Here is a 48767-nt window from a genome sequence, read left to right on the forward strand (position 1 = left end):
GCAGTGTGTCCCTACGTTTATCATTTATTTTTGAACCGTGGCGAGAAATTCTTTGCGGGTGTCTCGGTCTTCTAAGAAAACCCCGCCATAAGCGGAGGTCACCGTATAGCTGTGGGTGTCTTTAATGCCACGGGCTTTCACACAAAAGTGGGTGGCTTTCACATAAACCGCCACATCATCAGTTTCTAAAATGGTTTGAAAAGCGGTGAGAAGTTGTTCGGTTAAACGCTCTTGCACTTGTGGACGTTGGGCAAAAAAGGACACAATTCGGTTAATTTTAGACAACCCAATCACCCAATCTTTCGGGTAGTACGCCACACAAACTTTGCCGTCAATAGTGACAAAATGATGCTCGCAGGTGCTGGTGAGTGTAATATCGTTGACTTGCACCATTTCACTCACTTTCATTTGATTTTTAATTTTTGTCATTTTCGGGAAATTGGCATAATCCATTCCACTGAAAATTTCATCAATAAACATTTTTGCCAAGCGGTGAGGGGTTTCTTCCAAACTGTCATCCGCCAAATCTAACCCGATGAGTTTCATCACTTCATTCATATGCTTGGCAATGCCAATGCGGCGTTCATCTTTATTTTGGTTCGGGTCAATCATTGGGGTTTCAATGCCTTTTTCTCTTAACGCATTTCTTACGCTTAAGGCATCGGGTGAAATTTCGCTCATAACAGTCTTTCCTAAAAAAATGATGGGCTATTCTAGCAAAGGATAGGCAGATCGTAAAATGAGAAAAATTGTGCATTTGAATGAATAAATCTTTAGGGATAAAATGACCGATAATTTTTCTCAAACTAAGGATTTTCCATGCTCACCTTGGATCAAGCACGCAATCAAATGCTGGAACAGCTTTCCTTTCCCTCAGTCATCGAAACCGTCAATTTACAAAATGCTGCCAATCGAATTTGTGCAGAGGATGTGATTTCACCGATTAATGTACCTTCTTTTGATAATTCAGCGATGGACGGCTATGCGGTGCGTTTATCCGATTTACACCAATCACTCACCCTTTCCGTGGTGGGGAAAGCCTTTGCTGGTCATCCTTTTCAAGGAGAATGGCCGTCGCAAAGTGCGGTCAGAATTATGACCGGTGCGATGATCCCTGAAGGCACTGATGCTGTGGTGATGCAAGAGCAAGTGCTGCTTAATGAGAATGGCACGATCACCTTATCTGAGCGTCCAAAGGCTCAGCAAAATATTCGCCGTATTGGTGAAGATGTGAAAAAAGGGGAAATAGTGTTGCCACAAGGCGCAGCGTTAAATGCGGTTTCATTGCCCCTGTTAGCCTCTCTTGGTATTGCTGAGGTGAAATGTTATCCACGTTTAAAAGTTGCCCTTCTTTCCACCGGTGATGAGTTGGTTGAGGTGGGAAAACCACTTCAATCGGGGCAAATTTATGATACCAATCGTTTCACGATTAAATTATTGCTTGAAAAACTCCATTGCGAGGTGCTGGATTTTGGCTTACTCCCGGATAATGAAACGGAATTTGAAAAGGCTTTTATGAATGCTCAAAAACAAGCCGATCTGGTGATAACCAGTGGGGGCGTTTCGGTGGGTGAGGCGGATTTCACCAAAACCGTGTTAGAAAAAGTGGGTAAAATCAATTTTTGGAAACTGGCAATTAAACCGGGTAAACCCTTTGCCTTTGGGCAACTTGAACAGGCTTGGTTTTGTGGCTTACCGGGTAATCCGGTTTCTGCTTTAGTCACCTTTTATCAACTGGTTCAACCTGTCATTGCGAAACTCCAAGGACAAAAATATTGGAAAAAACCACCGCACTTTTCGGCTATTGCAACAACGTATTTGAAAAAAGCACCGGGGCGTTTAGATTTCCAACGGGGTTTTTATCAAATCAATGCAGAAGGAAAAATTGAGGTGCAGCCTGTGGGCTTCCAAGGTTCACATTTATTCAGTGCCTTTGTGAAAAGCAATTGTTTTATTGTGTTAGAACAAGACAGAGGCAATGTGAACACCGGTGAGACCGTCACCATCGAACCTTTTAATCATTTATTAGGTTAAAAAATGACAACTCTCAGTTACGAAGAAGAACTACGCTACAACCGTCAAATCATTTTGAAATCGGTAGATTTTGACGGACAGGAAAAACTTAAAGAAAGCCGTATGCTGATTGTGGGCTTGGGCGGCTTAGGCTGTGCGGCGGCACAATATCTGGCGGCGGCAGGTGTTGGGCATTTAACCTTATTGGATTTCGACAGGGTTTCCCTTTCCAATCTTCAACGCCAAGTGTTGCATTGTGATGCCCGATTGAATATGGCGAAAGTGGAATCCGCTAAAATTGCCCTTGACCAAATTAATCCGAATGTTGAAATCCACACTATCAATGCCAAATTAGATGAGGAAAAACTCGCCGAAATTCTACCGCACTTTGATGTGGTGTTAGATTGCACCGATAACGTGGACATTCGCAATCAACTGGATCGCCAATGTGAAAAAGCAAAAATTCCTTTAATTTCCGGGGCGGCCATTCGCATGGAGGGGATGATTTCGGTGTTCACTTATGAACCTGATACCCCCACTTATCGTGATCTCAGCCGGCTTTTCGGACAAAATAGCCTAAGTTGTGTGGAAGCCGGTGTGCTTGCCCCTATTGTGGGGGTGATAGGCTCACTGCAAGCCTTAGAAGCCATTAAAGTGCGGTTAAATATCGGTAAGAATTTATGTGGTCGATTATTGATGATTGACGGGCTTTCTATGGCAATTCGGGAAATGGCATTGCCTAAAATGCCCTTTTCCGCCCGCTAATCGATGAAGAGAAAAAAGCCTGACAGTTTAAACTTCAGGCTTTTTTTTGTAGAATAGCGAGGTTTATTCGTCTTATCACGCCAAAAGGAAACACCATGAAAAAACATCACGTTGATGTCCTGATTTCTGAATCGGATGTTAAAGCCCGTATCGCCGCTTTAGGTGAAGAAATCACCACTTTTTATCAACAAAAATCAATTAATAAGCTGATTGTTGTCGGTTTATTACGAGGCTCATTTATGTTTATGGCAGATTTAGTCCGTGAATTAAAACTGCCGGTAGAAATTGAATTTATGACCACCTCAAGTTATGGCAGTGGGATGACAACAAACCATGATGTGAAGATCTCAAAAGATTTAGAAGGTGATATCCGTGGCGAACACGTTCTTATTGTAGAAGATATTATTGATACAGGTTATACCCTTGAAAAAGTCCGTGAAATTTTAAATTTACGGGATCCGGCAAGCCTCACTATTTGTACCTTATTAGATAAGCCTTCACGCCGTGAGGTCAGCGTGCCGGTGGAATGGGTGGGCTTTGAAATTCCCGATGAATTTGTGGTGGGTTATGGCATTGACTATGCCCAACGCCATCGTAATTTAGGCTACATTGGGAAAGTGGTATTAGAAGAATAATTTACTTAGAGGCATCATACTGATGCCTTTTTTCTCTCGCTGTGTCAGATTTTAGTCAATCACTCAAATCACTTTCCCATTCCCCCTTGTTTTCCTGAACATTTTCCCTATATCTTTGTCTAACCGCTCGCATATTTGGATACTCTCTTCTATTTCTACTTGGAGATTCTATGAAAAAAAGTCATTTTTTATTAAGTAGTATTGCATTAGGTTTAACGGTTTTAGGCACTTCTGTCAGCACACAAGCCAGCCTACCAAGTTTTATCACCGAACAAAACAGCCTTGCCCCAATGCTTGAAAAAGTACAACCGGCAGTGGTGACCCTTTCTGTGGAAGGCAAAACAAAACGCAATAGTCGTTCTGCATTGCCTGATGATCTTCCGGAAGAATTTCGATTTTTCTTTGGCGATCAATTCGCTGAACAGTTTGGCAATCGTGGGGGCGGGCGTAACTTCCGTGGCTTAGGTTCCGGTGTGATTATCAATGCGGATAAAGGCTATGTGTTAACCAACAATCACGTGATTAATGATGCCGATAAAATCAACGTCACCTTACAAGACGGGCGTGAATTTAAAGCCAAATTGGTCGGCAAAGACGAACAATCGGATATCGCTCTCATTCAAATTGAAAATCCAACAAATTTGACCGCACTTAAATTTGCTGATTCAGACAAATTGCGTGTGGGTGATTTCACGGTTGCCATTGGTAACCCATTCGGATTAGGGCAAACCGTTACTTCTGGTATTGTTTCCGCCCTCGGCCGCTCAACCGGGGCGGACAGCGGTGCTTATGAAAACTACATTCAAACCGATGCGGCGGTAAACCGTGGGAATTCCGGCGGCGCATTAGTGAATTTAAACGGCGAGTTAATCGGCATTAATACAGCCATTATCTCACCAAGTGGAGGGAATGCGGGCATTGCCTTTGCCATTCCGAGTAACCAAGCGAATAATATCGTTCAACAAATTTTAGAATTTGGCGAAGTCCGCCGTGGATTATTAGGCATCAAAGGCGGTGAATTAAATGCTGATTTAGCCAAAGCCTTTAATGTGAATGCCCAACAAGGGGCTTTCGTCAGCGAAGTGATCCCAAACTCTGCGGCAGAAAAAGCAGGCATTAAAGCGGGCGATGTGATTACCGCTATGAATGGTCAAAAAATTTCAAGCTTCGCAGAAATGCGTGCCAAAATTGCCACTTCCGGGGCCGGAAAAGAAATTGAACTAACCTATTTACGCGACGGTAAATCGCAAAATGTGAAGGTGACCTTACAAGCCGATGACGGAAAAGATCAAAGCGCAAGTAATGTTGAATTACCGGCATTAGATGGTGCACAGTTCAATAATTACAATGCGAAAGGTATCAAAGGAATTGAAATCACTAAAGTTCAACCGAATTCCCTTGCCGCACAACGTGGTTTGAAAACCGGCGATATTATTATCGGTATAAACCGTCAAGCCGTGGAATCAACCCAAGATTTACGCAAAATTTTAGAACAAAAACCTTCGGCGGTGGCACTCAATATTTTGCGTGGAAACAACAACTTTTATTTATTAGTACAATAAGTTAAAAGTGCGGTCAGTTTGAAGGCCAATTTTATAAAACGGTGTGTTATCTCCGGATAACATACCGTTTTTTCATGGGAAAATGCCTGCTTTTATGCTACAATTCGTGCAATTTTTTGGAGCTAAAAAGGAATACTCATGACGGATTCAATCCAATCCTCAATTACCCCTGTCAATATTGAAGAAGAACTCAAATCCTCCTATCTCGACTATGCGATGTCGGTCATTGTTGGACGTGCCTTACCTGATGTGCGTGACGGTTTAAAACCTGTGCATCGTCGTGTGCTGTTTTCCATGGACCGTGAAGGCAATACGGCAAATAAAAAATATGTCAAATCTGCCCGTGTGGTCGGGGATGTGATCGGTAAATATCACCCTCATGGTGATTCTGCCGTCTATGACACCATTGTCCGTATGGCACAACCGTTCTCGCTTCGTTATATGTTGGTAGACGGGCAAGGTAACTTTGGTTCGATTGATGGTGATGCCCCGGCTGCCATGCGTTATACCGAAGTGCGTATGCAAAAAATTACGCAAGCTTTGCTTACGGATTTGGATAAAGAAACCGTTAACTTCTCGCCAAACTATGATGGCGAATTAATGATTCCGGATGTTTTGCCTACCCGTATTCCGGCCCTACTGGCAAATGGTTCATCAGGTATTGCGGTGGGTATGGCAACCAATATTCCGCCTCACAACCTCAATGAAGTATTAAATGGTTGCTTAGCTTATATTGATAATAACGAAATTACCATTGATGAATTAATGCAACATATTCCGGGACCGGACTTCCCGACAGCTGCGTTAATTAATGGTCGCAAAGGGATCGAAGAAGCCTACCGCACCGGTCGTGGTAAAGTTTATGTTCGTGCCCGTGCAACCGTTGAAACCAACGACAAAGGCCGTGAACAAATTATCGTTTCAGAATTGCCTTATCAAGTAAACAAGGCAAAACTTGTAGAAAAAATTGCTGAGCTGATTCGTGAGAAAAAAATTGAGGGGATCAGTAACATTACCGACCTTTCAAACAAAGAAGGGATCCGCATTGAAATCGACATCAAACGGGATGCGGTCGGTGAAGTGGTGTTAAACCACCTTTATTCACTCACCCAAATGCAGGTCACTTTTGGGATCAATATGGTGGCATTGGATCACGGTCAGCCACGCTTATTTAACCTGAAAGAAATCATTGAAGCCTTCGTGCTACACCGCCGTGAAGTGGTTACCCGTCGTTCGATCTTTGAACTGCGCAAAGCCCGTGAACGTACCCATATCTTAGAGGGTTTAGCAGTAGCACGTTCTAATATTGACGAAATGATCGCCATCATTCGCAACTCTAAAAATCGGGAAGAAGCGGCCAACGCCATTAGTTCACGTTCTTGGGCGTTACATTCCGATATTATCAATTTACTTGATATCACTGCCCGTCCGGATGATCTTGAGGAAGGGCTAGGTATTCAAGGCGAACAATATTATCTATCGCCTGCGCAAGTTAATGCGATTTTAGAACTTCGTTTACATCGCTTAACCGGTATCGCTTTTGAAGAAGTGGTGAAAGAATACCAAGAGTTATTGGTGAAAATTGCCGATCTTCTTCATATTTTAGGCAGTGCCGAACGCTTAATGGAAGTAATTCGTGAAGAATTGGAAGAAGTAAAATCACAATTTGGCGATGAACGTTTAACGGAAATCACCACGGCTTCAGGGGATATTGATTTAGAGGATCTTATCGCTCAGGAAGATGTGGTGGTTACCCTTTCCCATGAAGGCTATGTGAAATACCAACCACTCACCGATTATGAAGCACAACGCCGGGGTGGAAAAGGCAAATCTGCCACGAAGATGAAAGAAGAAGATTTCATCGAAAAACTCTTAGTCGCCAATACCCATGACACCATCCTCTGTTTCTCAAGCCGAGGACGTTTATATTGGTTGAAAGTCTATCAGCTTCCACAAGCCAGCCGTGGCGCTCGTGGTCGTCCGATTGTCAATATTCTACCGCTACAAGAAAACGAACGTATCACAGCTATCTTACCGGTTTCGGCTTATGAGGAAGATAAATTTGTGGTGATGGCAACCGCAGGTGGGATTGTGAAGAAAATCGCCCTCACTGAATTCAGCCGCCCACGTTCAAGCGGTATTATCGCTTTAAATTTACGAGATGAAGATGAACTGATCGGTGTCGATATTACCGATGGCAATAACGAGATCATGTTGTTCTCTTCTCAAGGCCGTGTGGTACGTTTTGCTGAAACTGCCGTACGAGCAATGGGGCGCTTAGCCACTGGGGTTCGAGGGATCAAACTCGCTTTAACCAATGATATGTCAGAAGAGGAAAGTGCGGTCGAAATTGAAGAGGTTTCTGATGAAAATGCAGAAGAATCCTTAGATCTCAATATCGACAAAGTGGTTTCTTTAGTCATTCCGAAAGGCGAAGGGGCAATCCTCACCGCAACGCAAAACGGTTATGGTAAACGCACACAATTAAGTGAATACCCAACCAAATCCCGTAATACTAAAGGGGTGATATCCATTAAAGTGAGCGAACGTAACGGCAAAGTGGTCGCCGCCACCCAAGTGGAAGAAACGGATCAAATTATGCTGATCACCGATGCCGGCACTTTGGTTCGCACCCGTGTTAGCGAAGTCAGCATTGTCGGCCGTAACACACAAGGGGTTCGTTTAATCCGCACAGCGGAAAACGAGCAAGTGGTTAGCCTTGAGCGGGTGTGTGATATGGATGATGAAGACACTTCAGAGGAAATGGGGACAGGGGAATAATCAAAACGCTAAACCCCATTTATAAATCATATTGAATTTTTATGCTTAACTAAAAGAGCGGTCAGTTTTCCGGTATTTTATCAAAAATCCCGTCACACAAAGATCAACGTTGTATGACGGGATTTCTTTTTCCCTTAATTATCTTTTTGATAAAACCACACTAAAACAACTTCCCCTACCTAGTCGGCTTTCTATATTCAATGCAGTATTATATTTAGCAAAAATGAATTTGGTAATCGCAAGCCCTAGCCCGGTCCCTCCTGTTTCTCGTGATCGAGCATTATCAACACGATAGAAACGCTCGGTTAAACGGGGAATATGTTCTGCCGCAATTCCCACGCCGGTATCTTCTACCAAAAATTTAATTTGCTTATTTTCTAACGCAATGAGTTTAATTGTAATCGTGCCATTTTCCGGTGTATAGCGCACCGCATTAAACGTTAAGTTAGTAAAGGCACTGTATAATTCCGATGAAAGACCTCGAAACTCAATATTCGGGGAGATCTCCACGACAAATTGATGTTGTTCCTGAGACATACGCTTTGTTGCCTCAACAACCTGATTGACTAGATCGGAAAGGTTAAAATTCTGAATGTTTTTTTCATCCGTATACCCTCGTTCTAGGCGTGATACGGTGAGTAAATCTGACAGTAAATTTAACATTCTCTGCCCTTCTTTCTGCATTAACGACAAAAAATGCTGACGTTGTTCAACCGGTAAATCTGGCATATCTGCCAGCGTTTCGACAAAACCGTTGATAACGGTAAGTGGTGTACGTAATTCGTGAGAAACATTAGCCACAAAAGCGATTTGAGCCTCATCCAATCGGACTTTTTCTGTCATATCTTGGGTAATTAATAGTTCACTTTTCTGATTAAACGGAATGCGGGCTATTTGCACGACTGAGTTAAACCCACTATCCCCTTGTAGATTTAGTCGTAGTTCCAACGGTTTTTTTTCTAACTTTTCTTGTAGGAAATGTTGAAACTCAGGCATTCGGATTAGGTTTTGCAAAATACTACCGAGATCATTGTGATAATTAAGATTGAGATGCTGACATACCAAAGGATTAAACCATTCAATTCTCCCCTCTGTGAGAATAATGATACCATTCGGAATCGCTTCAACCATTCGATTAAATCGCACTAATGAAGCGGAAAGCGCTTCTTTGCGCTTTAAACCGGCTTTGCGCAATGCAATAATCTTCTCAAATAGCCGTCCCCAAATCCCCCATCCCTGTAAACTTTTCTGAGGATTATTCAGCCAATTAAGTAATCGAATAAAATAGAAAAACTGCCAAAAAAGACAACAACTAAGTAGAGCGATCAGCGTGATGAGTACGACTTCCATCCCAAAAGCAAGATAGCTGATACCGGCTACGATAATCAATAACAAAGCAAAACGAAGTAGCGTTGAAAATAGTAAAGTCATTATGTTTCTTCCGTATTAAAACGGTAGCCGGAACCTCTTACGGTTTGCAATAGGCTATCCAATTGACTTGGTTCAAGGGCTTGGCGTAAACGCCGAATATGTACATCAATTGTTCGTTCTTCCATAAAAACATGATCTCCCCAAACAAAATCAAGTAGCTGTGTACGGCTATATAAGCGATTGGGGTGAGTCATAAAAAAATGCAATAGTTTAAATTCCGTTGCCCCCAAAATGAGTGATATGCCATTTCCCATCACCGTTTTATTGATAGGATCAAGGATTAAGCCTTTCATTTCAATGGGCTTTTCTGTTTTATGGGGGGCATAACGGCGTAAAAAGGCATTCACTCGAGCAACCAATTCACGCGGCGAAAAGGGTTTCGTTACATAATCGTCAGCACCTGTATTCAACCCTTTTTCCTTATCAAGTTCATCACTGCGAGCAGTTAATAAAATAATCGGCAAGTTTTGTGTTCGTGAGTGAGCACGCAATTCTTTGATAAATTCCACGCCTGAAACACCGGGTAACATCCAGTCCAACAGGATAAGCTGTGGCAGTTGACGATTAATTAAGGTTCTCGCTTGCACAACATTTTCGGCACTACGCACCTCAAAGCCGGCTTGTTCTAATGTGAATCGGATCAATGTTGTAATCGAATTTTCATCTTCAACGATTAAAATATTTGCTTTTGACATAGTGTTTTCCTTGAAAAGAACCGTAAAATTGACCGCACTTTTATGCTAAAAATTTAACCAAATTTTCCGGTAATATAATCTTCCGTTTCTTTTCGTGCCGGTTTCGTGAAAATCTGTTTCGTCTCCCCCATTTCAATTAATTCACCAAGATACATATATGCCGTCATATCTGAAACTCGCGCAGCTTGTTGCATATTGTGAGTGACAATCGCAATGGTGTAGTCATTTTTCAATTCACTGATCAATTCTTCAATATAAGCGGTTGAAATAGGGTCAAGGGCTGAAGTGGGTTCATCAAGCAGCAATACCTCCGGCTGACAGGCAATCGCACGAGCAATACATAAACGTTGTTGCTGTCCGCCGGAAAGTGAGTTGCCGGATTGTTTGAGTTTATCTTTCACCTCGCTCCACAAGGCTGATTTGCGTAACGCCCATTCTACACGCTCGTCCAAATCACTTTTACTGAGCTTTTCATAAAGTTTTACACCGAAGGTAACATTATCGTAAATTGACATCGGGAAAGGTGTCGGTTTTTGAAATACCATCCCCACCTTTGCCCGTAGCAAATGGACATCCACATCAGAGGTGAGGATATTTTTTCCGTCTAACAATAATTCACCTTCGGCATACATATTCGGGTAAAGATCATACATCCGATTGAAAATGCGGAGTAATGTTGATTTACCACAACCGGAAGGACCAATAAATGCGGTGACTTTTTTATTTAAAATATCGACATTAATATTTTTTAGAGCGTGAAATTGCCCATAATAAAAATTTAAGTTTTTCGCTGAAAGTTTTGTTGTCATCATGTATCCCTTAGTGTTTTTTACGTCCTAAAATTCTTGCTGAAATATTTGCCAATAGCACAATGAGGGCGATTAATAAGGCCCCTGACCATGCCAATGCCTGCCAATCGTTATAGGGGCTCATGGCAAATTGGTAAATTACATTCGGTAAGTTTGCAATTGGCTGATCCATATTAGAACTAAAGAACTGATTATTTAATGCGGTAAAAAGTAGTGGTGCGGTTTCACCTGAAATTCGGGCAAATGCAAGAAGTACACCGGTTAATATACCTGTTTTTGCCGCTTTGAGTGTCACCATTGAAACCATTTTCCATTTAGGTGTGCCTAACGCATAAGCGGCCTCCCGCAAACTATTCGGTACCAGTTTGAGCATATTTTCGGTGGTACGCACGACAACCGGAATCACTAATAATGAAAGCGACAATGACCCTGCCCAACCGGAGAAATGACCTTGTTTTACTACAATAATGCCGTAAATAAACAATCCGATAACAATTGAAGGAGCTGAAAGCAAAATATCGTTCATAAAACGTGTCATACTTGCCATTTTGCTGTGGCGACCAAACTCAGCGAGGTAAATACCGGTTAAGATGCCAATAGGTGTGCCGATAAACAGACCAAATGCCGTAATAAGTAAACTTCCCCAAATTGCATTGCGTAAACCGCCTCCGGCTTCCGGAGGAAGGGTATCGACACGGAAAAGTTGTAAATCTAAGCCGCTAATTCCTTGTCCAAGTAAAGTGTATAAAATCCAACCTAACCAAAATAGACCAAATCCCATCATTAACCAAGCAAGAAATAAACAAATACGATTTATCCATCTGCGGCGTGCATATAACGAGCGATTCATAAGATGTTTCATTTAACGGCCCTCGTGTTTTTCCATTCTTAATAACATCAGTTTTGATAAGCACAATACGGTGAAGGTAATCACGAATAGAATTAAACCAAGATAAAGTAACGAAGATAAATGCATTGGATCAACCGCTTCAGCAAATTCATTAGCAAGAGCGGAGGTGATGGATACACCTGAATTATTCAAACTCGCACTGATATTAAAGGTATTCCCTATAATAAACGTCACAGCCATGGTTTCGCCTAATGCACGTCCTAGCCCCAAAATAACGCCACCCACTACGCCAACTTTGGTATAAGGCAATACAACGTGACGAATGACTTCCCATCTCGTACAGCCTAAACCATAAGCCGATTCTTTTAACATTGTTGGCGTTACCTCAAACACATCACGCATAACAGAAGCAATATAAGGAATAATCATAATGGCAAGAATTAAACCGGCAGGAAATAAGCCAATACCCATAGGAATACCATCAAACAAAACGCCAATTAAAGGTAGATAACTAAAGTGTTCAATCATAAATGGCTGGATCGTTTCCGAGAAAATCGGAGCAAAAACGAAAAGTCCCCACATACCATAGATAATTGAAGGGATACCGGCTAAAAGTTCAACCGCAATGCTTAATGGGCGACGTAAAACCGTTGGACAAAGCTCCGTTAAAAAGATCGCGATGCCAAAACTGACGGGAACCGCAATCAATAATGCAATTACCGATGTCACGAGTGTTCCGTAAATCGGTGCTAACGCACCATATTGGCTTTGTACCGTATCCCATTCATCTGATGTAAAAAAGCCCATACCAAATGCTTGCATTGCAGGATAGGCACCAATAATCAACGAAAGCAAAATACCGCTTAAACTTGCTAAGACGAATAATGCAAAGAAGCGAGTCGTATTAACAAAAACTAAGTCAATCAATGCTTGTAGTTTCAGTTTTTGGGAAATGATCATTATTTTTCCTTAAAACTGCCCTTCCTGACTCTTTATTTGTCTGGAAGGGCTTGTTTTTATTTTAAATTAATATTTTTCCACTCTTCACGGACCAGTTCTTTAACATTCTCGGGAAGTGGTACATAATCCAATTTTTGTGCTTGTTCATCACCTTTACGATACGCCCAGTCGAAGAAGTTCAATACTGTTTCGCCACGTTGTTTATCCGATACTTCTTTTGGGATGAGGATAAAAGTTGCGGCAGCAAGAGGCCATGCTTCAGCGTCTGATTGATTAGTTAATACTAAGCTAAAACCTTTGGTTTTACGCCAATCCACATTCGCAGCAGCGGCGAAACTCTTTTGAGAAGGAAGGACAAAATTCCCTGCCGCATTTTTTAGCTGAACATAGGACATTTTATTTTGTTTTGCATAAGCATATTCCACATAACCAATTGAGTTTTTCACCCGTCCGACATAAATTGATACCCCTTCATTACCTTTGCCTGCTGCACCACTGGCAGAAGTCGGCCATTTCACTGTATTTGCCGCCCCAACTTTCTCCTTCCAATCCCGCGATACTTGACTTAAATAATGGGTAAAAATAAAACTGGTGCCGGAACCATCGGCACGGAATACTGTCGTGATACGTCCATCAGGTAAATTCAGATCTGGGTTAATTGCTTTGATTTTTTCATCATTCCACTTAGTAATGTTACCCAAGTAAATGTCTGAAAGCAGTTCACCCGTTAGTTTCAATTGACCGGGTTCAATTCCTTCAATATTCACAACAGGCACCACACCACCAATCACCGTTGGAAATTGAATAAGCTCATTCTTTTTAAGCTCTTCTTTCATCGGTGAATCCGAGGCACCAAAATCTACCGTGCGAGAAATAATTTGTTTCACTCCACCGGATGAACCAATAGATTGATAGTTCACTTGATTGCCCGTTTCTGACTTATAATTCATTGCCCATTGTACATAGATTGGTTGTGGGAACGATGCACCGGCTCCCGTGACGTTTGTCGCATTTGCCACTTGGCTAAATGCAAAAACAGATAATGCTGCGGTTAAGGTTAGGGTACGAAGTTTCATACTATTCTCCTTGGTTTTAGATTATGTGCTTATCACGCAAAGCAAAATAACAAAAAAATATTTCAGGAATATGACAATCCCCATTTATTTTAAATTTGATTCAATTTCCTCCAGCCCTTTATGGCGAATATCAATACCACGCACCAAATAGACAATATGTTCCGCCATATTTTTTGCATGATCTCCAATACGCTCAACGGCTTTATTCATCATCATGACATCAATCCAAGTGCTAATGCTTTTCGGATCTTCAAAAATGTTTGTCATCAGCACCCGCAACTGATTACGATAATCTGTATCTAATTTTTCATCAGATATTCTTAACGCAACTACCGCACTTTCATCTAATCGTGCAAAGGCATCTAAAGCACTGCGAATCATTGTCGATGCCATATCCAAAATACGATGCGTGTCATATAGCCCTGTGGCCGAAATTTTATTATTAATCAATAAATTATGCGTATAATAGGCAATCTTTTTCAATTCATCGCCAACACGCTCTAAATCGACAATCATACGTGTAACGGTTAATACAAAGCGTAAATCCCCTGCTGCCGGTTGACGGCGGGCAATAATCGTTTGGCAGTGATCATCAATTAATTCTTCCATTTCATTAATTTTTTGCTCGCTTTCCCGTATTTCGGGAAGTCCTTGGGGGTTGGCACGGCTCATACTTTGTAAAATGACTTGAATTTGTTGTTCAATAATCCCCCCCATTTGCATCACTTCAGTGCGCACATCTTCAAGTTCTTGGTTAAAATGTGATGAAATATGTTGATTTTTCATAAAAATTCCTTACAAACAGTAAATCACGGAAACAAGTATAACGAGAAAATATTTCAAAAATATGACAAAAATATGAGGTTTCGATTTGTCTGAAAATACTTCTTCTAACAGTGGGGGGGGGTGAGAGGTTCAGGAGGTTAGAATGAAAAGTGCGGTCAAAAAAATCAATGTTTTTTATGGCCGCACTTTTTCTTTAGGGATTCACCGGTTTAACAATTTCACTTGGATAGCAACCTAAGATTTTTAAGTAATGACTGTAATCTTTCAATTCTTCCAAGGCCTTTTGTGTTTCCGGATGGTGAATATTTGCCTCGATTTCTAAATAAAACATTTCTTCCCAAGGCTTGCCATAAATCGGGCGGGACTCAAGCTTCGTCATATTAATTTGATATTTTTTGAATACCAAAAGCGCATCAACTAAAGCGCCCGCTTTTTGTGGCGTAGTCATCAACAATAAGGTTTTTGTTGGAATTTGAGGGGAAACTTCACGGGGTTCTTTTGCGATAACAATAAAACGTGTGATGTTATTCTCTTGATTCGCAATGTTATTTTTCAACACCGTTAATCCATAGAGTTTGCCCCCGTCTTCATTTCCAAGGGCGGCTATATTGGGTTTATTTAAACTTGAAACCAGCTGCATGGCGTGCGAACTGCTTTCACAATACTCAATATGAACCCGCTCTAAACTTTGAATAAATTGGCTACATTGCTGTATGACCTGTGGATGGCTATACAAGGTATCAATTTGACTTAAATCTCTTGTGCCATTGACTAAAACGCAATGTTTAATCGGATAGGCAAGCTCACCAATCAAGGATAAATCCGTATGCTGAAGCAGATCATAAACTTCATTAATCGCACCCGAGGTGGTATTTTCTAAAGGAAGAATCCCCACATCCGCCTCGCCGTTTTTCACTTTTTCAAAGACTTGATCAAAGGATTGACAGCCCAGTTCGACAAACTGCTTTTGGTAGCGTGCGGCATAATTCCGTGCCGCTAAATTAGAATAAGACCCCCGTTTTCCTAAAAAAGCGATATGCAAATTTTGGGCACGCTGCTCATTTAATTTATTTTGTAAATAAACCTGCTGAGTTAATACGGAATCTTCAATAATCTTTTGAAAAACAGCCGTAATGTATTGGGGTTCCAGCTGATAGTTTTCATTCTCCGCAAACTGAACGAGATCTTGCAAAAGCTCTTGCTCACGTTTTTCATCCCGCAAAGATTTTTGTGTGATTTCTTTGCTTCTTACCACATCAAAAGCCAAACGATGACGTTCAGAGAGCAATTTTAAAAGGTTTCGATCAATCTGTGTGATAAGTTGTCGAATTTCAGACAATTCTAAAGCCATATTCATCCTTATTTAAAGATAACCGCATCTTTTGGATCATATTTTGAGGCATCAAGTGGGGCTTTTTGTGCATTTTTCCAAATATATTTGGCTAACACTTCCGCATCAATAAAGCCGGTATTTAAGAATGTCGGATTGGTTGTCACAACCGGATAACCATCGCCGCCTGCGGCATTATAACTCGGTAAAGAAACACGATAAGTTTTATTAAGATCTAATGGCTTACCCTGAATTTTAACCTCTTCGACTTTTTTAGTCTTTTTGTTCACTACCATTGAGATGCCGGAATATTGAGCATAGGCTCCGGAATCCACTTCTTTTAATGCCACCACGTTCAAATAATCAATCAACTCTTTCCCGGTTAAATCCACATAACTCACAATATTACCGAATGGATGAACCTTGAGAATATCACGGTAAGTCACTTTACCCGGTTGGATAGAATCCCGAATTCCCCCTGAATTCATAATGCCGATATCAGCCCCGGCACGTTCACGTTGTGCCTCCGCAATTAAATGGCCAAGGTTGGTTTGTTGGAAACGAATAATATTACGATCACCTTCCAGCTTACCTTTTAATTCACCTAATTCGCGACCTAATAATTCATCGCCTTTATTTTGATAAACTTTTAACAAATGTTCCATTTCCGGATCTTGCGGGATTTCTTCACCGTAAGTGACATATTCAGTTTTACCGTCTTCTTTTGTCACTTTTTTCTTCAAGTTCACCGGGATTAATTCATAACCCACCAGTTTTAATTCACCATTTTTAAACTCGAAATCGGCACGTCCAACATACTTTCCCCACTCGTAAGCCTGCATGATCCAAGTGCCATTTTGGAAATCAGGTTGACAAGGTTGAGTTGGTTTATAATCTTTGATCCACACACCTTTTTCGTCGACACACACCGGATCATGGCTATGTCCGCCAACAATCATATCAAATGCCCCTTTATCGAGATTACGGGCAAGGGAGACATCACCCGGTGCATTTGAGCCGTATTGAGCATCGTAATAGTAACCCATGTGGGTTAAGGCAATTTTGACATCCGGTTTTTCATGTTCGTTTAAGGCTTTCAATGTTTCTCTTGCCGATGTTGTCGGATCTTTAAAAAGCACATTTCCCGTATATTCCGGGTTACCCAATTTTGCGGTATCTTCGGTCGTTAATCCGACCACAGCAATTTTCAAGCCTTGTTTATCTAAAATGATGTAAGGTTTAACCAGTGGCTGATTGGTTCTCTTATTAAATACATTGGCGGATAAAAAAGGAAATTTAGCCCAAGATTCTTGCATTGCAAGCATTTGTAGTGGGTTATCAAATTCGTGGTTACCTAATACGGTCGCTTCATAGCCCATTGCATTCATCGCTTGGATATCCGGTTCGGCATTTTGCATATCGGATTCCGGCACCCCGGTATTAAAATCCCCTGCATTTAATAAAATCACTGAGCCGCCTTTCTTCTCCACTTCGGCTTTTACTCGATTAATGATGGTTTTTTGTGCCGGAAAACCATACTCGCCCTTGCTATTTGGCCAGAAGTGTCCGTGGGTATCATTGGTGTGGAGAAGAGTGAAGTGATAGGTTTTGTCCTGTTCATAAGCCATTGCCGCTGATGTTGCCAAAACCAAAGGTAAAACCGTGAATAATTTTTTCATGAAAAGTCCCCCGAAATTAACCGCTCTTTTTTCAAAGCAAATAGAAACAAAAAAGCTATACTTCTTTGTCGAAATATAGCTTTTTTACCAAAAATAATTAGATCAATACTTGAGCCGGAACAACATAGCCTTGCGGGACTTTTTCCTTATCTTCAAAAGTAACAAACTCCCAGGCTTCTTGATTTGCAAACACCGCTCGAAGTAATTTATTGTTCAAACCATGACCTGATTTATAGGCTTTAAAATCACCGATGATATTATAACCTGCCATATAAAGATCGCCGATGGCATCTAACATTTTGTGACGAACCAATTCATCTTTAAAACGCAAGCCTTCTTCGTTCAAAATACGGTAATCATCCAATACAATGGCATTATCCAAACTACCACCTAAGGCTAAACCCTGTGATTGAAGATATTCAATATCTTTCATAAAACCAAAGGTTCTTGCACGGCTGATTTGGTGAATAAAAGATTGTGTAGAAAAATCCATCACATAATTACGGACATCTTTGCTGATGGCAGGATGTTCAAAATCGATGGTGAAGTCCAAACGAAAACCATTGTAAGGTTTAAATTCTGCCCATTTGTCGCCCTCTTCTACACGCACTTTTTGCTTAATACGAATAAATTTTTTCGCTGCGTTTTGTTCTTCAATACCGGCATCTAAAAGTAAATAAATAAATGGACTCGCACTACCATCCATAATCGGAATTTCAGGCGCATCAACTTCGATAATGATATTATCGATACCAAGCCCTGCTAATGCGGCATTTAAATGCTCAACGGTGGAAACCCGTACGCCTTGTTCATTGATAAGGGCAGTACAAAGCATCGTATCACGGACACATTCGGGATTAGCCGGAAAAGTGACCGGTGGGTTTAAATCTGTACGGCAATAAATCACGCCGGTATTAGGCATAGCCGGACGCAATGTTAATGTCACTTTTTTACCACTATGCAAGCCAACGCCTGTAACCTTAATGGTTTGTTTTAATGTTCTTTGTTTAATCATAATTGTTCACCTTATTGCCTAACAACAAGATTTTATTTGCTATTTATCGTTTCTATCAATGCTACTTGGATCAAACCTTTGGAAAGAAGGTAAACGATCTGTAATCGGCTCTTCCAATTTGCTACGATATTCTTCCGGTTTCGGGCTTCCCTCTTGAGGGTAAGAAGAAATTGGCTCAGGTCGTTTTAAAGAGCCGCCCAATGAATTCGGTGTTCTTAATTCAATCGGTTTGCCACTTTCATTCGGATACGTTCTAGGATCTGGGTTCAGCATCGTTTTTTGCAGTTGAATGGTTTCATTAGGTGCAATTTCGCCCAAGCCTGTCGCAACAATCGTCACACGAATTTCATCACTCATTTCCGGCACTAAGGTTGTCCCCACCACAATGGTGGCATCTTCTGATGCGAAACTGTGAATGGTATCCCCCACCACATTGAATTCATCAAAAGCAATATCAAAACCACCGGTAATATTGATTAAGATACCCTTAGCATTGGTTAAATCGACTTTTTCCAATAAATCGTTACGAACAGCAATTCTTGCTGCTTCTTCTGCTCTTCCCTCACCCGGTGCGCCTTTTGCCGAACCAAAGCCAATCATTGCTTGGCCCATTTCAGACATAACGGTTCTCACATCGGCAAAGTCCACGTTAATCATACCCGGTGAGGTAATCATATCGGAAATACCCATCACGGAGTTACGCAATACATCATTCGCAGCAGCAAAAGCATCAATTAATGTGGCATTTTTAGGGAGAACTTTTTGAATTTGCTGATTTGGAATAATGATCATTGAGTCAACGTATTGTGCGAGATCTTTAATTCCCAACTCGGCAAATTGCATACGTTTTTTGCCTTCAAAGGCAAAAGGCTTAGTCACCACAGCGACAGTCAAAATACCCAATTCTTTTGCGACTTTTGCGACAACCGGTGCAGCACCTGTACCAGTACCGCCACCCATACCGGCAGCGATGAAGACCATGTCCGCCCCTTCGAGCATTTTACGGATTTCTTCTTGATCATCTTCCGCCGCTTTACGTCCGACATTCGGATTGGCACCGGCACCAAGACCTTTTGTGGTAGCACCACCAATCTGTACAGTTTGTTGAACTTGGCTTTTACGCAATGCCTGAGCATCAGTATTTACAGCATAGAAAATGATTTTCCCATGCTCTTCACTGTCAAACGAATTTTCCCCAAGAAAAGTTCCGCCGATGTCTTGCTTAATCATATTCGCAACCATATGGTTAACAGCGTTGCCACCGCCGCCGCCAACACCGACCACTTTAATCAGTGCGCCTGATTGTTCTTCAAAATCACCGTAATCTGGGTATAACATTTGTGTTCTCCGTTCCGCTAAATACTCTGCTAGCACATTAATAAAAGTTAAATTTTTCGTATTGTAGATGAAAAATCAAAATAATCAAAATTCTGACCGCACTTTATTTGCAATTTTTTTAATTCCGCTCCAAATTGTCCCGAAGATATTGCCCTCAGAATAATGATCGTTACCGATAAGCTCATCATCACTATTACTATGGCTATATTGCAATAATCCGACCACTGTTGAATACTGTGGGCGATTCACATAATCCGTTAACCCGGTGATATTTAATGGGCTACCAATTCTCACCTGACAACCAAATACTTCCATGGCACATTCCTTTAAATCTTCAATTTGTGCACCACCACCTGTAATGACAACACCAGCAATTAACTCAAACTTAATATGTTTGCGTTCTAAATCCGCTTTAAGTTTATCTAATTCGTCCTTCACAACACCAAGAAGTTCCGTATAACGCGCTGCTGTAATTAAAGATAAATCACTTTTTGTCAGATATCGAGGGGCTCGACCGCCAATCCCCGCTACTTCAATTTTTTTATCACCATGTAAACGAGCCGGATAAATGGCACTGGCGTAATTCACTTTCACACGTTCAGCTTCTGCACGAGAAATCGTACAAGCGTGTGCAATATCATTGGTAACAATATTGCCGGCATAAGGAATGACTTTACTAAAACGTAATGCACCGTTTGTAAACACCATCACATTCATTGTACCGGCACCAAAATCAATTAAACAAACGCCGAGATCTTTTTCATCTTCGGTTAATACCGAATGGGTTGCCGCAAAACCGGAAAACACTACTTTGTCCACTTGCAAGCCACAACGTTCAACCGCTTTTTTCAAATTATTTTGCCAATCTTGATGGCAGGCAATTAAATGCACATGGGCATTTAAACGCACCCCTTGTAAACCAAGAGGATTTTTAATATTTAACTGGCGATCAACGGCATATTCTTGTGGAATAACGTGGAGTAAAGAAACCCCTTCCGGCAATTTAATCGTGCTCGCATTATACAGTGCTGAATCAATTTCCTCTTGGGTCACCTCCATTTCGCCAATGGGAACGAATCCACTTTCATTTAAACTCTGAATATGTTCACCGGTAATTGCCAAAGTAACGCTCATAATTTGACAGTCTGCCATAGATTCTGCCGCTTCAATGGCACGATGAATAGAATTTACTACAGCATCTAAATCCGTAATACTGCCACGATCAATTCCTTTTGATGGGCAACTTCCCACACCGAGAACATTGACAACACCATCGGGTAGCACTTCACCTACAACGGCCACCACTTTTGATGTGCCGACTTCAAGCCCGACAATTGCTTTTGTTTCAACTATTTTTGCCATTTCTTTATTACACCCACTGAATTTATTGCTCTACCATTCCGACTGCCGCCCCTGAATTATAGCGTAAATCAACATAATCGATTCGCTTATTTTCCGAAACTTCAATTTGCGGATAAATTGTAACAAAACGTTCCAGTTTTGATTGCCACTCACCTCGCCCAAGTTTTAGCACGATATCATTATCAAGGGTCACTTGCCATGCCCCACGTTCATCAATCGTTACCCCTTTTACGTTTAAATTTTTCGCTTTAAAATCCGAATAAATCTGATTCCAAGCTTCAAGCACTTTTGGACTCTGGTAATCCGGCCCTCCTAAATAAGGCAATGTCTTATTTTTCAAACGATCCATTGGCAATTGAAAAACCGTCCCATCCTTCGTCACGAATTCTGTTTTATTCCAAATCGCCACCGGACTATATTCCGTTAACCAAATACTCAAACGATTAGGCCAAACTTTACGAACGACCGCCCCTTTCACCCAAGGTAATGTTTCTAACTGCTCTTGAACCACCTTAACATCTTGCCCCCAGAAACCTTTCAAATCCCCCAATTTCAGGAGTATATCCTTCACATCCGCATAATCGGTAAATTCTGTTTTACCAATTAAAGCATAAGCATTAATTGGCTTAGAATCAAAACGCACTAACCAATCCTGCCAATTTGCATAAACAAAATACCCAAACCCGGCACACAATAGCACAATCAACAAACGAAGTTGTCGGAGATATTTAAAGGTTGATTCGCCATAGCGAACATTTTGCGTACTTTTGCGTTTCAGCACATTCATTACGCACTTAACTCCAGAATTTTCACCACTAATTGTTCAAAAGAAATTCCCGCTGTCGCTGCAGATTTAGGAAATAAACTATGGCTTGTCATACCTGGATTGGTATTCACTTCGACCAACCGAAAATCCCCTTTCGCATCACACATCACATCAATACGACTCCAACCACGACAGCCCACCACATCATAGGCACGTTTTACCAATAAGGCTAATTCCTGTTCACGTTCAGGCGTTAAACCCGCTGGACAGAAATATTGGGTATTATCGGAAAGATATTTGGCTTCATAATCGTAAAACTCACCTTCCGGTACAATACGCACGGCAGGTAAGACTTGATTATCCAATACCGGCACGGTCAATTCATCACCGGCAAGCCATTCTTCAATTAAAATCGTATTATCAAATTTAAGCGCAAATTCAACCGCACTTTTCAAGGTTTCCACGCTATTGACTTTGGTTAGCCCGACACTTGAGCCTTCCAAAGAAGGTTTCACCATAAGCGGTAAACCTAATTTTGCCACCACCGCTTGCGGATCTAATTGAGCAAAGGTTTCACACGTCACCACTTCCATCTCTGCGACCGGCAAACCAAAGGCTTTCCATAACATTTTAGTGCGCATTTTATCCATTGTTAATGCCGAAGCCATCACACCGCAGCCGGTATAAGGTAAACCAATTTGCTCTAATAATCCCTGCATGGTGCCGTCTTCTCCGCCCCGACCGTGCAAAATATTAAAAGCCCGATCAAATCCATCCTTTTTCAGATTGGCTACGTTATATTCTTTCGGATCAATAGGATGCGCATTATACCCCTGTGCAATAAGCGCCGCTAACACAGCTTTCCCTGAATTTAACGAAACCTCACGTTCAGCGGAAGTTCCCCCTAATAACACTGCAATTTTTTCTTGTTTTAAATTCATTTTTATCCCATTTTTTTATTGCGATTAATTTTTAAATATGGATGGTTAAATCCTACGCCTATTTTTAATGATTTTAATTCTTCCAAGATTCCGCCAAATTGCGAGAAATTTTGCTCACACTTCCTGCCCCCTGTGCCAATACCAAATCGCCATCTTGGATAATTTGATCAAGCACATCCCCCAATTGTTCCGTATCAGACACTAAAATCGGATCGACTTTCCCCAAATTGCGGATTGAGCGGCAAAGGGCTTTACTATCTGCCCCGACAATCGGTGCTTCACCTGCGGCATAAACGTCTAACATAATCAGCGCATCCACTTGCGAAAGCACTTGAACAAAATCATCAAATAAATCACGGGTTCGTGAATAGCGATGAGGTTGGAAGATCATCACAACCCGTTTGCCTTCCCAACCTTCACGTGCAGCCTTAATCGTTACTCCCACCTCCGTTGGATGATGACCATAATCGTCCACTAAGCGAACTTTACCATTGGGGCGAATAAACTCACCCAGTTGATCAAAACGACGTCCGGCGCCTTGGAAATCCGCAAGTGCGGCTAAAATTGCCTCATTACTAATCCCCTCTTCTTTTGCAACCGCAAGTGCTGCCGTGGCATTTAAGGCATTATGCTTACCCGGCACATTTAATAATACATTAATGCGTTCCCCGTTTGGGCAAATGACAGAATAATGTCCTTGGAAACCGGTTTGTTCATAATCCTCAATTCGATAATCCGCCTGCTCACTAAACCCATAGGTCACCACTTGGCGTCCTACTTTTGGTGCAAGCGCCATCAACACAGGATCATCCGCACACATCACAGCCAGACCGTAAAAGGGTAAATTATGTAGAAATTTCACGTAAGTAGCTTTCATTTTCTCAAAGTCGCCTTCATAAGTATCCATATGATCCGGCTCCATATTCGTCACCACCGATACCATAGGCTGCAAATGCAAAAACGACGCATCACTTTCGTCCGCTTCTGCGATTAAATAACGGCTCGCACCAAGGTGGGCATTTTTTCCCGCAGATTTCACTAATCCTCCATTAACAAAGGTCGGATCTAATTTTGCTTGGGTATAAATCATAGAAATCATTGCCGTTGTCGTGGTTTTTCCGTGTGTTCCGGCGATCGCAATACCGTGACGAAAACGCATAATTTCTGCCAACATCTGTGCACGCTGAATCACCGGAATACGGTTCTGTTTTGCCGCAACCAGTTCCGGATTATCTTCACTAATTGCACTCGATACCACCACCACACTTGCCCCTTCAATATTTGAGGCACAATGTCCAATAAAAACTTTTGCACCGGCTTGTGCAAGATGTTGAGTTACCGCCCCATCCGCAATATCCGAACCAGAAATCCGATACCCTTCGTTCAATAATATTTCAGCAATACCGCTCATCCCTGCACCGCCAATGCCAATAAAATGAATTTGTTGAACCCGGCGCATTTCAGGAATTATTTTTCTAATTTCTTCGTGAGAATGTTTCATCTATTTTCTTTTCCTTTTACCCTTGAAAAAAATTCTCGCCCATTCTAAATCTAAAAGTGCGGTCAAAATTCCAAAGGATTTTTACATTATTTTGCATTTTCAATAATCACATCAGCAACACGCTGTGCAGCAAATGGCGTGGACATTGCTTTTGCCTTTAATGCCATCGTTAAAAGTTCATCTCGAGTGGAATTTTGTAAATAGTCAATTAACACTTCCGGGCTGAGATCCGCCTGCTCCACAATTTTCGCCGCTCCCACATCAGCGAGGTATTTCGCATTCAGGTATTGTTGCTTATCCTGATGTTGGAATGGGACAAAAATTGCCGCTGCTCCCACAGCCGCAAGCTCACATACGGTTAAGGCACCGGATCGACAAATCACTACATCAGCCCAAGCATAGGCTTCCGCCATATCATCAATAAACTCGGTGATTTTCACTTGTGACGCATTTTCGCCATAAAGTGCGGTCACATTTTCGACATTTCCTTTCCCTACCTGATGGCGAATATTTAATTTATCCGAGAGTTGTGCCACCACTTTAGGTAGCGTTTGGTTCAATATCCGAGCCCCCTGGCTCCCCCCGACCACAAGCACGTTTAGTTTTTCATCACGTCCAGCAAAACGTTCTTGCGGAGTTGGCATAGTAAAGAAATCCTGACGAACGGGGTTTCCCACTACTTCCGCATGGGGAAACGCCTTTGGAAAACCTTGTAATACACGAGTCGCTATTTTCGCCAACCATTGATTGGTTAAGCCTGCAATCGCATTTTGTTCGTGTAAAATAATGGGCACACCACAAAGTTTTGCCGCCACACCACCGGGACCTGAAACATAACCGCCCATGCCTAGCACGGCATCAGGCTTTTCCTGTTGAATAATTTTTTTCGCTTGAAGGACTGCGCGTAAAATCGCATAAGGTGCAGTAAGAAGGGCTTTAATCCCTTTACCTCGCAGACCGGAAATTTGAATAAATCGAATAGGAATGCCATATTGAGGGACAAGTTGGGCTTCCATCCGATCTTTTGTGCCTAACCAACAAATAGCCCATCCTTGTTTCTGTAACGTTTGTGCCACCGCAATAGCAGGGAAAATATGCCCACCTGTGCCACCTGCCATCACTAATAATTTTTTCTGTTTATTCATTTTGATTCCTAATCATCACGCAAACGTGCCTGCCCACCCCGTTGTAAACGATTTTCGTGGTCAATACGTAGCAAAATACCGATGGTTGCCGACATAATTATAATGCTTGACCCCCCATAGCTTACTAATGGGAAAGTCAATCCTTTGGTTGGCAACATCCCAAGCGCCATCCCTAAATTCACAAAGCCTTGGAAGAAAATCCAAAAGCCGATACCAAAGGCAAAAAATCCTCGGAAACGTTGTTCTAATTGCAAAGATTCACGACCGATTTTCAGGGCTCGGAAGACTAATAGTCCGAGTAAAAACACTACGACTAAAATCCCAATAAACCCGAACTCCTCACCAATAATCGCCATCACAAAATCCGTATGTGCTTCAGGGAGGTAATCTAATTTTTGAATGGAATTCCCCAAGCCTTCACCGGTTATTTCTCCCCTTCCAAATGCCATGAGAGAGTTTGTTAGCTGATAGCCTTTCTTATAAGGATCTTTGAATGGATCAAGAAAAGCAAGTATACGCTTCAGACGATAAGCTTCAGAAATTGCGAACCAAATGAGTAATGTTATACCGGTAAGTCCTAATCCAACAAATTGATAAAAGTTTGCGCCAACGATAAAAAGCATGGCAAAGGTCACCACAAACAAAACAACCACACTACCGTAATCCGGCTGTATGATTAACAATCCTCCCATAATCCCCATAACAAGGAGGGGTTTAACGGCACTCAATTTTTTTAACCTCACTTCATCATAACGACGAGTAAAATAACCGGATAAAAAACAGGTCAAGGCAAGTTTTGCAAATTCTGCCGGTTGGAAATTCAAAATACCGAGGGAAATCCAACGTTTTGATCCATTTACAGATGTGCCTATAACTAGGACAGCCATCAGTAAAGCAAGGGCTAAAAAAAAGAGTCTTCCATCCCATTTTCGCCACTGTTCGGTGGAGATTTGCATACTGAAATAGCAGGTCAAAAGAGAAAGAAACACATAAAGTGCATCACGTTTTGCAAAATAAAAAGCATCATTAAATAAACGTGAGCTGTAAGGAATGGATGCCGAGGTCACCGCCACCAAACCGATGATTAATAAAATGATGAAAAGTAAGAATAACGCCCGGTCATAGAGTAATCCCTGAGGCGTAATTCTGGTCCAATGTTCAAAATTTTGCTTAATTTTCTGAATAAAATCCATGGTTTTATTAATTAATTTAATTTTGCCAAACGACTAAATTCTTCGCCACGTTTTTCAAAAGAAGCGAACTGATCAAGGCTTGCACAAGCCGGTGATAATAAAACAATATCCCCTTTTTTGAGGGTTGGACGTAAAAAGCCGATTGCCTGTTCCATCGTGTCAAATAAATGGCTTTGTGCTGAAAGCGCTGCCAACAACGCACCATCCCGCCCAAAACAATAACAGATAATGTGTGGTTGATTCACTAAGGTTGCCAATTCTGAAAAATCCGCCCCTTTACCATCCCCACCTAATAACAAGTGCAGTTTACCTTCTACAAATAAGCCGGTAAGTGCGGCAACCGTACTGCCCACATTGGTTGCTTTAGAATCGTTAATCCAACGCACCCCTTTTTCTTGATACGCCAATTGAAAGCGGTGCTCCAACCCTTTAAATTGACGAAGTACGGTACGAATTGCGGCTAAGTTAATTCCTACGGCTTGTGCCAATGCGGTTGCGGCAAGAATATTCATATAATTATGTCGCCCGACAAGCCCCACTTCTTCGCAGTCTAACAACACTTCGTCTTTTACCATTAAATATTGTTTGCCTTCTTCGGTTTTCAGCCAATAATCGGCATGGTGTTCGGCAAAGGATAAACACTGTTTGGCTTGGTTTTCCCTTTCGCCAAAAGTGAGTGGATCTTCCTTATTGACGACTGCAACGGCAGCATTGTGATAAATCCGTAATTTGGCTTGACGATATTCTTCTAAGTTCTCATAACGATCCATATGATCTTCTGTGACATTCAACACCGTTGCTGCGGCAGCATTTAAGTGATAGGTGGTTTCTAATTGAAAACTGGATAATTCCAGCACATAAAGATCATACTCTTCTTGTAGTAAGGAGAGCGCAGGAATACCGATATTGCCCCCCATGCCCACCTTTACACCGACCGCTTTTGCCATTTCATACACCAGTGTGGTGACGGTACTTTTACCATTTGAACCGGTGATCGCCACAATAGGTTTGGTTGCTGCACGGCAGAATAATTCAATATCCCCAATCACTTCCACGCCTTTGGAAAGTGCGGTCTGAATTTCCGCTGTTTTTACCGAAAGCCCCGGGCTGATGATAATCATATCGCTTTCATTTAGCCATTGCTGATTTAAGCCACCGGTATGGAGGGGAATAGTCGGAGATAATTGGTCTGCACCCGGCGGATTTTTTCTGGTATCCATCACCCGAATGTTGGCATACTGAGATTGAAGGTAATCCACACAGGATAAACCTGTTTTGCCTAGTCCGATAATCGTAATCGTTTTATTTTGGTAACTGTTCATTTTATGTTGTCTTTTTAATTCTGTTGAATGATTGAGTGCTGCAATTCCCTTTCTTTCCCATATAAAAGAAAGAAGGTCGCTCTTCCAAACATTGAAAGAGCGAGCATAAGAAAGACTAACGGAGTTTTAAGGTAACAAGCCCCATGAGTACTAACATTAATGAAATAATCCAAAACCGTATAATCACTCTAGGTTCCGGCCAACCTTTTAATTCAAAGTGGTGGTGAATCGGCGCCATTCGGAAAATTCGTTGCTTACGCAATTTGTAAGACCCCACTTGTAAGATCACCGAAAGCGCCTCAACCACAAAAACACCGCCCATAATCACCAATAAAAACTCTTGGCGAACCAAAATAGCCACCACGCCTAAAGCGCCACCTAATGCCAATGATCCCACATCGCCCATAAAGACTTGTGCAGGATAAGTATTAAACCAAAGAAAGCCTAACCCTGCGCCCACAATAGCCGTACAAAATACCACCACTTCAGAGCTATATTTAATATAAGGAATATGCAAATATTCGGCAAAATTGATATTTCCTGTTGCCCATGCAATCAAGGCAAAAGCGCCTGCTACCAGTGATGTCGGCATAATGGCTAAACCATCTAATCCGTCAGTTAAATTCACGGCATTGCCGGTGCCCACAATCACAAAATAGGATAATACAATATAAAAAAGCCCTAATTGAGGCATAAAATCTTTAAAGAACGGCACCACCAAACGGGTGGCATCCGTATCATGACCAAGCCAATACAACCAAATAATCGCCGCAAGGGCAACCACCGACATCCAGAAATATTTCCAACGGGCAATTAAGCCATCAGTATTTTTTCGTGTAATTTTGCGATAATCATCAACAAAACCGATTGCGCCATAGCCGAATAATACAAATAAACAAACCCAAATATAAGGATTAGCTAAATTAGCCCAAAGTAATGTACTCACCCCAATAGAAAAAAGGATCATAACCCCACCCATTGTTGGTGTTCCTTTTTTGGCAAAGTGACTTTCCGGCCCGTCATTACGCACTTCTTGACCGAATTTTAAAATCTGTAAGCGTTTAATAACCTTTGGACCTATCCAAAGAGAAATAAAAAGAGCGGTCAACAACGCAAGAATTGCACGCACTGTAATATATGAAATTGCGTTAAACGCCGTTTCATAACGAACAAGAAATTCAGCAAGCCAAACTAACATTTAATTTTACCTTTTAATAAATCAATCACATCTTCCATTTTCATTGATCGGGAGCCTTTCCCTAGCACCACAACATCTTTATTTTGTTTTAATTGCGCCTCAATCATTGGCACTAAAAAATCTGCCATTTCTTCTTTGTCGGTGAAGTGCTTGCCTAAAACGGCTTCAGAAATAACCGCACTTTCCTTACCAAAAGAACAAACGAAATCTAAATTGGCTATTTTAGCGTATTGCCCCACTTTACGGTGAATTTCAAGAGAATTTTCCCCTAACTCTTTCATATCCCCCACACACAAAATTCGGAAAGCGGAATAATTTTTTAGCACATCAATAGCGGCACATAGCGAATCTTGATTCGCATTATAGGTATCATCTAACAAGAGCAAATGCTCATTGACTTGAATAGGGAATAAACGCCCCTTGACTTGAGAACGTTGCTCCAAGCCCTTTTTCACATCGGCTAAGGTTGCTCCCACATTCATAGCAAGTGCGGTTGCAGCCAATGCATTTTTTACATTATGTACGCCTAAATAGGGTGAATGAATTTCAACGCTGCCTTGTGGCGAAACCAATGTAAAGCGCACACCTTGCTCATGGTATTGAATATGTTCAGCGTAAAAATCTTTTCCGTTAAAATATTGAATGGTATGTTCACCGATTTCTTTTTGCCAAATATCAAGATAATTATGTTCAGCATTAATAATGGCGATGCCATTGGCGGTTAAACCACGATAAATTTCACCTTTCGCTTGGGCAACGCCCATTAAAGAACCAAAGCCCTCCAAATGCGCCGGAGCGATATTATTCACTAATGCCACATCAGGCTGTGCAAGCCGGGTTGTATAAGCAATTTCACCTTGATGATTTGCCCCAAGTTCAACGACAGCAAAACGATGTTTTGGTTCTAAACGTAACAAGGTGAGCGGTACACCGATATCGTTATTGAAATTCCCTTGGGTAAAAAGCACCGCCTCAGGATTTCCGGCGGTGTGTTGCAAAATACTTGCGGTCATCTCTTTTACTGTAGTTTTACCGGAAGAGCCTGTCATCGCCACGGTATGCGGATTAATTTTTTCACGCAGCCACTTCGCCAATTGCCCTAATGCTAAACGGGTATTCTCCACCACAAGTTGAGGAATCGAAATATCTTCATTCACTTGTTCAACGACCAAAGCGGTAGCCCCCTGTGCCACCGCTTGGTGAAGATATTGATGGGCATTGAATTTTTCACCTTTTAAGGCGAAAAAAACGTGATTGGGAACGGATAAACGGGTATCCGTATTGATACTTTCAATCGTCACTGCCTCATCACCGATTAATTCGGCATTTAACACTTGGGCCAGTTGCTGCGTGGTTAAATTAATCATAACTACAACTCAATTTATCGGAGCAAATACTCTATTGCAGTTTCTTTGTCTGAAAAAGGCAAAGTTTCGTTACCGATAATTTGATAATCTTCATGCCCTTTTCCTGCAATGACAATAAGATCATTTTCACCGGCTCCTTCAATCGCAAATTCAATGGCTTGTTCACGATCAGGGATTAGCCCTACATTATCCATATTGCGAAAACCCGCCACGATATCCGCCTCAATCTTATCAGGATCTTCGGTGCGTGGATTATCTGTGGTGACAATCACTCTATCTGCAAATTGCTCTGCAACTTTTGCCATTAACGGACGTTTACCCACATCACGATCACCACCACAACCAAAAATACACCAAAGCTTACCATCACAATGCTCACGTGAGGCAATAAGGGCTTTCTCTAACGCATCCGGTGTATGAGCATAATCAACAATAACCGCCGGTTTTCCGACTCTTTTAATCATTTCCATACGTCCTCGAACTCCTTTTAATTTTGAAACACTCCCTGTTAAATCATTCAACGAATAACCTAACGCCAATAATGTTGCCATTACTAACAACAAATTTGAGACATTAAACTCGCCAATTAACGGGCTGTTTAATGTTCCTTTCCCCCAAGTGGAGGTAAAATCAATAACCGCCCCCTCCGGGGTAAAATTCACAGAGGTTGCTTTCAACCACTTATCAGAAATCGGTTGGAAATTAACATCCGCAGTGACCGCAATGCCGTCCGCTAATTCATTTAACCACTCGACACCAACCGGATCATCTGCATTCACAATTTTCAGTTTAGGATTTAATTCAAAGAAAAAACGTTTTTTTGCTTGTGCATAATTGTCCATCGAACCGTGATAGTCTAAATGATCACGACTTAAATTGGTAAAAATAGCCGCATTAAAATCTAACGCCTCTACACGGTGTTGAACCAATCCGTGAGAAGACACTTCAATGGCGGCAAAATCTGCCCCCGCCTCCACAAAGGAAGCCAATAAAGATTGGATTTCAACAGGTGAGCCGGTGGTATTTTTAGCCTCAACCACTTGATCCAGTAAACCATTACCAATCGTCCCCATTACTGCTGATTTATGCCCTAACAATTGAACCCATTGGGCTAACAATTGTGATACGGTGGTTTTTCCATTTGTACCGGTCACCCCCACAAGGGCTAATTTTTTAGAAGGTGAATGATAAAATTTATCCGCAATTTGGGATAAATTTTTTGATAGTTCATAATAATAAATCACCGGTATTTGATGTTGGTAGGTGAGATGGAGATGTTTCTTCTTATCCTCAGTTTCCGCAACAACCGCACTGGCACCGGCTGAAATCGCCTGTTCAATAAAACGAGTGGCATCAATGTGATGTCCTTTTATTGCCACAAACAAATCACCGTTTTTTACCTTTCGACTATCCAAAACCAGGTCATTAATCTCAACCTCGGTTGAGAGCGAAGGCAAATTAAAAAGTGCGGTTAATTTTTTCATTGTTTTTCCTTAATTCACTCGTTCTGCCTGACTTTGTTCAACTTTGCGAGCACTAAGGCGAACGGTACGTTTTGCGGTTTTATCACTAGGCTCGGCATCCGGTGCAATGCCATTGGCACGCAATGCATAGCCCATAATGCTTGAGAATACCGGCGCAGACACTGCACCACCATAATATTGTCCGGCTTTTGGATCGTTGATTAAAATCACAAGGGCATAACGTGGATCACTGATCGGCGCAACACCGGCGGTAAAGGCCACATATTTGTTCACATAACGACCATTTTCAATTTTACGTGCGGTTCCGGTTTTCACCCCTACACGGTATCCTTCCACCATCGCTCTTTTATTTTTAATGGCGACTTTTTCAAGCATATTCACAATTTCTTTTGTAATTTTTTCAGAAAAAACCCGCTGGCCAATAACCGGTGGGTCAACTTTGGTAATGGAAAGAGGACGATAAATTCCGAAACTACCAAGGGTCGCATAGGCTCTGGCCATTTGCAGTGGTGTCGCCGTGATACCATAACCATAAGCCACTGTGGCACGATCAATTTCTGCCCAACGTTTACGATTGGCATTCAAGAAACCGGCTTGTTCACCCACCAAGCCTAAATCCGTTGCTTTTCCCAAGCCTGCCGCTTGATAGGTTTCCATCAACGCACTTGGCGGCATACGTAATGCAAGGCGGCTCACCCCTCGGTTACTGGAATTAATTAAAATTTCATCTAAGGTTTGCTGAGCACGAGGGGCAACATCCACAATTTCTTTACCGCTAACACTAAAAGATCCCGTGTTAATCACTTCATTACGTTGCGCAACACCACGCTGAAGTGCGGTCAAAACAACAAAAGGTTTTACCGTAGAACCCGGTTCAAACACATCAGTAATCGCACGATTACGCATTAATTCCGCTTTTACCCCAACACGATTGTTCGGATTATAAGAAGGGGCATTGGCCATCGCCAGCACTTCACCGGTACGAACATCAACAAGTACCGCCGTTCCGGATTCCGCTTTATTCTCCGTTACCGCTTTTTTGATTTCACGGTACACCATCGATTGTAGCTTTTCATCAATACTCAATGTCACATCTTGGGCATCGTATTTTTTCTGATCCGCAATATGTTCAACTACATTGCCCCGTTTGTCTTTACGAACCAAACGGGCACCATCTTTCCCGATGAGCATCGAATTAAAACTTTTTTCAATGCCTTCAATACCGTTACCATCAATATCGGTATAACCAATGAGATGGGCGGTTTCTTCCACTCGAGGATAAAAACGTCTTGGCTCATTTTCTAAGCTAATACCTTTAATTTTGAGCTCTCTGACATATTGTGCTTTGCCGCTTTCCACTTGGCGGGCTAAATATAAAAAGCCTGATTTTGGATTTTTCTCAATTTTTTTGACGAGATCGCTATAGCTTATACCCAGCACCTCTGCGAGGGCTTTGATACGCTCTTTATCGTTCAACGAGCCTTCTTTAAGGATATGTTTAGGATCGGCGACTACCGCACTCATAGGTACGCTAACCGATAATAATTGACCGTTACGATCTAAAATGGAACCACGCACGGAAAGAATTTCATCTTTACGCAAAGAACGTTTATCCGCTTCACCGGAAAGCGCATCGGCATTAATAGATTGAACATACCCTGCACGGGCAACCAATGCCGCCAAACCTAAGAAAATAGCACTTGTCGCAATAATATAACGCCCACGCAAAAAACACTTTTCAAATACCATTTTAGGCTTATTAGCTTTGACTGCCGCCGTAGAAGTGGTCAATTTTCTGATCGTCTTTTTAGACTTATTTGATTTTTTTGGCGAATTAAACCGAACCATTTGCGCTTATCCTATTCCAACTAATCCCTTCTCTTACTCCAAAATAACAACCTCTTGGTTACTATCCACTCTTTTCATTTTTAATGTGCTGATAGCAATAGATTCAACTCTTGTGCTGTCACCTTCCGTTGCCTCTTGCAACTGTAGATTCCGATATTCATCTTCTAGTGCTTGACGTTGCAGAATTAATTGACCATTCTCAGAAATTAATCCCCGGGTCTGATGGGTGACCCAAATTGTCGCCATCGCAGAAATTAAAATCAGTGATAATAATAAGATCACTAATTTAGTTGACGAAAATAAATCTTCCATCAAAATATTTTGCAAAGGGTAACGCTCGCTATTTTCTAACATTCCCCCTCCTAATTTATTTTTTCCGCTATGCGTAATACCGCACTTCTTGAACGTGGATTCGCTTGAATTTCGGCTTCTGATGGCTGAATCGCTTTGCCTATTATCTTCAATCTTTGATTTCGTTGAATTTGGTCTTCCCGTAGCGGCAAACCTTTAGGAATTGCCTCCCCTTTACTTTGCTTTTTCATAAAATGTTTAACCATTCGATCTTCTAAAGAATGGAAACTAATAATGGACAACCGTCCTTGTGGCGCTAACATATCCAAGGCGGAATTTAACACGCTCTCTAATTCATCTAATTCGGAATTAATAAAAATTCGAATAGCTTGAAAACTGCGGGTGGCTGGGTGTTTGTGTTTATCTTTGAAAGGTACTGATTGTGCAATCAACTCCGCCAGTTGTGTCGTACGTGATAAAAATTCTTCGCCATTTTTGACCGCACTTTTATTGTATTCCACAATGGCTGTTGCAATACGTTTGGCAAAACGCTCTTCACCAAAGGTTTTTAACACCCAAGTCAAATCTTCTACCGAAACCTGTTTTAACCATTCGGCTGCAGATAAACCTTGGGTAGGATCCATTCGCATATCAAGCGGACCATCTTTCATAAAACTAAAGCCACGCTCCGCTTCATCAAGTTGAGGAGAAGACACCCCAAGGTCTAGCAAAATACCATCCACTTTGCCCACTAAATCTAATTTTTCACAAATTTCAGAAAGATGTGAAAAACTACTGTGTTCAATATGAAAGCGAGGGTCTTGGATTTTTTGTGCTTCAGCAATCGCACGGGGATCACGGTCAATTCCAATAAGACGCCCCTGTTGAGAAAGTTTTGAAAGGATTAAACGGGAATGTCCGCCACGACCAAATGTACCATCAATATAAATTCCATTTTCTTTCAACGCCAAACCGTCCACCGCTTCATTGAGTAAAACCGTGGTATGTTCAGGTGAAGAAAAGGAATGTTGCATTGTCATCGCATTAGCTAATAAAAAATAAATTGGAAAAAGATAATTCGGTGCAAAGCACCGATTATCCTGCTAGTGCTGCTGTTCTTTTCTCATTTAGAGTGACAGCATATTTAAATTCGAATCCATTGCAAATTCGGCAGTTGCCGCTACTGCAATATCTTCTTCAATTTGAGCGTTCCATTCTGTATCGCTCCAAATTTCAAATTTGTTTAATTGACCGACCAACATTAAGCCTTTTTCCAATTTTGCGTGTTGTCGCAATGGTCCACTCAGTAAAATACGCCCTTGTGCATCCATTTCACATTCAGTGGCATAACCAAGCATCACACGTTGTAGACGACGTTGATCCGGATCAAAGTTAGAGAGTGAGAGGAGTTTTTGCTCAATTTTTTCCCATTCATCTAAAGGATAAAGCAACAAACAAGGCTGGCGAATATCAACGGTACAAACCATCTGACCTTGATTTTTTTCAATAATTTCGGCACGGTAACGAGTTGGGATAGCCACCCGCCCCTTGGAATCTAAATTTACCGCTGCCGCACCACGAAACATTTTTAAGCCTTTAGGAGTTTAAATTTTGGAAAAATCACCACAAAAAACCACTTTTCACCACTTCTTCGTAAGTTTATCGGTTGTAAGATAAAGTTGCAAGTTATTCCAATGTAAAATTTAGTAAATTTTACCCAATAAAAAACCGCTTAAACTTTTACTTAAGCGGTTTTCCTCACTTTAAAATCATTTATAGATTTGTAGTATTTACATAGGCTTCTTCATCACGTTCACCTAATGGTTTTAACAGGGTGAAGAATAACAGGATACATAGCACCGTAGTTGCGAAACCAAGATAGACAGATAATTGATAATCAAGGTTGAAACCAATTTTGTTGTAATACAAATAGGTCGCACATACGGTGGTTATAAACCACGCCGGGATAGAAGCCACCCAGTGGAATTTGTGGTAACGATATAAATACGCTGCCGCAGTCCATAACATCACCATAGCAGTCATTTGGTTTGCCCAAGTGAAATAACGCCATAAGATACTAAAGTCCACAGTTGAAACAAAATAGCCTAATACGAACAATGGCACCGCAATCATTAAACGTTTAGGAAGAGAACGTTGATCAATATTAAAGATTTCCGCTAATTGCAAACGGGCTGCACGGAAGGCTGTATCGCCAGATGTGATTGGAAGCACCACGACACCTAGCACCGCAAAGATACCACCAATGAAACCAAGGAAGTGTAATGAACTGTCATAGACGACTTTAGATGGCGAACCTGCTGAAATGGCATCTTGTAAGGCTTGTGGATTTTCATAGAATGCAAGTCCGACCATACACCATACTAATGCGATCACCCCTTCTGTAATCATCGCACCATAGAAAATGAAACGACCTTCGCTCTCATTTTCAGCACAGCGTGCCATAAGCGGTGTTTGTGTCGCATGGAAACCGGATAATGCACCACAAGAGATGGTTAAGAATAATAAAGGCCAAATTGGCACATCACCTTTCACTTGGAAGTTTTGTGCAAATTTATCCCAAGTTAAACCTTGTCCGTCTGCATTAACAGTGCGGAAAAACTCAATAGGATCAGCCGCACTGAGGTGAGCAGAGACTAAACCATAGACCATTCCCACGGACATAAAGAGCAATAATGCACCAAAGAGCGGGTAAATTCGACCGATGATTTTATCTACCGGTAATAAAGTGGCAAGAATATAGTAAGCAAAAATAATCACAGTCCACACCGCAACCACTGTCGCTTTAGCCATTCCCCATACTTTGATCCCACCGGCTTCTATCGCTTGATGAACAGCCTCAGCATCACCTAATTGCAATGCCCCCTGAGAAGCGCCTAGCACATCCATAGTAATGGTGCCCAGTAATTGTGCAGGGCTTGCCACGAAGACGACCCCAACCAATAATAAGAGCACTAATGCAAGAACGTTGATAAAAACTTTAACAGGGCGACCTAAAAATTTCCCCGCCAAATAAGGCATGGTTGCCCCACCGTGACGAATACTTAACATACCACAAAAATAGTCATGCACCGCACCGGCAAAAATACAGCCAATCACAATCCAAAGCATGGCAACCGGCCCGTATAACGCACCGAGAATTGGTCCGAAAATTGGTCCTGTCCCTGCAATATTCAACAATTGAATTAACCAGATTTTGGTTTTAGACATGGGCATATAATCCACGCCATCATTGATTTGATAGGCGGGTGTTTGACGTTTAGGATTAATGACAAAGATTTTTTCGATAATTTTTCCATAGATAAGATAGCCAAGAATTAAAATGGCTACACAAAAGAAAAACCACAACATAAAAGCACCTCAAGAAATAATCATACGATTGTTTAAAACGCTCTAAACAAGCCGGGGTATTTTATGCTAAATTCTATTAAACCAAAAATTTAATTTACGAAATTTCCACAAAATTGTGACAAATCTCACATTAACTATCACTTGGTTTTTCAGAATAAAATAATATCTTCTAAATCATACTTAATAAGGATTAAAGAAATGGCACTCACTCGTTGCCCCGAATGCCGTAAAAAAATCAGTGAATCGGCTAAAATCTGTCCAAATTGCGGTTTTTCTTTTAAACAGGAAAATTTAGAAATCTATAAACAAAAATTAGAAGAAAGACATTTGCAAAATACGGAAATTAACCGAAAAAGTACAAAACTTCACTTAATCTGGTTCTGTATTTTTGCCTTATTTCTTATTATTGCAAGCGTCATTACTCAATCATAAAAAAATGGGTTGCGATTGCAACCCATTCATTCTCTTAAAATATTGACCGAACTTTATGCTTTTTTCGCATCCAAACGTTCAAAAGCAAGCACTTTATTCTCGAGCTTACGCAATAATAAGGTGGCGATGCCTGTAATCACAAGATAAATCCCCCCGGCAATACCATAGATCGTGAGAGCATCATACTCCGTACCGTAAAGCTGACGTGCATACCCCATAATATCCATAATCGTGATGGTTGAAGCCAATGCCGTTCCTTTAAATACCAAAATAATTTCATTACTATAAGAAGGCAATGCCCGCTTTAATGCATAAGGAATCAAAATTTTCAATGTTTGCACACGGCTTAACCCCAATGCGGCGCAGCCTTCCCATTGCCCTTTTGGAATAGCTTTGACAGCACCATGAAATAATTGCGTGGAATAGGCGGCGCTGTTTAATGCCAATGCCAATGCCGCACAAAACCAAGCGTTTGATAAGATATGCCAAAAAGGGCTTTTCACGATCCATTCAAACTGCCCCGGTCCGGCATAAATTAAGAAAAACTGCACAAGCAACGGTGTACCGGTAAACAAAGTAAGGTATAAATTGACCGCACTTTTCACCCATTTATTTTCCATAGAAAGCAAAAATGTGAGGAATAACGCAAAGAAAAAAGCAATCAATAATGAAACCACGGTCAATAGTAAACTCGTTGGTATCCCCTGCGCAATGACTGATAAATATTCTTGAAACATTATTTTAGTCCTCTTTCAAAGCGGGTAAAACGTTGTTCTAGACGATGAATACCAAACTGACTGATTAGTGTGACAACCAAATAAATTAATGCGGCAATACTATACCAAGTAAACGGTTGATGGGTATTAGTATTAATTAACTGCGCCTGACGCATTAAATCATCAACGCCAATAAGAGAAATTAATGCGGTATCTTTCAATAATACCAGCCATTGGTTACTTAGCCCCGGCAAAGCGTGACGCCAAACTTGTGGCATAATAATATGCGTAAAAGTATAACCTTTGCTCAACCCCAATGCTGCGCCTGATTCCCACTGACCTTTAGGGATAGCCTGAATCGCACCACGCAGGGTCTGTGAAGCATAGGCGGCAAAAATAAGGGATAACGCAAACACGCCACAGCCAAATGCACTGAATTCAATATATTCGCCGGTCAGCATTTCCACCACTTCGGTTGAGCCAAAATACACGACCAATACCACCAAAATTTCAGGCAAGCCACGCAACAGTGCCACAAGAACCACCATCGGTTTACCGATAAAATGGTTAGCCTCCAAAAGAGCGAAGACTATACTTAATAGCAAACCCACGATTAACGAACAGACCGCAAGCCCCAATGTCATTAGGGCTGCGGTAAACATTAAAGAAAGAAAATCGACAAACATAAATTACTTCGTCATCCATTTATCATAGATTTTTTGATATTCGCCATTCGCTTTAATAGTCGCCAAACCTTTATTTAAACTTTCGGCGAGCGCTTTACTGGATTTATTCACTGCGATACCCAAACCATTGCCAAAATATTTTTTATTGGTGACTTTCTCACCGACAAACTGAATTTCAGGCTCTTTATCAATCATATCCGCAAGTACGGCGGTATCACCAAAAATAATGTCAATACGCCCATTTTTTAAATCCAAAATCGCATCTTGTAAACTGGCATAGGCTTTCGGTGTGTATTGTTTCGTTTCCGCTACTGTATATTGTTGGAAAGTGGTGCCATTTTGCACACCGATATTTTTTGCTGTCTCAAGGGTCGCTTTGCCTTTTAATGCCACATAACTTGCCGTACTGTCATAATAGGCATCAGAAAATAGCACTTGTTTTGATCGCGCTTCGGTAATATCCATCGCAGAAATCGCCGCATCAAAACGTTTTGCTCTTAAACTTGGAATAAGGGAATCAAAGGCTTCCCCTTTAAATTTACAGGTCGCTTGAATTTCTTGACAAATCGCCTTCGCTACATCTACATCAAAACCGATAATTTCGCCTTTTTCATTGGTAAACTCAAATGGCGGATAACTTGGTTCCATGGCGAAAGTGATGTCTTGTGCATTTGCCATTGCTGCTGATCCCAATAATACGGCGCTTAAAAGTAATTTTTTCATCATAAGTCTCCTTATTTTTAATGTGAAAGATATTGTTTAAATTGTATGGTTTGTGGATGTTCAAAACACTCAGCCGATCCCATTTCCACAATTTTGCCTTGTTCCATATACACCACTTTAGTGGCGACTTTTTGTGCTACATTCACTTCATGGGTCACGATCACCTGCGTAATGCCGGTTTCTTGTAATTCCTTAATAATATCCACTACTTGTGCGGTAATTTCCGGATCCAATGCAGCAGTGGGTTCATCAAATAGCAACACTTGCGGTTTCATCATCAGTGCCCGAGCGATTGCTACCCGTTGTTGTTGCCCTCCCGATAAATGGAGTGGGAAACGATCTGCATATTCTTCCAAACGTAAACGCTTTAATAATTCCATTGCTTCTGCTTTGGCTTGCGTTTCATTGATCCCAAGCACTTTCATCGGTGCTTCAATTAAATTTTCAATCACCGTTAAATGGGGCCAAAGGTGATATTGTTGAAACACCATACCTACATCTTGGCGTAACTGACGAATCGCTTTCGGATTTGTCGTGGCTTTTGATAAATCAAATTCATTATTGGCAATGCTTAATTGCCCTGAGGTTGGGACTTCTAATAAATTCAACGTTCGGATTAACGTACTTTTCCCCGCACCACTGGGACCAAGTAATACCACCGTATCCCCTTCTTCCGCTTCCAAATTAATATCAAATAACGCTTGGGAAGTACCATAAAAAAAGTTTAAATTTTTAACACTGATAGCCATTTCAACTCTCTTATTTCACAAATTGAACAAATATTACGTTTTTATGCATATTTATGCAAGCACTGAAAATAAAAAAATCCCAAAATAATTTGGGATTTCCAAAACTATGCCAAAAATGACCGCACTTTACGCTGTTTTTGCCATTTCAAACTCAATCAGCATCATCAAAATATGGATCACTTTAATATGAATTTCTTGAATACGATCCGCATAACGGAAATGCGGTACACGAATTTCTACATCGGCAAGCCCTGCCATTTTTCCGCCGTCTTTTCCGGTCATCGCAATCACTTTCATTCCCTTCGCTTTCGCCGCTTCAATAGCATTGAGAACGTTTTTAGAATTCCCCGAGGTGGATAAGCCAAAGAGTACATCCCCTTTTTGCCCTACAGCCTCAACATAGCGTGAAAAGACATAATCATAGCCAAAATCATTGCTTACACAACTTAAATGGCTGACATCAGAAATCGCAATAGCCGGATACCCCGGGCGATTTTCACGATAACGCCCCGTGAGTTCTTCCGCAAAATGCATCGCATCACAATGGGAGCCACCATTACCACAGGATAAAACTTTGCCACCTTGTTTGAAACTGTCAGAAATTAACCGTGCCGCCTGCTGAATTAATTTAATGTTATTTTCATCTGAAATAAATTTATTTAATACTTCTTGCGCTTCCACAAGTTCTGCTTTGATTTGCTCTAAGTACATTTTTGCTCCTTTTAGGAAATGAGAAATTTTCGCAACATTTTATAGTAGATAACATCTTTTATCTAGGGTCTGTGAATGTTTTGTTTTTTTACTGATCACGTATTATTTTCTCGATCAAGATCGCAAAATACATTTAAAACACTTTGAAAAACAACCGCACTTTTTTAGTCTTTAGCCAATTTTGACCTACCAACAAGGAATCTTATGAATTTACTCCGCGCTATTCTTATATTGTTTGTTAGCATAAAAGCTTATGCCGATATTGATGTCATGCTTCTAAAAAACTATGAAAATCAAAATATTGAAGGCTGGGTGATGTCCGAGAAACTCGATGGGGTTCGTGGTTACTGGGATGGAACACAACTATTAACACGACAAGGGCAACGACTTTCCCCATCGGCCTACTTTATCAAAGATTTTCCACCTTTTGCTATTGACGGAGAATTGTTTAGCGAACGTAATCACTTTGAAGAAATTTCCTCCATAACAAAATCTTTCAAGGGGAATCGTTGGGAAAAACTCAAACTCTATGTGTTTGATGTGCCTGATGCGAAAGGGAATTTATTTGAGCGGCTTGATGTGTTGAAAACCTACCTTTCCTCTCACCCTACGCCCTATATTCAAATCATTGAACAAATCCCGGTACGAGACAAAGCCCATTTGTATGAATTTCTTAAAGAAGTGGAAGCTCAACAGGGGGAAGGCGTGGTAGTGAGAAATCCCCATGCGTCTTATGAAAAAAAGCGTAGTGCACACATTCTCAAACTAAAAACCGCTTACGATGAAGAATGTACGGTCATTGCTCACCACAAAGGTAAAGGACAATTTGAAAATGTGATGGGATCATTAACCTGCCAAAATCATCGGGGAGAATTCAAAATTGGTTCGGGATTTAATCTTAATGAACGTGAAAATCCCCCATCAATCGGTTCGGTTATTACCTATAAATACCGAGGCGTAACAAGTTCCGGCAAACCTCGATTTGCCACTTACTGGCGGGTAAGGGAAAGTCATCAAATAAAATAAAGGCCGGTATAACACCAGCCTACTAGAACTATCCGTGATAACGCCCTACACCGAGTTCATCTTCTTTTCGGGTTCGGTTCATCACTTCTTGTGGTGATTGGGCAATACGTAATCCCATTTCCTCTTCAGTGCGCACCACTTCGCCACGTAAAGAATTAGTATAGACATCGGTGATTTTCACATCGACAAATTTTCCAATCATCGCCGGTGAACCTTGGAAATTCACAATGCGGTTCGTTTCCGTTCGACCGGTCAGTTCCATAATGTCTTTTTTCGATGGGCCTTCCACCAACACCCGTTGCTCTGTTCCCAGCATACGACGGCTAAATTGTGCAGCTTGCTGATTAATGCGTTCTTGCAAAACATATAAGCGTTGTTTTTTCTCTTCTTCCGTCACATCATCAGGCATATCGGCGGCCGGTGTTCCCGGACGGGCAGAATAAACAAAACTAAAGCTCATATCAAAATTGACTTGTGCAATAAGATTCATAGTTTGCTCAAAATCTTCTGCAGTTTCTCCCGGGAAACCCACAATAAAGTCAGAGCTGATTTGAATATCCGGACGAACTGCGCGTAGTTTACGAATAATGGATTTATATTCTAATGCCGTATGGCTACGTTTCATCATCGTCAATACCCGATCCGAACCGGATTGAACCGGTAAATGCAAGAAACTCACTAATTCCGGTGTATCACGATAGACATCAATAATATCATCGGTAAATTCAATAGGATGGCTTGTGGTGAAACGCAAACGGTCAATACCGTCAATGGAAGCCACTAAACGAAGTAATTCGGCAAAACTACAAATCTGCCCGTCATGAGTCGGTCCACGGTAGGCATTCACATTTTGACCGAGCAAATTCACTTCACGCACGCCCTGTTCTGCCAATTGGGCAATTTCAAAGAGAACATCATCCACCGGTCGGCTGACTTCTTCACCACGGGTGTAAGGCACCACACAGAAGGTGCAATATTTGTTACAGCCCTCCATAATGGAAACAAAAGCAGTCGGTCCTTCTGCACGAGGCTCCGGTAAACGATCAAATTTTTCAATTTCAGGGAAGCTGACATCCACCACCGAACTTTTGCCACCACGAATTTGGTTAATCATTTCCGGCAATCGGTGCAGGGTTTGCGGCCCAAAAATAATATCCACATAAGGGGCACGATAGCGAATATGCTCTCCCTCTTGCGATGCCACACAACCGCCTACCCCTATCACTAAATTCGGATTATTCTTTTTTAATTCTTTCCAACGTCCTAACTGATGAAAGACTTTTTCTTGGGCTTTTTCACGAATAGAACAGGTGTTTAATAATAATACATCCGCTTCTTCGGGAATGTCGGTCAATTCAAGTCCATGGGTGCTTAACAACAAATCCGCCATTTTTGACGAATCATATTCATTCATCTGACAGCCCCAAGTTTTAATATGTAATTTTTGCGTCATCTTTCCAAAATTATCATCAATCCAATAAAAACAGTCGGCTATTGTACAAATTTGTCCCCATTCTTACCAGCCAAATTTACTTCAGCTATGTTTGAAAGTAAAAAGAGCGGCCATTTTTAGAAGCCTTTCCCAAAATTAAACGAAATGTTAACCGGTTAAGAGGCTGCGCTTTATGGCTAAATGATCTGCCCCCTTCAAAAAAAGTGGGACCAAACTTCAACTCACTAAGGGCAGATTTTTTTATGGCTAAATATAACCAATTTTTCAAACAGCAAGTGATCGAATTTATCTCAATACAATTCTCTGACACGCAAGCAATTTCATCTCAAAGAGATTACGTTAAGACATCGAGAAACCCAATTTAATCAACATAAAATCAATAACTTAGAAACATTAGGTCACAAAAAGTCGATTCTCCTGAATTGAAATCCACCGTTATACAATCCGTTAAAAATGGACGATTTTCTATAGGAAATTCATCCCTTTATTTTGGTATTCCCGATACCAGTGTGATTAACCAATGGTTGAACGCCTTTGAAAAACAAGGTATAAACCGTTTATTACCCAAACCAAAAGGTCACCTATCAATGAAACCGACATCCCCTTATAATGCTGCCAAAACCTGAAACGAAAGAAGACCACCCGTGTTAAACCCTATACAATACAGGTCTCATCTTTCAATGAAGGGAATCTAACTTTGAGGTTAGAACAAAGTTAACCGCACGTTTATTTGTGCGCTTTATCACAAAAAAATTTCTTACACATTATGGATATTGCATTTTTACTCGGTAGCAAAATTATTGAACTCACCCTTATTGTCTTAATGGGATACGGGCTGGTAAAAACCAAACTGTTAAAATCAGAAGACAGCAAACCCCTCTCTATTATTGGACTTTACATTATCAGCCCGGCTGTAATGATCGAAGCCTTCCAAATTGACTATACGCCCGAAATTCTCCAAGGGTTAATGCTTTCTCTTGGAATGGCGATATTTTTACACATCATTCTCATTGCCACAGGAAGTGGGCTAAAGCGTCTGCTAAAACTCGATCCCATTGAACACGCTACCGCCATTTATTCCAATTCCGGTAACTTGATTATACCCATTGTGATGTCGCTTTTCGGGAAAGAATGGGTCATTTATGCCAGTTGCTTTATTGTGGTACAAACCTTTTTATTCTGGACACATTGCCGCTTGATCATTGTTGGAAAAGGCAATCTAAGCCTGAAAGTGATGTTGAAAAATATCAATATGTGGTCAATTTTTATTGGCGTTATGCTCTTTGCCTTTCAAATAAAATTACCGGCCTTTATTAACGGTACACTTTCTTCCGTTGGCGTTTTCATCGGTCCAAATGCGATGTTAATTGCCGGAATGTTAATCGCCTCTATTCCACTACGCACCATTTTTTCATCAAAACGTATCTACTTAATCACCGCACTTCGCTTAATGTTGATCCCGATTTTCCTTTTGGTGATTATCAAACTCTGTGGTTTTTCCGATTGGGTAGAAAATGGCGAAACCATTGTTATGATCAGCTTTCTTGCCACCACCAGCCCTTCCGCTGCCACGGTCACGCAAATGGCATTAATTTTCGGCAACAATGCTCAAAAAGCCAGTGCGATTTATGGTGTCACGACTTTCCTTTGCGTGTTTACTATGCCGCTTGTGATTGCGCTTTACCAACTGTGGTGAAATAAACGAAAAACAAGGACACAGGCTGTGGAGCCCTACACATAAATCCCAAATCAAGTTTGTGCAACATCGCGATGATGCCAAGGATGAGGTAAAAGTGCGGTCATAAAATCAGAAGGATTTTGAACCTTGGCTTTGCCAGCAGTTCCGAAGGAACAAATAAATCACCCAGTGATTTATGAGTCATTATTTTAACGTTTTTGAAACGGTCTGTTCTTTTTTCAAACAGTAAAGTTGATAAAGATTGACGAAAACAAGAAAAGCATTCAACACTGCTACAGGATAAGCACCAATAATCATCCCGTAAATCACGAACAAAACGGCACCAATACTATTCACTATGCGTAAGTGAACAATAGATTTAAACAAAAATGAAACAGCAACAAAAAATGTTGCAATGTAGCCTAATAATTCAATGAGATTAAATTCCATAATATGCCCCTATATTTGAGTCAAAGAAGTGTAGGCGCATAATAAAAGATTTAGAAAAAGAGGAAAAGAGGCGAAATAAAGGCAACCGATTGCCCAATAAAGCATTTTTTATTTCGCCTTCAAAAGATTAAATAAAAACGGTTTGAACCAGCACCATATAAAAAATCGTGCCTGCCGCAATGGACAAAAACATATTCTTTTTCCAGAAATGCAACACTAACACCAACGCACCGGCAAGAAAATCCGGTATGCCGTGATAGCCACTTAATAGATCGATATTTTTATAACAGTAGATCACTAACATCCCAAACATTGCCGCAGGCAATACTTTGCCAAGATAGCGGATATACTCGGGAATGGGACGGTTTGCCGGAAAAACCCAAAAAGGCAAAAGCCGTGTAAATTGAACGGCAAGCACACAAACGCCGATTGTGATGATATGCTCTGTTACCGTCATTTTAACGACTCCAATTTGCTTTCTAATTTAGGGCGGCGTAATGTCAATACAAGCCAAATGCTGATAAGGGTTGGGATAAGAAAATGTTGTTTGCCAACAATGAGCAAAAAAATCAAGGTGAGACCTAACCCCAACAAAGCGCTTTCGTGAGAGCTTTCTTTCATCCAGTTTTCGGCAAAAATTACCAAGAAAAGCGCCGTCATAGCAAATTCCACACCTTTTAAATCTATCGGTAAAATTTCGCCAAATACATTGCCCAATGCCGCCCCGATTACCCAATAAATGTGCAGGTATAAACTCACAAAAAACATATACCAGCCTTTATCCAAGTGTGAGGGAATATTCGCCATATAATTCAGAGAAAAAGATTCATCCACCAAACTGCTGATTAAATACCAACGCTTTTTGCCAAGATGTGCCCCGTATTTTTCTAACATTGAAATCCCATAAAAAATTTGTCGACCACTTACCATCAACGTAATCAATAAAACGCTGAAGGGGGAAAAAGGGGCAACCAGCGCAGCAGCGGCAATAAACTCTACCGAACCGGCATAAATGAATAATGCCATCAGCATTGGATACCACACGCCAAAACCAAGGGCTTTCATATAAATCCCGTAGGCGACCCCAAGAAATAAAAAACCGGCAAGCATCGGTGCGCTATAAGGTAATGCCACTTTCGCTGCGGCACGGATAGGATGTTGTTGAGAAAATTCCATTAACGACTCTTATTCTAAAACGGACAACCCCGGTAAGGTGGAAAAACTTTGAGATTTGACGGTTTGATAAAAATCCTCAACATAAGCAAGATCTTTATCTTCTTTGCGAATAGCAACGTATAAATTGCTGAATAATCCTTCTTGCGTGATTTTTCGTGCCACCACATAGCCTTTTTCAAGATAAGGCAGCGCTGCCCAATAAGGCACGGTGGCAATCCCACGGCGACTTGCCACCAATTGAATCATCGCAATGGTGAGTTCTGTGGTGCGTCGGGTTGGGTTAATTCCCTTTGGTTTTAACACTTTACGCAATAAATCCAACATATCATCCGGTACGGGATAAGTGACCCAAGTTTCCTCGGCGAAATCCTCCGCCTGCCAAACTGCTTTCTCTGCCAAAATGTGATCTTTCGAGCAAATCCCCATCATTTCATAGGAAAAGAACGGTTTGAAAACCACAGAATCATTGTCTTCAATCTCCGACACAATGACACAATCGGCTCGATGGGAAAGTAATAAACCCACAGGATCCGTATGAAAACCGGAGACAATATCCAATTCTACCAAGCCCCAATTTTGACGAAAGGCATCCATAGCCGGCATTAACCAATCAAAGCAAGTATGACATTCCACTGCGATTCGTAACTGCCCTGCCTCACCGTGTTTCACTCGAACTAAATCACGCTCTGCATCAATTACTTTTGGCATCACCTCATTGGCAAGACGAATTAAACGCTCTCCTGCAGCGGTAAAACGCAATGGATGACTTTTCCGTTCAAATAAGGGTAAACCAAATTGATCTTCAATGAGTTTTATTTGATGGGAAAGGGCGGATTGGGTGAGGTAAACCCGTTTTGCGGCTGATGAAACACTGCCCGTTTCTTTTAAGGCAAGCAGCGTTTTAAGATGTCGAAGTTCAAGAAATGTGGGTTTCATTGAGTACCATTCATAACATACTGAAAATAAACGGGCAATATGATACTGAAAAATACAGAAAATTAAAGACAAAGTGCGGTCAGTTTTCGGTGAATATTCGTATTATGTCGTTGGTGCACAAGTCTGATTTTGGTTTTATTTGTCAGGTACACATAATGTGCCCTTGCATTTCATAAAATTCTTGCGTGAAACACTGTTCCCCCCTCCTAACAGATGAGAGGGGGATTCTTTTGTCATATCGCTCATTGGGCGATTTCTACGATAGTTTTCACCTATTCTTTATGTTAGATTGAGGCTATTTCCCCCATTAAATTAAGCGCAAAATTGCCCTCCTTTCTTCAAAAAAACGGTAATGTAAATGAATGTAAATTTTTTGATTTGCATCAAAATCAAAAATAGAATTTGTGCCGATCAAATCAAACACGAATATAATAACAGCGATAAAAATGTTGTTGAAAATAAAAAACAATTGCACTGTTTTTTCGTGTGCAGATCATTTCTTGGAGTGTTTTTAATTAT

The 48767-nt window shown here is 41.2% G+C and carries 46 protein-coding genes; 9 read left to right on the top strand and 37 right to left on the bottom strand.

What is annotated here, in order from left to right; all coding sequences use genetic code 11:
- Positions 1-24: 24 nt before the first annotated feature.
- Positions 25-681: a GTP cyclohydrolase I FolE gene (gene folE, locus BKK50_RS04465; protein WP_077415716.1), complete on the bottom strand. Its 657-nt coding sequence runs from the start codon at positions 679-681 to the stop codon at positions 25-27.
- Positions 682-819: 138 nt separating this feature from the next.
- Here folE and moeA point away from each other — a divergent pair, with 138 nt between their 5' ends.
- The 5 genes from moeA to gyrA all read left to right on the top strand — a co-directional run bounded on the left by moeA (position 820) and on the right by gyrA (position 7756).
- The gene (moeA, locus tag BKK50_RS04470) at positions 820-2034 is read left to right on the top strand and encodes a molybdopterin molybdotransferase MoeA (protein ID WP_077415718.1); all 1215 of its coding nucleotides are present in this window, start codon (positions 820-822) and stop codon (positions 2032-2034) included.
- Between the two features lie 3 nt (positions 2035-2037).
- Positions 2038-2778: a molybdopterin-synthase adenylyltransferase MoeB gene (gene moeB, locus BKK50_RS04475; RefSeq protein ID WP_077415720.1), complete on the top strand. Its 741-nt coding sequence runs from the start codon at positions 2038-2040 to the stop codon at positions 2776-2778.
- A 95-nt stretch (positions 2779-2873) separates the two neighbouring features.
- Positions 2874-3413, top strand: coding sequence for a hypoxanthine phosphoribosyltransferase (hpt, locus tag BKK50_RS04480; RefSeq protein WP_077415722.1), 540 nt, complete (start codon positions 2874-2876; stop codon positions 3411-3413).
- 170 nt (positions 3414-3583) lie between these two features.
- Positions 3584-4975, top strand: coding sequence for a DegQ family serine endoprotease (locus tag BKK50_RS04485; RefSeq protein WP_077415724.1), 1392 nt, complete (start codon positions 3584-3586; stop codon positions 4973-4975).
- 138 nt (positions 4976-5113) lie between these two features.
- Positions 5114-7756 (top strand): DNA topoisomerase (ATP-hydrolyzing) subunit A, encoded by a 2643-nt coding sequence (gyrA, locus tag BKK50_RS04490; RefSeq protein WP_077415726.1) that lies wholly within the window; start codon positions 5114-5116, stop codon positions 7754-7756.
- Positions 7757-7894: 138 nt separating this feature from the next.
- Here gyrA and phoR read toward each other — a convergent pair whose 3' ends face one another.
- The 26 genes from phoR to BKK50_RS04620 form a co-directional block, all read right to left on the bottom strand.
- On the bottom strand, positions 7895-9187 hold the full coding sequence (phoR, locus tag BKK50_RS04495; protein ID WP_077415728.1) for a phosphate regulon sensor histidine kinase PhoR: 1293 nt from the start codon (positions 9185-9187) through the stop codon (positions 7895-7897).
- The gene (gene phoB / locus BKK50_RS04500; RefSeq protein ID WP_077415730.1) at positions 9187-9882 is read right to left on the bottom strand and encodes a phosphate regulon transcriptional regulator PhoB; all 696 of its coding nucleotides are present in this window, start codon (positions 9880-9882) and stop codon (positions 9187-9189) included. Before phoB ends, phoR begins: the two co-directional genes overlap by 1 nt.
- Positions 9883-9935: 53 nt before the next feature.
- The gene (gene pstB / locus BKK50_RS04505) at positions 9936-10691 is read right to left on the bottom strand and encodes a phosphate ABC transporter ATP-binding protein PstB (RefSeq protein WP_143529754.1); all 756 of its coding nucleotides are present in this window, start codon (positions 10689-10691) and stop codon (positions 9936-9938) included.
- A 10-nt stretch (positions 10692-10701) separates the two neighbouring features.
- Entirely contained in the window at positions 10702-11553 is an 852-nt protein-coding gene (pstA, locus tag BKK50_RS04510) for a phosphate ABC transporter permease PstA (RefSeq protein WP_143529755.1), read from the bottom strand.
- Positions 11554-12501 carry a phosphate ABC transporter permease subunit PstC gene (gene pstC, locus BKK50_RS04515; RefSeq protein ID WP_077415734.1) on the bottom strand — a complete coding sequence of 316 codons (948 nt, stop codon included), beginning with the start codon at positions 12499-12501 and terminating at the stop codon, positions 11554-11556.
- A 56-nt stretch (positions 12502-12557) separates the two neighbouring features.
- Positions 12558-13577 carry a phosphate ABC transporter substrate-binding protein PstS gene (pstS, locus tag BKK50_RS04520; protein WP_077415736.1) on the bottom strand — a complete coding sequence of 340 codons (1020 nt, stop codon included), beginning with the start codon at positions 13575-13577 and terminating at the stop codon, positions 12558-12560.
- A gap of 84 nt (positions 13578-13661) precedes the next feature.
- Positions 13662-14363 carry a phosphate signaling complex protein PhoU gene (phoU, locus tag BKK50_RS04525; protein ID WP_077415738.1) on the bottom strand — a complete coding sequence of 234 codons (702 nt, stop codon included), beginning with the start codon at positions 14361-14363 and terminating at the stop codon, positions 13662-13664.
- A 193-nt stretch (positions 14364-14556) separates the two neighbouring features.
- Positions 14557-15714 (bottom strand): chorismate mutase, encoded by a 1158-nt coding sequence (locus BKK50_RS04530; protein WP_077415740.1) that lies wholly within the window; start codon positions 15712-15714, stop codon positions 14557-14559.
- An 8-nt stretch (positions 15715-15722) separates the two neighbouring features.
- Positions 15723-17372 (bottom strand): bifunctional UDP-sugar hydrolase/5'-nucleotidase UshA, encoded by a 1650-nt coding sequence (ushA, locus tag BKK50_RS04535; RefSeq protein ID WP_077415742.1) that lies wholly within the window; start codon positions 17370-17372, stop codon positions 15723-15725.
- Positions 17373-17469: 97 nt separating this feature from the next.
- Positions 17470-18387, bottom strand: coding sequence for a UDP-3-O-acyl-N-acetylglucosamine deacetylase (gene lpxC, locus BKK50_RS04540; protein ID WP_077415744.1), 918 nt, complete (start codon positions 18385-18387; stop codon positions 17470-17472).
- 39 nt (positions 18388-18426) lie between these two features.
- Positions 18427-19725 carry a cell division protein FtsZ gene (ftsZ, locus tag BKK50_RS04545; protein WP_077415746.1) on the bottom strand — a complete coding sequence of 433 codons (1299 nt, stop codon included), beginning with the start codon at positions 19723-19725 and terminating at the stop codon, positions 18427-18429.
- Between the two features lie 84 nt (positions 19726-19809).
- Entirely contained in the window at positions 19810-21087 is a 1278-nt protein-coding gene (gene ftsA / locus BKK50_RS04550) for a cell division protein FtsA (protein WP_077415748.1), read from the bottom strand.
- A 22-nt stretch (positions 21088-21109) separates the two neighbouring features.
- Positions 21110-21874 (bottom strand): cell division protein FtsQ/DivIB, encoded by a 765-nt coding sequence (locus BKK50_RS04555; RefSeq protein WP_077415750.1) that lies wholly within the window; start codon positions 21872-21874, stop codon positions 21110-21112.
- Positions 21874-22794, bottom strand: coding sequence for a D-alanine--D-alanine ligase (locus tag BKK50_RS04560; RefSeq protein ID WP_077415752.1), 921 nt, complete (start codon positions 22792-22794; stop codon positions 21874-21876). Before BKK50_RS04560 ends, BKK50_RS04555 begins: the two co-directional genes overlap by 1 nt.
- Before the next feature lie 73 nt (positions 22795-22867).
- The gene (murC, locus tag BKK50_RS04565; protein ID WP_077415754.1) at positions 22868-24295 is read right to left on the bottom strand and encodes a UDP-N-acetylmuramate--L-alanine ligase; all 1428 of its coding nucleotides are present in this window, start codon (positions 24293-24295) and stop codon (positions 22868-22870) included.
- An 86-nt stretch (positions 24296-24381) separates the two neighbouring features.
- Positions 24382-25440: an undecaprenyldiphospho-muramoylpentapeptide beta-N-acetylglucosaminyltransferase gene (murG, locus tag BKK50_RS04570; RefSeq protein WP_077415756.1), complete on the bottom strand. Its 1059-nt coding sequence runs from the start codon at positions 25438-25440 to the stop codon at positions 24382-24384.
- Positions 25441-25448: 8 nt separating this feature from the next.
- Positions 25449-26633, bottom strand: coding sequence for a putative lipid II flippase FtsW (gene ftsW, locus BKK50_RS04575; protein WP_077415758.1), 1185 nt, complete (start codon positions 26631-26633; stop codon positions 25449-25451).
- Positions 26634-26644: 11 nt separating this feature from the next.
- A complete protein-coding gene (gene murD, locus BKK50_RS04580) occupies positions 26645-27955 on the bottom strand; it encodes a UDP-N-acetylmuramoyl-L-alanine--D-glutamate ligase (RefSeq protein ID WP_077415760.1) in 1311 nt (436 codons plus the stop codon).
- Positions 27956-28070: 115 nt separating this feature from the next.
- Entirely contained in the window at positions 28071-29153 is a 1083-nt protein-coding gene (gene mraY, locus BKK50_RS04585) for a phospho-N-acetylmuramoyl-pentapeptide-transferase (protein ID WP_077415762.1), read from the bottom strand.
- Positions 29147-30520 (bottom strand): UDP-N-acetylmuramoyl-tripeptide--D-alanyl-D-alanine ligase, encoded by a 1374-nt coding sequence (gene murF / locus BKK50_RS04590; protein WP_077415764.1) that lies wholly within the window; start codon positions 30518-30520, stop codon positions 29147-29149. Before murF ends, mraY begins: the two co-directional genes overlap by 7 nt.
- Before the next feature lie 14 nt (positions 30521-30534).
- On the bottom strand, positions 30535-32004 hold the full coding sequence (gene murE, locus BKK50_RS04595) for a UDP-N-acetylmuramoyl-L-alanyl-D-glutamate--2,6-diaminopimelate ligase (RefSeq protein WP_077415766.1): 1470 nt from the start codon (positions 32002-32004) through the stop codon (positions 30535-30537).
- A 9-nt stretch (positions 32005-32013) separates the two neighbouring features.
- Positions 32014-33852, bottom strand: a complete 1839-nt coding sequence (locus tag BKK50_RS04600) for a penicillin-binding transpeptidase domain-containing protein (RefSeq protein ID WP_077415768.1) — start codon at positions 33850-33852, stop codon at positions 32014-32016.
- A gap of 33 nt (positions 33853-33885) precedes the next feature.
- Positions 33886-34206: a cell division protein FtsL gene (ftsL, locus tag BKK50_RS04605; protein ID WP_077415770.1), complete on the bottom strand. Its 321-nt coding sequence runs from the start codon at positions 34204-34206 to the stop codon at positions 33886-33888.
- 8 nt (positions 34207-34214) lie between these two features.
- Positions 34215-35183 carry a 16S rRNA (cytosine(1402)-N(4))-methyltransferase RsmH gene (rsmH, locus tag BKK50_RS04610; protein WP_077415772.1) on the bottom strand — a complete coding sequence of 323 codons (969 nt, stop codon included), beginning with the start codon at positions 35181-35183 and terminating at the stop codon, positions 34215-34217.
- An 87-nt stretch (positions 35184-35270) separates the two neighbouring features.
- The gene (gene mraZ / locus BKK50_RS04615; protein WP_077415774.1) at positions 35271-35729 is read right to left on the bottom strand and encodes a division/cell wall cluster transcriptional repressor MraZ; all 459 of its coding nucleotides are present in this window, start codon (positions 35727-35729) and stop codon (positions 35271-35273) included.
- A 187-nt stretch (positions 35730-35916) separates the two neighbouring features.
- Positions 35917-37512 (bottom strand): carbon starvation CstA family protein, encoded by a 1596-nt coding sequence (locus BKK50_RS04620; protein ID WP_077415776.1) that lies wholly within the window; start codon positions 37510-37512, stop codon positions 35917-35919.
- A 198-nt stretch (positions 37513-37710) separates the two neighbouring features.
- Here BKK50_RS04620 and BKK50_RS04625 point away from each other — a divergent pair, with 198 nt between their 5' ends.
- Entirely contained in the window at positions 37711-37944 is a 234-nt protein-coding gene (locus BKK50_RS04625) for a zinc ribbon domain-containing protein (protein ID WP_077415778.1), read from the top strand.
- 53 nt (positions 37945-37997) lie between these two features.
- Here BKK50_RS04625 and artM read toward each other — a convergent pair whose 3' ends face one another.
- From artM to lpcA, 5 genes are all read right to left on the bottom strand, one after another.
- Positions 37998-38681 carry an arginine ABC transporter permease ArtM gene (artM, locus tag BKK50_RS04630; protein WP_077415780.1) on the bottom strand — a complete coding sequence of 228 codons (684 nt, stop codon included), beginning with the start codon at positions 38679-38681 and terminating at the stop codon, positions 37998-38000.
- On the bottom strand, positions 38681-39346 hold the full coding sequence (artQ, locus tag BKK50_RS04635; RefSeq protein WP_077415782.1) for an arginine ABC transporter permease ArtQ: 666 nt from the start codon (positions 39344-39346) through the stop codon (positions 38681-38683). The genes artM and artQ overlap by 1 nt, the downstream gene beginning before the upstream one ends.
- A gap of 3 nt (positions 39347-39349) precedes the next feature.
- Positions 39350-40069 (bottom strand): lysine/arginine/ornithine ABC transporter substrate-binding protein, encoded by a 720-nt coding sequence (locus BKK50_RS04640; protein ID WP_077415785.1) that lies wholly within the window; start codon positions 40067-40069, stop codon positions 39350-39352.
- Between the two features lie 17 nt (positions 40070-40086).
- Entirely contained in the window at positions 40087-40818 is a 732-nt protein-coding gene (artP, locus tag BKK50_RS04645; RefSeq protein WP_077415787.1) for an arginine ABC transporter ATP-binding protein ArtP, read from the bottom strand.
- A gap of 126 nt (positions 40819-40944) precedes the next feature.
- Positions 40945-41529 (bottom strand): D-sedoheptulose 7-phosphate isomerase, encoded by a 585-nt coding sequence (lpcA, locus tag BKK50_RS04650; RefSeq protein ID WP_077415789.1) that lies wholly within the window; start codon positions 41527-41529, stop codon positions 40945-40947.
- A 204-nt stretch (positions 41530-41733) separates the two neighbouring features.
- Here lpcA and BKK50_RS04655 point away from each other — a divergent pair, with 204 nt between their 5' ends.
- Positions 41734-42555, top strand: coding sequence for a DNA ligase (locus BKK50_RS04655; RefSeq protein WP_077415791.1), 822 nt, complete (start codon positions 41734-41736; stop codon positions 42553-42555).
- 28 nt (positions 42556-42583) lie between these two features.
- On the opposite strand, the gene miaB is transcribed toward BKK50_RS04655, so the two are convergent.
- On the bottom strand, positions 42584-44008 hold the full coding sequence (gene miaB / locus BKK50_RS04660; RefSeq protein WP_077415793.1) for a tRNA (N6-isopentenyl adenosine(37)-C2)-methylthiotransferase MiaB: 1425 nt from the start codon (positions 44006-44008) through the stop codon (positions 42584-42586).
- A 422-nt stretch (positions 44009-44430) separates the two neighbouring features.
- On the opposite strand from miaB, the gene BKK50_RS04665 reads away from it, so the two are divergent.
- A complete protein-coding gene (locus BKK50_RS04665; RefSeq protein ID WP_143529756.1) occupies positions 44431-44634 on the top strand; it encodes a helix-turn-helix domain-containing protein in 204 nt (67 codons plus the stop codon).
- A gap of 140 nt (positions 44635-44774) precedes the next feature.
- Positions 44775-45704, top strand: a complete 930-nt coding sequence (locus BKK50_RS04670) for an AEC family transporter (RefSeq protein WP_077415795.1) — start codon at positions 44775-44777, stop codon at positions 45702-45704.
- Positions 45705-45890: 186 nt separating this feature from the next.
- Here BKK50_RS04670 and BKK50_RS04675 read toward each other — a convergent pair whose 3' ends face one another.
- From BKK50_RS04675 to BKK50_RS04690, 4 genes are all read right to left on the bottom strand, one after another.
- Complete coding sequence (locus BKK50_RS04675; RefSeq protein ID WP_077415797.1) at positions 45891-46136, bottom strand: YgjV family protein; 246 nt, start codon at positions 46134-46136, stop codon at positions 45891-45893.
- 127 nt (positions 46137-46263) lie between these two features.
- Positions 46264-46593 carry a branched-chain amino acid transporter permease gene (locus tag BKK50_RS04680; RefSeq protein ID WP_077415799.1) on the bottom strand — a complete coding sequence of 110 codons (330 nt, stop codon included), beginning with the start codon at positions 46591-46593 and terminating at the stop codon, positions 46264-46266.
- Entirely contained in the window at positions 46590-47312 is a 723-nt protein-coding gene (azlC, locus tag BKK50_RS04685) for an azaleucine resistance protein AzlC (protein ID WP_077415801.1), read from the bottom strand. The genes BKK50_RS04680 and azlC overlap by 4 nt, the downstream gene beginning before the upstream one ends.
- 9 nt (positions 47313-47321) lie before the next feature.
- The gene (locus BKK50_RS04690; RefSeq protein ID WP_077415803.1) at positions 47322-48248 is read right to left on the bottom strand and encodes a LysR family transcriptional regulator; all 927 of its coding nucleotides are present in this window, start codon (positions 48246-48248) and stop codon (positions 47322-47324) included.
- Between the last annotated feature and the right edge of the window lie 519 nt (positions 48249-48767).

Source organism: Rodentibacter rarus (assembly GCF_001998965.1).
Classification (GTDB): domain Bacteria; phylum Pseudomonadota; class Gammaproteobacteria; order Enterobacterales; family Pasteurellaceae; genus Rodentibacter; species Rodentibacter rarus.

Excerpts from the sequence above, each read along its gene's own strand:
- folE (WP_077415716.1), bottom strand. The coding sequence starts at position 681 with ATGAGCGAAATTTCACCCGATGCCTTAAGCGTAAGAAATGCGTTAAGA.
- moeA (WP_077415718.1), top strand. The coding sequence starts at position 820 with ATGCTCACCTTGGATCAAGCACGCAATCAAATGCTGGAACAGCTTTCC.
- moeB (WP_077415720.1), top strand. The coding sequence starts at position 2,038 with ATGACAACTCTCAGTTACGAAGAAGAACTACGCTACAACCGTCAAATC.
- hpt (WP_077415722.1), top strand. The coding sequence starts at position 2,874 with ATGAAAAAACATCACGTTGATGTCCTGATTTCTGAATCGGATGTTAAA.
- BKK50_RS04485 (WP_077415724.1), top strand. The coding sequence starts at position 3,584 with ATGAAAAAAAGTCATTTTTTATTAAGTAGTATTGCATTAGGTTTAACG.
- gyrA (WP_077415726.1), top strand. The coding sequence starts at position 5,114 with ATGACGGATTCAATCCAATCCTCAATTACCCCTGTCAATATTGAAGAA.
- phoR (WP_077415728.1), bottom strand. The coding sequence starts at position 9,187 with ATGACTTTACTATTTTCAACGCTACTTCGTTTTGCTTTGTTATTGATT.
- phoB (WP_077415730.1), bottom strand. The coding sequence starts at position 9,882 with ATGTCAAAAGCAAATATTTTAATCGTTGAAGATGAAAATTCGATTACA.
- pstB (WP_143529754.1), bottom strand. The coding sequence starts at position 10,691 with ATGACAACAAAACTTTCAGCGAAAAACTTAAATTTTTATTATGGGCAA.
- pstA (WP_143529755.1), bottom strand. The coding sequence starts at position 11,553 with ATGAAACATCTTATGAATCGCTCGTTATATGCACGCCGCAGATGGATA.
- pstC (WP_077415734.1), bottom strand. The coding sequence starts at position 12,501 with ATGATCATTTCCCAAAAACTGAAACTACAAGCATTGATTGACTTAGTT.
- pstS (WP_077415736.1), bottom strand. The coding sequence starts at position 13,577 with ATGAAACTTCGTACCCTAACCTTAACCGCAGCATTATCTGTTTTTGCA.
- phoU (WP_077415738.1), bottom strand. The coding sequence starts at position 14,363 with ATGAAAAATCAACATATTTCATCACATTTTAACCAAGAACTTGAAGAT.
- BKK50_RS04530 (WP_077415740.1), bottom strand. The coding sequence starts at position 15,714 with ATGGCTTTAGAATTGTCTGAAATTCGACAACTTATCACACAGATTGAT.
- ushA (WP_077415742.1), bottom strand. The coding sequence starts at position 17,372 with ATGAAAAAATTATTCACGGTTTTACCTTTGGTTTTGGCAACATCAGCG.
- lpxC (WP_077415744.1), bottom strand. The coding sequence starts at position 18,387 with ATGATTAAACAAAGAACATTAAAACAAACCATTAAGGTTACAGGCGTT.
- ftsZ (WP_077415746.1), bottom strand. The coding sequence starts at position 19,725 with ATGTTATACCCAGATTACGGTGATTTTGAAGAACAATCAGGCGCACTG.
- ftsA (WP_077415748.1), bottom strand. The coding sequence starts at position 21,087 with ATGGCAAAAATAGTTGAAACAAAAGCAATTGTCGGGCTTGAAGTCGGC.
- BKK50_RS04555 (WP_077415750.1), bottom strand. The coding sequence starts at position 21,874 with ATGAATGTGCTGAAACGCAAAAGTACGCAAAATGTTCGCTATGGCGAA.
- BKK50_RS04560 (WP_077415752.1), bottom strand. The coding sequence starts at position 22,794 with ATGAATTTAAAACAAGAAAAAATTGCAGTGTTATTAGGGGGAACTTCC.
- murC (WP_077415754.1), bottom strand. The coding sequence starts at position 24,295 with ATGAAACATTCTCACGAAGAAATTAGAAAAATAATTCCTGAAATGCGC.
- murG (WP_077415756.1), bottom strand. The coding sequence starts at position 25,440 with ATGAATAAACAGAAAAAATTATTAGTGATGGCAGGTGGCACAGGTGGG.
- ftsW (WP_077415758.1), bottom strand. The coding sequence starts at position 26,633 with ATGGATTTTATTCAGAAAATTAAGCAAAATTTTGAACATTGGACCAGA.
- murD (WP_077415760.1), bottom strand. The coding sequence starts at position 27,955 with ATGAACAGTTACCAAAATAAAACGATTACGATTATCGGACTAGGCAAA.
- mraY (WP_077415762.1), bottom strand. The coding sequence starts at position 29,153 with ATGTTAGTTTGGCTTGCTGAATTTCTTGTTCGTTATGAAACGGCGTTT.
- murF (WP_077415764.1), bottom strand. The coding sequence starts at position 30,520 with ATGATTAATTTAACCACGCAGCAACTGGCCCAAGTGTTAAATGCCGAA.
- murE (WP_077415766.1), bottom strand. The coding sequence starts at position 32,004 with ATGAAAAAATTAACCGCACTTTTTAATTTGCCTTCGCTCTCAACCGAG.
- BKK50_RS04600 (WP_077415768.1), bottom strand. The coding sequence starts at position 33,852 with ATGGTTCGGTTTAATTCGCCAAAAAAATCAAATAAGTCTAAAAAGACG.
- ftsL (WP_077415770.1), bottom strand. The coding sequence starts at position 34,206 with ATGTTAGAAAATAGCGAGCGTTACCCTTTGCAAAATATTTTGATGGAA.
- rsmH (WP_077415772.1), bottom strand. The coding sequence starts at position 35,183 with ATGACAATGCAACATTCCTTTTCTTCACCTGAACATACCACGGTTTTA.
- mraZ (WP_077415774.1), bottom strand. The coding sequence starts at position 35,729 with ATGTTTCGTGGTGCGGCAGCGGTAAATTTAGATTCCAAGGGGCGGGTG.
- BKK50_RS04620 (WP_077415776.1), bottom strand. The coding sequence starts at position 37,512 with ATGTTGTGGTTTTTCTTTTGTGTAGCCATTTTAATTCTTGGCTATCTT.
- BKK50_RS04625 (WP_077415778.1), top strand. The coding sequence starts at position 37,711 with ATGGCACTCACTCGTTGCCCCGAATGCCGTAAAAAAATCAGTGAATCG.
- artM (WP_077415780.1), bottom strand. The coding sequence starts at position 38,681 with ATGTTTCAAGAATATTTATCAGTCATTGCGCAGGGGATACCAACGAGT.
- artQ (WP_077415782.1), bottom strand. The coding sequence starts at position 39,346 with ATGTTTGTCGATTTTCTTTCTTTAATGTTTACCGCAGCCCTAATGACA.
- BKK50_RS04640 (WP_077415785.1), bottom strand. The coding sequence starts at position 40,069 with ATGAAAAAATTACTTTTAAGCGCCGTATTATTGGGATCAGCAGCAATG.
- artP (WP_077415787.1), bottom strand. The coding sequence starts at position 40,818 with ATGGCTATCAGTGTTAAAAATTTAAACTTTTTTTATGGTACTTCCCAA.
- lpcA (WP_077415789.1), bottom strand. The coding sequence starts at position 41,529 with ATGTACTTAGAGCAAATCAAAGCAGAACTTGTGGAAGCGCAAGAAGTA.
- BKK50_RS04655 (WP_077415791.1), top strand. The coding sequence starts at position 41,734 with ATGAATTTACTCCGCGCTATTCTTATATTGTTTGTTAGCATAAAAGCT.
- miaB (WP_077415793.1), bottom strand. The coding sequence starts at position 44,008 with ATGACGCAAAAATTACATATTAAAACTTGGGGCTGTCAGATGAATGAA.
- BKK50_RS04670 (WP_077415795.1), top strand. The coding sequence starts at position 44,775 with ATGGATATTGCATTTTTACTCGGTAGCAAAATTATTGAACTCACCCTT.
- BKK50_RS04675 (WP_077415797.1), bottom strand. The coding sequence starts at position 46,136 with ATGGAATTTAATCTCATTGAATTATTAGGCTACATTGCAACATTTTTT.
- BKK50_RS04680 (WP_077415799.1), bottom strand. The coding sequence starts at position 46,593 with ATGACGGTAACAGAGCATATCATCACAATCGGCGTTTGTGTGCTTGCC.
- azlC (WP_077415801.1), bottom strand. The coding sequence starts at position 47,312 with ATGGAATTTTCTCAACAACATCCTATCCGTGCCGCAGCGAAAGTGGCA.
- BKK50_RS04690 (WP_077415803.1), bottom strand. The coding sequence starts at position 48,248 with ATGAAACCCACATTTCTTGAACTTCGACATCTTAAAACGCTGCTTGCC.